Origin of the sequence: Mesorhizobium sp. M0496 (assembly GCF_040321205.1) — a bacterium.
Taxonomy (GTDB): Bacteria; Pseudomonadota; Alphaproteobacteria; order Rhizobiales; family Rhizobiaceae; genus Mesorhizobium.
The window spans coordinates 1-54,894 of the sequence record NZ_JAMYRC010000040.1 but is presented as its reverse complement, the minus strand read 5'-3'; the positions used below and the strand labels follow the sequence as shown (position 1 = coordinate 54,894).

At 63.5% G+C, this 54,894-nt stretch carries 51 protein-coding genes; 33 read left to right on the top strand and 18 right to left on the bottom strand.

Annotated elements, in window-relative coordinates; translation table 11 throughout:
• Positions 1-157 precede the first annotated feature (157 nt).
• A complete protein-coding gene (locus NKI73_RS26780) occupies positions 158-1,408 on the top strand; it encodes an aconitase X (RefSeq protein ID WP_352634101.1) in 1,251 nt (416 codons plus the stop codon).
• Complete coding sequence (locus NKI73_RS26775; protein WP_352634099.1) at positions 1,405-1,863, top strand: aconitase X swivel domain-containing protein; 459 nt, start codon at positions 1,405-1,407, stop codon at positions 1,861-1,863. Before NKI73_RS26780 ends, NKI73_RS26775 begins: the two co-directional genes overlap by 4 nt.
• Here NKI73_RS26775 and NKI73_RS26770 read toward each other — a convergent pair.
• Positions 1,824-2,909: an SIP domain-containing protein gene (locus NKI73_RS26770; RefSeq protein WP_352634097.1), complete on the bottom strand. Its 1,086-nt coding sequence runs from the start codon at positions 2,907-2,909 to the stop codon at positions 1,824-1,826. The genes NKI73_RS26775 and NKI73_RS26770 overlap by 40 nt on opposite strands.
• Before the next feature lie 2 nt (positions 2,910-2,911).
• Positions 2,912-5,038 (bottom strand): TonB-dependent hemoglobin/transferrin/lactoferrin family receptor, encoded by a 2,127-nt coding sequence (locus NKI73_RS26765; RefSeq protein WP_352634095.1) that lies wholly within the window; start codon positions 5,036-5,038, stop codon positions 2,912-2,914.
• Positions 5,039-5,216: 178 nt separating this feature from the next.
• Between NKI73_RS26765 and NKI73_RS26760 the strand changes: the two genes are divergently transcribed.
• From NKI73_RS26760 to NKI73_RS26730, 7 genes are all read left to right on the top strand, one after another.
• The gene (locus NKI73_RS26760) at positions 5,217-6,158 is read left to right on the top strand and encodes a heme/hemin ABC transporter substrate-binding protein (RefSeq protein ID WP_352634094.1); all 942 of its coding nucleotides are present in this window, start codon (positions 5,217-5,219) and stop codon (positions 6,156-6,158) included.
• A 285-nt stretch (positions 6,159-6,443) separates the two neighbouring features.
• Positions 6,444-7,040 (top strand): thioredoxin family protein, encoded by a 597-nt coding sequence (locus NKI73_RS26755; RefSeq protein ID WP_352634093.1) that lies wholly within the window; start codon positions 6,444-6,446, stop codon positions 7,038-7,040.
• A 38-nt stretch (positions 7,041-7,078) separates the two neighbouring features.
• The gene (locus NKI73_RS26750; RefSeq protein ID WP_352634092.1) at positions 7,079-8,704 is read left to right on the top strand and encodes an FAD-binding protein; all 1,626 of its coding nucleotides are present in this window, start codon (positions 7,079-7,081) and stop codon (positions 8,702-8,704) included.
• Positions 8,701-9,027 carry a 4Fe-4S dicluster domain-containing protein gene (locus tag NKI73_RS26745; RefSeq protein WP_352634090.1) on the top strand — a complete coding sequence of 109 codons (327 nt, stop codon included), beginning with the start codon at positions 8,701-8,703 and terminating at the stop codon, positions 9,025-9,027. Before NKI73_RS26750 ends, NKI73_RS26745 begins: the two co-directional genes overlap by 4 nt.
• Before the next feature lie 17 nt (positions 9,028-9,044).
• Positions 9,045-9,881 carry an ABC transporter ATP-binding protein gene (locus tag NKI73_RS26740; RefSeq protein ID WP_352634088.1) on the top strand — a complete coding sequence of 279 codons (837 nt, stop codon included), beginning with the start codon at positions 9,045-9,047 and terminating at the stop codon, positions 9,879-9,881.
• A gap of 12 nt (positions 9,882-9,893) precedes the next feature.
• Positions 9,894-10,793 (top strand): ABC transporter permease, encoded by a 900-nt coding sequence (locus tag NKI73_RS26735; protein ID WP_352634086.1) that lies wholly within the window; start codon positions 9,894-9,896, stop codon positions 10,791-10,793.
• A 35-nt stretch (positions 10,794-10,828) separates the two neighbouring features.
• Entirely contained in the window at positions 10,829-11,848 is a 1,020-nt protein-coding gene (locus NKI73_RS26730; protein ID WP_352634084.1) for an aliphatic sulfonate ABC transporter substrate-binding protein, read from the top strand.
• Between the two features lie 59 nt (positions 11,849-11,907).
• Here the strand turns inward: NKI73_RS26730 and NKI73_RS26725 are convergent, their stop codons facing one another.
• Positions 11,908-12,936, bottom strand: a complete 1,029-nt coding sequence (locus tag NKI73_RS26725; RefSeq protein WP_352634082.1) for a LacI family DNA-binding transcriptional regulator — start codon at positions 12,934-12,936, stop codon at positions 11,908-11,910.
• A 336-nt stretch (positions 12,937-13,272) separates the two neighbouring features.
• Between NKI73_RS26725 and NKI73_RS26720 the strand changes: the two genes are divergently transcribed.
• The 14 genes from NKI73_RS26720 to NKI73_RS26655 all read left to right on the top strand — a co-directional run bounded on the left by NKI73_RS26720 (position 13,273) and on the right by NKI73_RS26655 (position 27,370).
• Positions 13,273-14,886 carry an extracellular solute-binding protein gene (locus NKI73_RS26720; protein ID WP_352634081.1) on the top strand — a complete coding sequence of 538 codons (1,614 nt, stop codon included), beginning with the start codon at positions 13,273-13,275 and terminating at the stop codon, positions 14,884-14,886.
• Between the two features lie 81 nt (positions 14,887-14,967).
• On the top strand, positions 14,968-15,828 hold the full coding sequence (locus NKI73_RS26715; RefSeq protein WP_352634079.1) for a carbohydrate ABC transporter permease: 861 nt from the start codon (positions 14,968-14,970) through the stop codon (positions 15,826-15,828).
• Positions 15,825-16,784 carry a carbohydrate ABC transporter permease gene (locus NKI73_RS26710; RefSeq protein WP_352634078.1) on the top strand — a complete coding sequence of 320 codons (960 nt, stop codon included), beginning with the start codon at positions 15,825-15,827 and terminating at the stop codon, positions 16,782-16,784. The genes NKI73_RS26715 and NKI73_RS26710 overlap by 4 nt, the downstream gene beginning before the upstream one ends.
• Positions 16,781-17,872, top strand: coding sequence for an ABC transporter ATP-binding protein (locus tag NKI73_RS26705; protein ID WP_352634076.1), 1,092 nt, complete (start codon positions 16,781-16,783; stop codon positions 17,870-17,872). The genes NKI73_RS26710 and NKI73_RS26705 overlap by 4 nt, the downstream gene beginning before the upstream one ends.
• Before the next feature lies 1 nt (position 17,873).
• Positions 17,874-18,935, top strand: a complete 1,062-nt coding sequence (locus tag NKI73_RS26700) for an ABC transporter ATP-binding protein (protein ID WP_352634074.1) — start codon at positions 17,874-17,876, stop codon at positions 18,933-18,935.
• A gap of 35 nt (positions 18,936-18,970) precedes the next feature.
• Positions 18,971-20,056, top strand: a complete 1,086-nt coding sequence (locus tag NKI73_RS26695) for a Gfo/Idh/MocA family protein (protein WP_352634073.1) — start codon at positions 18,971-18,973, stop codon at positions 20,054-20,056.
• Between the two features lie 55 nt (positions 20,057-20,111).
• Positions 20,112-21,026, top strand: a complete 915-nt coding sequence (locus NKI73_RS26690) for a sugar phosphate isomerase/epimerase family protein (RefSeq protein ID WP_352634072.1) — start codon at positions 20,112-20,114, stop codon at positions 21,024-21,026.
• Between the two features lie 58 nt (positions 21,027-21,084).
• On the top strand, positions 21,085-22,029 hold the full coding sequence (locus NKI73_RS26685) for a sugar ABC transporter substrate-binding protein (RefSeq protein WP_352634070.1): 945 nt from the start codon (positions 21,085-21,087) through the stop codon (positions 22,027-22,029).
• A 59-nt stretch (positions 22,030-22,088) separates the two neighbouring features.
• Entirely contained in the window at positions 22,089-23,093 is a 1,005-nt protein-coding gene (locus NKI73_RS26680; protein ID WP_352634068.1) for an ABC transporter permease, read from the top strand.
• A gap of 2 nt (positions 23,094-23,095) precedes the next feature.
• Positions 23,096-23,872 carry an ATP-binding cassette domain-containing protein gene (locus NKI73_RS26675; protein ID WP_352634107.1) on the top strand — a complete coding sequence of 259 codons (777 nt, stop codon included), beginning with the start codon at positions 23,096-23,098 and terminating at the stop codon, positions 23,870-23,872.
• 16 nt (positions 23,873-23,888) lie between these two features.
• Positions 23,889-25,070: an aldose 1-epimerase family protein gene (locus NKI73_RS26670; protein ID WP_352634066.1), complete on the top strand. Its 1,182-nt coding sequence runs from the start codon at positions 23,889-23,891 to the stop codon at positions 25,068-25,070.
• Positions 25,071-25,119: 49 nt separating this feature from the next.
• Positions 25,120-26,202, top strand: coding sequence for a fatty acid desaturase family protein (locus NKI73_RS26665; RefSeq protein ID WP_352634065.1), 1,083 nt, complete (start codon positions 25,120-25,122; stop codon positions 26,200-26,202).
• A gap of 17 nt (positions 26,203-26,219) precedes the next feature.
• Complete coding sequence (locus tag NKI73_RS26660; RefSeq protein WP_352634063.1) at positions 26,220-26,534, top strand: MocE family 2Fe-2S type ferredoxin; 315 nt, start codon at positions 26,220-26,222, stop codon at positions 26,532-26,534.
• Positions 26,535-26,569: 35 nt separating this feature from the next.
• Positions 26,570-27,370 carry a 3-methyl-2-oxobutanoate hydroxymethyltransferase gene (locus NKI73_RS26655; protein WP_352634062.1) on the top strand — a complete coding sequence of 267 codons (801 nt, stop codon included), beginning with the start codon at positions 26,570-26,572 and terminating at the stop codon, positions 27,368-27,370.
• Here NKI73_RS26655 and NKI73_RS26650 read toward each other — a convergent pair.
• On the bottom strand, positions 27,335-28,852 hold the full coding sequence (locus NKI73_RS26650; protein WP_352634060.1) for an HAL/PAL/TAL family ammonia-lyase: 1,518 nt from the start codon (positions 28,850-28,852) through the stop codon (positions 27,335-27,337). The genes NKI73_RS26655 and NKI73_RS26650 overlap by 36 nt on opposite strands.
• On the bottom strand, positions 28,849-29,850 hold the full coding sequence (locus NKI73_RS26645) for an ornithine cyclodeaminase family protein (protein ID WP_352634058.1): 1,002 nt from the start codon (positions 29,848-29,850) through the stop codon (positions 28,849-28,851). Before NKI73_RS26645 ends, NKI73_RS26650 begins: the two co-directional genes overlap by 4 nt.
• A gap of 121 nt (positions 29,851-29,971) precedes the next feature.
• Between NKI73_RS26645 and NKI73_RS26640 the strand changes: the two genes are divergently transcribed.
• The 7 genes from NKI73_RS26640 to NKI73_RS26610 all read left to right on the top strand — a co-directional run bounded on the left by NKI73_RS26640 (position 29,972) and on the right by NKI73_RS26610 (position 39,269).
• Entirely contained in the window at positions 29,972-31,405 is a 1,434-nt protein-coding gene (locus NKI73_RS26640) for a DHA2 family efflux MFS transporter permease subunit (RefSeq protein ID WP_352634056.1), read from the top strand.
• Positions 31,406-31,675: 270 nt separating this feature from the next.
• Positions 31,676-32,662: an ABC transporter permease gene (locus NKI73_RS26635; RefSeq protein ID WP_352634055.1), complete on the top strand. Its 987-nt coding sequence runs from the start codon at positions 31,676-31,678 to the stop codon at positions 32,660-32,662.
• A gap of 62 nt (positions 32,663-32,724) precedes the next feature.
• A complete protein-coding gene (locus tag NKI73_RS26630) occupies positions 32,725-33,753 on the top strand; it encodes a sugar ABC transporter substrate-binding protein (RefSeq protein ID WP_352634053.1) in 1,029 nt (342 codons plus the stop codon).
• An 81-nt stretch (positions 33,754-33,834) separates the two neighbouring features.
• The gene (locus NKI73_RS26625; RefSeq protein ID WP_352634051.1) at positions 33,835-35,958 is read left to right on the top strand and encodes an ABC transporter permease; all 2,124 of its coding nucleotides are present in this window, start codon (positions 33,835-33,837) and stop codon (positions 35,956-35,958) included.
• Positions 35,955-37,010 carry an NHL repeat-containing protein gene (locus NKI73_RS26620; protein ID WP_352634050.1) on the top strand — a complete coding sequence of 352 codons (1,056 nt, stop codon included), beginning with the start codon at positions 35,955-35,957 and terminating at the stop codon, positions 37,008-37,010. The genes NKI73_RS26625 and NKI73_RS26620 overlap by 4 nt, the downstream gene beginning before the upstream one ends.
• Complete coding sequence (locus tag NKI73_RS26615; protein ID WP_352634048.1) at positions 37,010-38,506, top strand: sugar ABC transporter ATP-binding protein; 1,497 nt, start codon at positions 37,010-37,012, stop codon at positions 38,504-38,506. Before NKI73_RS26620 ends, NKI73_RS26615 begins: the two co-directional genes overlap by 1 nt.
• Positions 38,507-38,861: 355 nt before the next feature.
• Entirely contained in the window at positions 38,862-39,269 is a 408-nt protein-coding gene (locus NKI73_RS26610) for a carboxymuconolactone decarboxylase family protein (RefSeq protein WP_109661016.1), read from the top strand.
• A gap of 7 nt (positions 39,270-39,276) precedes the next feature.
• Here the strand turns inward: NKI73_RS26610 and NKI73_RS26605 are convergent, their stop codons facing one another.
• The 12 genes from NKI73_RS26605 to NKI73_RS26550 form a co-directional block, all read right to left on the bottom strand.
• Positions 39,277-40,164 (bottom strand): amidohydrolase family protein, encoded by an 888-nt coding sequence (locus NKI73_RS26605; RefSeq protein WP_352634105.1) that lies wholly within the window; start codon positions 40,162-40,164, stop codon positions 39,277-39,279.
• Positions 40,164-41,261: a vWA domain-containing protein gene (locus tag NKI73_RS26600; RefSeq protein WP_502909610.1), complete on the bottom strand. Its 1,098-nt coding sequence runs from the start codon at positions 41,259-41,261 to the stop codon at positions 40,164-40,166. Before NKI73_RS26600 ends, NKI73_RS26605 begins: the two co-directional genes overlap by 1 nt.
• A 167-nt stretch (positions 41,262-41,428) precedes the next feature.
• A complete protein-coding gene (locus NKI73_RS26595) occupies positions 41,429-42,310 on the bottom strand; it encodes an AAA family ATPase (protein ID WP_352634046.1) in 882 nt (293 codons plus the stop codon).
• An 8-nt stretch (positions 42,311-42,318) separates the two neighbouring features.
• Positions 42,319-43,323: a xanthine dehydrogenase family protein molybdopterin-binding subunit gene (locus NKI73_RS26590; RefSeq protein WP_352634044.1), complete on the bottom strand. Its 1,005-nt coding sequence runs from the start codon at positions 43,321-43,323 to the stop codon at positions 42,319-42,321.
• A 1-nt stretch (position 43,324) separates the two neighbouring features.
• Positions 43,325-44,692, bottom strand: a complete 1,368-nt coding sequence (locus NKI73_RS26585) for a xanthine dehydrogenase family protein molybdopterin-binding subunit (protein ID WP_352634043.1) — start codon at positions 44,690-44,692, stop codon at positions 43,325-43,327.
• A gap of 126 nt (positions 44,693-44,818) precedes the next feature.
• A complete protein-coding gene (locus tag NKI73_RS26580) occupies positions 44,819-45,301 on the bottom strand; it encodes a (2Fe-2S)-binding protein (protein WP_352634042.1) in 483 nt (160 codons plus the stop codon).
• A 61-nt stretch (positions 45,302-45,362) separates the two neighbouring features.
• On the bottom strand, positions 45,363-46,157 hold the full coding sequence (locus NKI73_RS26575; protein WP_352634040.1) for an FAD binding domain-containing protein: 795 nt from the start codon (positions 46,155-46,157) through the stop codon (positions 45,363-45,365).
• A 13-nt stretch (positions 46,158-46,170) separates the two neighbouring features.
• On the bottom strand, positions 46,171-46,614 hold the full coding sequence (locus NKI73_RS26570; RefSeq protein ID WP_352634039.1) for an SRPBCC family protein: 444 nt from the start codon (positions 46,612-46,614) through the stop codon (positions 46,171-46,173).
• A gap of 119 nt (positions 46,615-46,733) precedes the next feature.
• On the bottom strand, positions 46,734-47,561 hold the full coding sequence (locus NKI73_RS26565; protein WP_352634037.1) for an AraC family transcriptional regulator: 828 nt from the start codon (positions 47,559-47,561) through the stop codon (positions 46,734-46,736).
• A 184-nt stretch (positions 47,562-47,745) separates the two neighbouring features.
• Positions 47,746-48,513: an SDR family oxidoreductase gene (locus NKI73_RS26560; protein ID WP_352634035.1), complete on the bottom strand. Its 768-nt coding sequence runs from the start codon at positions 48,511-48,513 to the stop codon at positions 47,746-47,748.
• An 87-nt stretch (positions 48,514-48,600) separates the two neighbouring features.
• Positions 48,601-49,599, bottom strand: coding sequence for an ABC transporter permease (locus NKI73_RS26555; RefSeq protein ID WP_352634033.1), 999 nt, complete (start codon positions 49,597-49,599; stop codon positions 48,601-48,603).
• Between the two features lie 40 nt (positions 49,600-49,639).
• Entirely contained in the window at positions 49,640-50,380 is a 741-nt protein-coding gene (locus tag NKI73_RS26550) for an ATP-binding cassette domain-containing protein (RefSeq protein ID WP_352634031.1), read from the bottom strand.
• Between the two features lie 492 nt (positions 50,381-50,872).
• On the opposite strand from NKI73_RS26550, the gene NKI73_RS26545 reads away from it, so the two are divergent.
• Together NKI73_RS26545 and NKI73_RS26540 are read left to right on the top strand one after the other, a co-directional pair.
• Positions 50,873-51,862 (top strand): sugar-binding protein, encoded by a 990-nt coding sequence (locus NKI73_RS26545; RefSeq protein ID WP_352634030.1) that lies wholly within the window; start codon positions 50,873-50,875, stop codon positions 51,860-51,862.
• 221 nt (positions 51,863-52,083) lie between these two features.
• Positions 52,084-52,827, top strand: coding sequence for a FadR/GntR family transcriptional regulator (locus NKI73_RS26540; protein ID WP_352634028.1), 744 nt, complete (start codon positions 52,084-52,086; stop codon positions 52,825-52,827).
• Between the two features lie 24 nt (positions 52,828-52,851).
• Here NKI73_RS26540 and NKI73_RS26535 read toward each other — a convergent pair whose 3' ends face one another.
• Positions 52,852-53,790 (bottom strand): NAD(P)-dependent oxidoreductase, encoded by a 939-nt coding sequence (locus NKI73_RS26535; RefSeq protein WP_352634026.1) that lies wholly within the window; start codon positions 53,788-53,790, stop codon positions 52,852-52,854.
• Positions 53,791-53,908: 118 nt separating this feature from the next.
• On the opposite strand from NKI73_RS26535, the gene NKI73_RS26530 reads away from it, so the two are divergent.
• On the top strand, positions 53,909-54,805 hold the full coding sequence (locus NKI73_RS26530; RefSeq protein WP_352634025.1) for an NAD-dependent epimerase/dehydratase family protein: 897 nt from the start codon (positions 53,909-53,911) through the stop codon (positions 54,803-54,805).
• Positions 54,806-54,894 lie beyond the last annotated feature (89 nt).

The following is a 54,894-nucleotide window of genomic DNA, read 5'->3' as shown; positions in this document are numbered from 1 at the left end:
GATCATTCAGAGGTCCTCTCAGAATCGATTTCCGCACACCACACAAGAGTCCGTTTGTACTCATGTGCGATTCCCCTGCCCCTTGCGGGGGAGATGCCCGGCAGGGCAGAGGGGGGTGCTGTCCCGCTATGCGATCGAGTAAGCGGCTGGAGTACCGATGACACTTGAACTGAGTGCGCACGACCGATCCATGCTCGACGGCGAGCAAGGCCCGTCCGCAGCCGCTGCCATGAAAATCCTGGTCGCTTTTTCCAATGCGATCGGGGCAGGCAGTTTGCTCGACATTGCCGGCGCCCATATCGATGGCTGTCTCTACCACGGCAAGGCCGGTCTCGATTTCGTGGAACGGCTGGTTGAGGGCGGCGGCTGCGTCCAGGTGCCGACGACATTGAACGTCGGTTCGTTCGACCTCATCCATCCCGGCATGGTGAAGATGCCAGCGGCGGAAGAGGTGCCTGCGCGACGGTTGATGAAGGCGCATCTGGAGCTCGGTTGCCAGGCGACATTTACTTGCGCGCCCTATCAAACGCGGTTCCGGCCAGCCTTCGGCCAGCAGATCGCCTGGGGCGAATCCAACGCCATCGTCTTTGCCAATTCGGTGATCGGCGCGCGCACCAACCGCTATGGCGATTTCATCGATCTGTGCTGTGCCATGAGCGGGCGCGCGCCGGCCTGGGGGCTGCATTTGAGCGAGAACCGGCGCGGCCGAATCCTGTTCGAGCTGGCAATTGCTGACCTGGAGCCGAGCGACAGTCTGTTCGTCGGCATCGGGCTGGTGATCGGGCAAGCGAGTGGCGACCGCATTCCGGTGATTGCAGGCCTGCCGCAGCCGCGCGACGAGGATCAGCTGAAGGCGCTGGGTGCGGCGGCGGCAACGACCGGAGCGGTGGCGCTGTTCCATGCGGTCGGCGTCACGCCGGAAGCCAGCACGCTCGACGAGGCCTTCCACGGTCATGTGCCAGAGGAGACGATCCGCATCACCCGTACCGATATCGACCATGCGCTGGCCAAGTTGTCTGGAGTGCCCGATGGTGCGCCGCTGGCGGCAGTATCGCTCGGCACGCCGCATTTTTCGCATGAGGAATGGATGCGGCTGTTGCCGCTGCTGCGAGAGATCGCGCCAGGCAGGCGCATCCCGATCTATGTCAACTCCGGCCGCGCGACGCTGACGCGATTGCAGGAGGAGGGAGCGCTTGATGGCATGGAGGCGTTCGGCCTGATCCCGGTCGCCGATACCTGCACCTATGTCACTGCGATCCTCGAACGTCTCGACGGCGTGGTGATGACCAATTCCGGCAAATGGGCACATTATGCGCCCGGCAATATCGGCGTGTCCGTGGCCTTCGCCGAGATGAAGGATTGCATCCGCTCCGCAGCGGTTGGGCATGTCGTGCGGGGCGCCTCATGACGCGACCGGTGGAACGAACCGGTACCTTCCAATTGGCGGGCGCGGCCGAGGGTCAGGCGCTGGTGTTTTCGCAGCCGCTCAGCTTCTGGGGCGGCATCGATGCCGTAACCGGCGACATAATGGACCATTCGCATCCGGGCCTAGGCCAGAATGTCGCCGGCAAGATCCTGGTCATGCCGAGCGGGCGCGGGTCGTCGTCTTCGTCTTCGGTGCTAGCCGAAGCGATCCGTCTGGGAACGGCACCGGCCGGCATTCTCCTGGAACGCCCGGACCCGATCCTGGCGGTCGGCGCCATCGTCGCCGAATTCCTCTACAATATTCGCATGCCGCTGGTGGTGTGCGACATTGCCGGCATAACCTCAGGCGACAGGATTACCATCGCTATCGGGACGGATGGCCCGGCGATCGTCAGCGTTCACCCCGCCATCAATCCCGCGGCGCCACGCCGCCAGTAGGCAGCGGCCAGCGTCTCATCGCGGCCGAGTCCCAGTGTGCCGCGCCAGTGCTCGCGAACGATCTTGGCGGCGGTCGCTTCCGCCGCGAACCAGCCGAAGGCCGAGCCGCCCTGCGGCCACGCCGCGGAGCGCACGGCCTCGGTCAGCAGTCTGTCTTCACCCGCCGGCACGCCGTCCCGTGTCAGCCAATGCAACTCGATGCCCGTGGCGTTGGCGATCTCCTGCCTTTCGCCATCATTAGCGATTTCGACAAAGGCGACGCCCTTTGTTTCGGCTGGCAGCGTTTCCAGCAGTCGCGCCAGCGCCGGCAGCCCGGTTTCATCGGCACCCATCACATACCATTCTGCTTGCCGCACCGGACGGCCGACTGGCCCCATGATGCCGATTTTCATGCCTGATACCGCCTGCATGGCCCAGCTCGAGCCAACGCTCTCGCCGGGATGGATTAGGAAGTCGACATCGATCACGCCCTTGGCCACGTCGAGCGCGCGGATGGTGTAGACGCGCGCCACCGGCCGCCGGTCATCGGCGGGCCAGACCGGCAAGCCATTGCCGCCGAGCACCGGCCACAGCGGAGCGGGCACCTCCCTGGTCGGAAACAGCATACGGATATGCATGCCGCCGAATTTGGCGAAGCGGCCGAGATTCTCGCCGGCCAGACGGATGCGGCGCATATGTGGGGTCAGGTCGCGTACGTCCGTCACCACCACTTCGCGGAACTGGGCGAGGCTGGTCTCATTGGCGAGATCGCCGGTCCAGACGATCTCGGGATTTTCGTCCCTGGCATAGACCTGGATCGCGGTGGCCAGCAGGTCCTTGATGCGGGCCAACCCGTCGCGGTCGGCGGCATTGGCCCGCATCACCAGCCGTTCCACGTCGATAGAGGCGTCGCCGAAGGCGAAGCGGAAATCGATGCGCTGGCCGTGTTGTGAAGCATCGGCCTCGAAGCTCTGCAGCCTGTCGCTGATGCGGTCCATGTAGGCGGGCAGGTGCCGCAGGTCGAGGCGGGCCTCGCAGGTCAGTTCGCTTGCAGATGCTTCGCTCATTCTCAGCCTCCGATCCTGCCAGTGAGAGCTACCTTGAAGGTGCGGCCCTTGCCTTGTTCGGTTGCGGCCGTGGTCGACCATGCGCTTTGCGGGTCGGTATAGGCGGTGTTGAAGAGATTATCGACGCCGAAATCGAGCCGTGCGTTGTCGTTGACGCGCCAGTTGGCGAAGACGTTGACCAGATCGAAGCCGTCGTCGACGATCGGCACGGCGTTAGGATTGGTGCGGCTGGTGCGGGTGATCTTGCCGACGCTGAGATATTGCGCGCCGACGGTGAGCTGGTCCTCCAGCATGCGGAAGCCGATGGTGGCCGAGAAGCGGTCAAGCGGCGTGTTGTTCAGCGCCTGGCCGGAATAGACGCCGCTGACGACCTTGGCGTCGATCAGCGCACCGGCAAGGTTCACAAAGCCCCAGTTGTAGTCATAGACCATCTCGGCCTCGACGCCCTTGAGGCGGGCGTCGCCGATGTTGATCGCCGTGCGCGGCAGGACGGTGAGGTCAACGTCGATGTAGTCTTCGACGGCGGTGTGGAAGACGTTGAGCTTGGCGCGCAGCCGGTCGCCCGCCGCCAGCAAATCGTCATATTTCACGTTGATGCCGGCCTCCCAGTTCTTCGCCGTCTCGGGCTGCAGCAGAAGATTGGGCCGGTATGTATCACCGCCGCCATGGGCGCCGCCGCCGCGGAAGACATCCTGCAGACCCGGCGCCCGGTAACCTTCGGAATAGGTGCCGTAGAGCTGGAAACCGTCGAACGGAGTGACGCCGACGGTGAGACGCGGGGACCAGCGGTCGCCGGAGATCGAGGCTTCCTGCGGCGACGGGATGCGCGTTTCGCCATCGAGTTGGTAGCCGTCATAGCGCATGGCCGCGATCACCTGCAGCCAGTTCTGATAGTCGCCCTGCCATTGCAGGAAGCCGCCATAGCCCTGCTGCTCGCCAGCGCCGAAATGCGCCGCTTCCGACGATGCTTCGAGATAGTAATAATCGAGCCCGTAGGTCAGTGTGTGGGCAAGCCCCCAGGCGCCGAAGCGCGAGGAGTTCCTCACATTGAAGCCTGTCGTGGCGACGTCGTAGAAGCGGAAGTTGCCGATCGCCGAGGTGGGCCAGACCTGCGTCTGCTCGGCGCGGGTGCGGTTGTGGTAGGCATTGGCACTGAAGTCGATCAGGTTGTTGTCCTCAGGCTTCCAGGTGTAGGCAGCTGTGTAGGTCTGGTTGGTGGTGTTGGTGTCGTAGCGGCTCAGCGTCGGCGAGGTCGAGCCGCTCGATCCGGTGATCTGGTCGTTGTAGCGCTGCAGGATGGCGCCGAGCTTCAGCTCGTGGCCATCGGCCGGCCGCAGTGTCGTCTTCAGATAACCGCTGGTCACCCGCTCGCCGGTCCATGGCACGGCGTCGCCATTGCCGTCGGTGTAGCTGTCGCGGTCACGGTATATGAGATTGCCGATGATGTCGGCGTCGTCGCTGAAGCGGTAAGCGCCGGTGGTGCTGGTGGTGAAGCCGTCACCATTGTCCTCGTAGCCGAGCTTTTCGCTCAGCGCCCAGCGCTCGTCCTTCTTGAGGAAGTCGCCGGCGTCCTTGGTCTCGAAGGAGACGACGCCGCCGATGCCGCCCGAGCCATAGGCGTTGGAGACCGGGCCGCGAATGACCGTGGCTTCCTTGATCAGGTCCGGCTCGACATAGAACGAGCCCGAACCATGGCCGACTCGCCAGTAATCCTGGCGGGCGCCGTCGAGCGTGACGACGACGCGGCCATACTGTTCCAGGCCGCGAATGTTGATGGCAGTGGCCGGGTCGTCGCCGTTCATCGAGGCGGCGACCCCGGGCGTGGTGCGGAAGATATCGGCGGCGGTGTCGGGCTGGATGCGGTCGAGCTCGTCCTGATCGATGGCGCTGATGGCAGCCATCGATTCGATGACCGCCGTCTTGATCATCGTCGCCGAGATTGTGATCACGTCGAGCATCGTCGCTGGCTGGTTCTGCGCGACACTAGCCGGCGCAAGGCGGCCAGTCTTGGCGGCGACCTTCTTCTCCTGGTCCTGCTCCTGCGCGCTGGCAAGAGGCACGGCGCAGAGGCCGAGAACGAAGGCGAGCGTGGTACTCGCCATCAAGGTCGTATTTGTTGTCGTTGTCATGCAGCCCCCAAGCAAAAGCAAAACTGCTGGCGGTGGCTGAACGGCCTTGGCTGGCGTGATTGAAATCCCTCGACCAGGCAGTCAAGGCATGGGTCACATATTAAAACATGATGACATGAGTCAACTTTAAATTTATAGCCGACCATTATCGAGAAGCATCTGGCACGGGAGCAGCGGCATGATCGGCAGGGCGGGCGAGGGCAGGAGGATCGGGTGGTTGCAACCGGGCAGGCTCGCGGCGGTGCTGCTTCTGGCGCTGTCGGTGCCAGCGCCTTCCTGCGGCTTCAAGGCGCTGGCCGCCGAGACCGTTGTCGATGCGCTGGGGCGAACTGTCGTGCCGGGCGCGGGGACCCGGATCGTGACGCTCGGCTCCGATGTCACCGAGATTGTCCATGCGCTCGGCGCAGGCGAGCGGATCGTCGGTGTCGATCGTGGCAGCAAGTACCCGCCATCCGTGACCGGGAAGCCCAATGTCGGCTATCGCCGACAGCTTTCGGTCGAGGGGCTGGCGAGCTTGCGTCCCGATCTGATCCTGACGGCCGAGGACAGCGGGCCGCCGGAGGCGGTCGAGGTGTTGAAGTCGTTGGCGATCCCGGTCGTCTTTGTCCCGCAGGACAACACCCCGCAAGGCGTTGAGCGCAAGATCACGCTGGTTGCCGCCAGTCTTGGGCTTGAGGACAAGGGCAAGGTGGTTTCCGCCGAGGTGCTCACCGCCTTTCAGGCTGCCGCCGATCTGGCGGCGAAGATCCCGCCGGAGCGGCGCAAGAAGGTGGTGTTCTTCCATGGTCTCGTGAAGTTGAGTGCCGCCGGCGCCGGCACCTCGGCTGACGCCATCATCCGCTATGCCGGTGGCCTCAACCCGATGGACGTCGTGCAGGGCTACAAGCCGGCATCGGAGGAAAAGCTGATCGAGATGGCGCCGGATGTGAACCTGATGATGAGCGACGGCAAGGGCGGTCCCACGCCCGAGCAGGTGTTCGGCAACCGTGCGCTGGCGGCAACGCCGGCGGCGGCCAACAAGGCGCTGGTCGTGCTCGACGGCGCCTACATGATCGGGTTTGGCCCGCGCACATCAGATGCGATCCGCAACCTGGCGAAGGCACTCTATCCCAAGGGATAATGATGCCCCGATGGTCGCAGAAGGCTCGCCTGCGATGGCATCCTCTCGCGGGCGGCCCTGCAGCCTACGATAAAACCTTGTCCGTGCGGATTTCTTCAGATCGGCTCTTGCTCGAACAAACGTGCCGGCTCGGCCCGAAACATTGGCACGATATTCTAAGCCGCGCGGTTGACCGCGAATGCGCTCTCCAGCCTATAATTATACTAAATTCATAGACTAACTGCGAGCGCTCAAACGCTCGCGTGTTGGCTTTGTGAAACCGGCTGCATAAAAGGGAGCGTGTCGATGCCGAAGACAGAATCCAACCCGATCGAGCTTGGCACCAGGGCCGCCGATTTCCTATTGCCTGACGCGCAAGGCGTGCTGCACCGGCTCACCGATTTCGATGCCAAGCCGGCCTTGCTTGTCGCCTTCATCTCCAACCGCTGCCCGTTCGTCGTGCTGATCCGCGAGCAGCTTGCCGCCTTTGCCAGGGACTATGCGAACAAGGGGTTGCAGGTGGTGGCGATCAACGCCAACGACCATGAGGCGCATCCCGAGGAGACGCTTGCCCGCATCGGCGAGGAGGCTGAAAAATTCGGCTATTCCTTCCCCTACCTCAAGGACGCTTCCCAGCAGACGGCCAAGGCCTATGGCGCGGCTTGCACGCCCGACTTCTTCCTGTTCGATGCCGACCGGCGGCTCGCCTATCACGGCCAGTTCGACGATGCGCGGCCGGGCAATGGCAAACCGGTCACCGGTGCTGATCTGCGCGCGGCGGTGGATACGGTGCTGGAGGGCGGCAAGCCCGCGTCAAGCCAAGTGCCATCGATCGGCTGCAACATCAAATGGAGCGCTGGCAACGAGCCGGTGTGGTTCGCAAGCGCCGCTCGCGCCGCTTAGCAATATCGCCCTGTAGCGAACTCAGTCACCGAGCATCCATGCCCAAGCCGCAAAAATCCGCTTCCGACAGCTTGCTGCTCCAGGCCGACGTCCTGGTGTTGGGCGGCGGTCCGTCGGCTGCCTGGGCGGCTGTCGGCGCGGCCGAAAACGGCGCCAAGGTGGTGCTGGCCGACAAGGGCTATCTCGGCACCAGCGGCGCCACCGCGCCGTCCAACACCGGCACCTGGTGCGTGCCGCCGGGCGACAACAGGCATGCCGTCGTCGAGCGGCGCTGGCAGCGCACCGGCGAACTCGCCGACCCGCGCTGGATGTTGCGCTGCGTCGACACCGCCTACCGCAATCTGCTCAGGCTGTCCGAATGGGGCTATCCGTTTCCGAGCGAGGATGACGGACGCCTCTACATCGCCAATCTGCGCGGCCCGGACTACATGCGCTTCATGCGCCGCCGGGTGCTCCTGGCCGGCGTCACTGTGCTCGACCACCATCCCGCGCTCGAACTTCTGTCCGATGGCGATGCCATCGTCGGCGCCGCCGGTGTCTCCAGGCAGGCCGGTCACGACTGGCGCGTCGACGCCAACGCCGTGGTGCTGGCGACCGGCGGCTGCGCCTTCCGCGAGCGCATTCTCGGCGCGACCGGGCTGACCGGCGACGGCTATCTGATGGCGGCGGAAGCCGGCGCCAGCCTGTCGGGCATGGAGTTCACCGGCAAGTACACGCTGGCGCCCTATGGTTCCTCGCTGAACAAGGGGCTGCCGTTCCGCTGGGCTTCGTTCCATCGTGAGGATGGCTCGCCGATCCTCGGGCCAACCGGCGAGCCGTTGCGCAACGGCATCGGCGACCGCGAGGAGGAAGTGGCGCGCGCGCTGATCGACGGCCCTGTCTATGCGCGGATCGATCAGGCCGAACCGGCGTTGCAAGGCTGGTTGCGCCAGGGCCAGCCGAATTGCTTCGTGCCCTATGACCGCGCCGGCATCGATCCGTTCAGCGAGCTGTTCCGCATCACCTTGCGCGCCGAAGGCACGGTGCGCGGCACGGGCGGCATCGATATCGTCTCCGACGACTGCGCCACCGGCGTGCCCGGCCTCTACGTTGCCGGCGATGCCGCCAGCCGAGAGATCATGACCGGGGCTGTTTCGGGCGGCGGCGCCGTCAATTCGTCCTGGGCGCTGGCCAGCGGCTGGTGGGCCGGCAAGGGCGCCTCTACCCATGCCAAGCGTCGAAACGGTAAGGCGTTTCGCAGTGCTGCGCAGTCGCTCGGCCAGGCTGGGTTGCGCCCGGCGGCAACGGCGCACGCCGACATATCGTCCGGCGAAATCATCGAGGCGGTGCGTAGCGAAGTCACGCCGCTCGACAAGAATTTCTTCCGCTCTGGCGAGGGCCTGGAGAAAAGCAGCGAGAGGCTGGAGAGTGTCTGGCGCGACGTACGCGACCATCTGCAGGGCGAGGGGGTGGATCGAGTCCGCACCCGCGAGGCGGCATCGATTGCTGCAGCCGGGCGCTGGTCGGTGGCCGCCGCACTGCACCGCACCGAGAGCCGCGGCATGCATCGCCGTACCGACCTGCCCGGCAAGAGCCCGGCCTTCGCGCACCGGCTGGTGATCACGGGGGTCGATGAGTTCCGCATTGCAGGCGCGCCCGAGCGGCTGGCGGAGCTGGCGTCATGATCGAGATCGTCTCGGCCACGCGCTGCGTCGAATGCGACATCTGCGTCAAGGTCTGCCCGGCCAACGTCTTCGACGCGACCGAGAACGGCGTGCCGGTGATCGCGCGCCAGAACGACTGCCAGACCTGCTTCCTCTGCGAGATCTATTGCCCGACCGACGCGCTTTATGTCGCCGAATTCGCCGAAGGGCCGACCGGCATCACCGAGTCAGAGGCCGACGCACGCCAGCTGTTCGGCTCCTATGCCCGCGCGCTCGGCTGGAAGCGCGGCAAGGCCGGCGGCGCGGAATTCGACCCGACGCACCGCATCCGCGTGGCGCAGTGAACCGATCGGAGACAGATATGAATCGCATCATCGTCAGCGATATCAGCAAGACCTTCCAGCTCAAGCCGGGGCAGTTCGTCACCGTCGACGGCGAGGCGACGGACCGCGTCACCGTGCTCGATGGCGTCGATCTTTCCATCCGCAAGGGCGAGTTCATCACGCTGGTCGGACCCAGCGGGTCGGGCAAGTCCGTGCTGCTCGACATTATCGGCGGGCTGACGCAGGCGACCGGTGGCGACGTCCAGCTCGACGGCAGGCGGATCACAAGGCCCGATCCCAAGACCGGCTATGTCTTCCAGCAATATGCATTGTTTCCCTGGCGCACGGCGCTCGCCAACATCGAATATGCACTGGAAGTGCGCGGCGTCGCCAAGGCCGAGCGCACCGCCACCGCCCGCCATCTGTTGGCGCTGTTCGGCCTTGCCGGTTTCGAGGACCGTTTTCCTAACCAGCTTTCCGGCGGCATGCAGCAGCGCGTCGCGATCGCGCGTGCGCTGGCCAGCAATCCGGAAGTGCTGCTGATGGACGAGCCGTTCGCGGCGCTCGACCAGCAGACGCGCGAACTCCTGCAAGGAGAGCTGCTGCGGATCTGGGGCAAGATCAAGACGACGGTGATCTTCGTCACCCACTCGATCGACGAGGCGATCTTCCTTGCCGACCGCGTGGTGGTGATGACCGCGCGGCCGGGCACAGTGAAAGAGATCATCGACATCGACCTGCCCCGGCCGCGCGACGGCGACATCCGCGCCAGCGCTGAATTCAACACCTATCGCGCCCGCGTCTGGGACGTGCTGCGCGACGAGGTCAACAAGGCGCAGAAGGACTGGACCCTGTCGCCAGCCTTCAGTCACTGAGGAGCTGGACCCATGGCCTATCTGACCGAAAAGTTTGGCACTGCTGGAGCCCTTGATCTGTTTGCCGGAGCTGGCGAAACGGTGGCCGCCGCCAGAGTCCCCGCCATCAAGGCTCACAGCGCCAAAGTCCGGCGCAAGAAAGCGAGCCACGGCACCTTTGTCTACGGCCTGCCGCTGCTCGGCCTGTTCTTCCTGCTGTGGGAGATCGCGCCACGGCTTGGCTGGCTGAACCGTATCTTCTTTCCGCCGCTGAGTGAGGTGCTGGTCGCCTGGTGGGCCTTGCTCGCCTCGGGCGTGCTGGTAGAGCACATCGGCATCAGCCTGCAGCGCGCGGCGATCGGTTTCGCTCTCGGCGTGGTTGTCGCCATTCCGCTCGGCCTGTTGATGGGGCGCTATTCGCTGTTCGAGAAGGTCAGCGATCTCCTGGTGCAGACGCTGCGCAACACCTCGCAATTCGCGCTGCTGCCGGTGTTCATTCTTTTGCTCGGCATAGGCGAGGAATCGAAGGTGGCGATCACCTTTTACTCCTCGGTTTTCTTCCTCCTCGTCAACACGATCAGCGGCGTCAAGTCGGTCGATCCGCTACTGATCAAGGCGGCGCGCTCGATGGGTACATCCGATTTCGATCTGTTCCGGAAGGTCATCCTGCCGGCCAGCATTCCCTCGATCGTCGCCGGCGCTCGGCTGGCGGTGAAATCCTCGCTGTTCGCGGTGATCGGCGCCGAGATGCTGGCGGCCAAATCCGGCCTCGGTTTCCTCATCCAGAACTCGCAGCTGATGATGGAAACTGCCGACATGTACGCAGGCATCCTGACGCTCACCATCATCGGCCTGACCGTCAACTACCTGCTCGTCTGGTTCGAACGTTGGGCGACCGCCTGGAAGAGCCAGTCCGAGACTTCGCTCATTTAAGCCTCTCATTCATCCCAATCAGGAAGGATTTTTCCATGTCCAGCATCTCGTTCGATGGATTTCGCAGGCTGCTCCTGAAGGGCGCCATTGCCGTCGCCATCGGCCTTGGCGGCATGCCTGCCTTTGCGCAGGACAAGCCCGATGTCATCCGCATCGGCAGCACGGCTCCCGGGCACCTCAAATTCATTCTCGCCCAGAAGGACGGCTGGTGGGAGAAGGAATTCGCCAAGGACGGCATTAAGGTGGAACTGGTGACCTTCAATGGCGGCTCGGAGGCGACGACGGCGCTGGCCACCGGCGCGATCGAGTTCACCTACACCGGCAATAATCCGGCGCTGCGCGTCGCGGCGTCCGGTGCCGACGTCAAGCTGATCGGTGTGTCGAGCTACGTGAAGGCAGGCGGCTCTTACATCATCGTCAAAGCCGACTCGCCGCTGAAGACGCTGCAGGATCTCAAGGGCAAGAAGGTCGCCTATCTCACCGGCACGGTGCGGCATTCGAATTTCAGCAAGGCGCTGAACAGCGTCGGCCTGAGCATCAATGACGTCGAAGGGCTGAACCTGCCTTTCGAGGCGTCCGGTCCGGCGTTGCTGCGCGGCGATATCGACGCCATTGTCGAGACGGATTCGACGGCGGCCAAGCTGGTCGACACCGGCGAGGCGCGCGTACTGTTCGACACCGGCACGCATCCGGAATGGAGCGTGCCGAACGTCATCTCGGTCAACGGCGCCTTCGCGGCAAAGTACCCCGATCTGGTCAAGCGGCTGCTCAAGGTCGATATCGAGATTTCGCGCTGGGCCGACGCGCACCCCGACACGACGATCAAGACCTTTGTCGAGGCGACCAAGTCGTCGGAAAAATCCGTCCGCAAGACCTATGCCGACGGCGTGTTCCACCAGGACCCGAAGCTCACCGACGATGCGATCGCCGCCTTGCAGGGCGAGGAGAAGTTCATGGCGAGCGCCGGGCTCCTGAAGGGTTCGATCGACTACGGCAAATGGGTGGACAAGAGCTTTGTCGATGCCGCTGGCGCGGAAATCGCCGCCGTTCAGTAGACCGGAAACATCGAGCGGGGCGGCGCCCTGTAGCGCCGCGCCCTCCCTCGCTTTCTCCGTCAGATCTCCGGGATGTTCTCCTTGAAGATCACCTGCAGCCTCGGCTGGTGCAGTTCATAGGGCAATCCCCTGACCGCATGGGTCAGAGTGTTGAGCGCTTCGCGGGCTTCGACTCGCGGATTCTGGTCGATGACCGCGTCGAGCGTGCCGTCGAGCAGAAGGTCCTTGGTGCCGTCCGTCACCTCATGACCGAGGAAGACCATGGACTGAGCCCGGCCGCGCTCCTTGAGCGCGCGGGCGATGCCGGTGTTGCCGGCGCCGACATTGTAGATCGCGGCAAGGTCGGGGTGCCGCTCCAGCAGGGCGGACGCTTCCGAATAGGCCTTTTCGCGGTCGTCGAGCATTTCACGCATCTCGACGATCTGCAGATTGGGCGATTCCTCCGCCAGGATATGGCGGAACCCCATCTCGCGCTCTTCGTGGCCGCGATAGGAAAGCGAGCCGGCGAACAGCGCCACCTTGCCAGGACGCCCTGATCCCATGAAGCGGTTGAGCAGATAGCCGGCCAGCCGCCCGGCGGCACGATTGTCGATGCCGATATAGGCGACCCTCGGCACATGCAGAATGTCGGAGGCGATGGTGACCACCTTGATGTCGTTGGCCGACAGCGAGCGGATCGCTTCGCGCACCGTCGGATGGTCGAGCGCGATGACACCGACGCCTTGCGTCTGTCCTCGCAGTTCCTGCAGCAGGCGGGCGAGACCGTCCGGGTTGAAACCTTCGATGGTGGCGATATGCACATCGAGGTCGGGCCGTGACTGCGCCTGCGCCTCGATCTGGCGGTGCAGCATCTTGATGAAGGAATTGGTGCCGGCGGGCAGCGCGAAATCGAGCCGGATGACATCACCGGGCAATGGCCGCGGCGGCGCTCCGTTCGGGCTTTCGGCGATGTAGCCAAGCCGCTGCGCCATTTCCAGCACGATTTCACGCGTGCGCGCACGCACGCCGGGGCGATTGTTGAGCACTCGGTCGACCGTGGCGGCCGAGACCCCGGCTTCCCGGGCTATGTCAGTCAGGGTGGACCGCACCGTCTTTCATCTCCTGCCTGCGTCGGATCGGCGGGCGACGGCTTCCCTGCCATCCGCGATTCTGATGGGAAATGATGTATCCGCCCTTGGCCGATGTGCAAGCCGCTGGGCTAAATCAAATGATCCGGCCGGGCTATGCGGGGGCGGGAAGAGGCGTTTTCCCTCAAATCGAGGCATCAGGAGTGACGTATGGATCCCGGTTTCGCGCATTTCCTCGCCCTACTTGCAATGTTGTGAGGTCTTTTGATTATTTATGATGTTGACAGGCTTCCCGTGCTGCCGTCAATATCCCTCATAGGGTCGTGGAGGAAACGTGACCCTGAGGGAGGAGTTTCAATGTCTGACTTGATCCGCATCTCGCGGCGTCGCTTGCTGACGTCCGGAGGAAAGGCGGCCGTGATCATGGCCGCCACTGGCATTGCGCCGCAATTCATTCGTCCCGGCCGAGCCTATGCGGCCGACGCGCTGGCGCCAGGCATGATCGGCGGCCCGACGGGCTTCGATGGTGCCGAGCGCTATCAGTATGGCGCCGACACGCCGGAAGGCCGCGCCATCGAGGCGGCCAAGGCGCTGAAGGGCGCCGGCAAAGCGCCGGCCAAGATCGTGCTCGGCCTGTCGGATGGCTCGATCGGCCAGCTCACACAGCCGTTCCCGGCCGGCGCGCCGTCGATCAAGGACCTGTGGGAAAAGGAGACCGGCATCCCGATCGAAATCGTCGGTCTGCCGAACGGCCAGGAATTCACCAAGACGATGCAGGACATCTCCACCAAGGGTGGGGCCTACGACATCTACTCGACCGAGTGGAACCGTCTCGGCGATCTCGCCGAAACCGGCGGCATCGCCAAGCTCGACGACTTCGTCGCGCAGCACAAGCCCGAATGGGACGATCCGGTGACCGGCTATGTCAACGGCGCCAAGGGCGTGTCGCTGCTCAACAAATATCGCGGCTCGAACTATGGCGTGTCGCTGGACGGCGACTTCCAGACCTGGGTTTACCGCAGCGATCTGTTCGGCGACGAAGCCGAGAAGAAGGCCTTCAAGGACAAATACGGCTACGATCTGGCGCCGCCGAAGACCTGGAAACAGCACGGCGACATCGCTGCGTTCTTCCAACGCCCGGACAAGGGACTGTTCGGCTCGACCGACCTGCGCAACCAGGGCTGGGGCTACACCAACTGGTATCAGCGCTATGTCTCGATGGCCTCGCCCAACCAGTTCCTGTTTGGCGACGACGGCAAGCCGATGATCAATTCCGAGCAAGGCATTGCCGCCACCAACGAATATGTCGCGTCGCTCGCGCATCATTCGCCGGATGCGATCTCCTGGGGCTGGCCGGAGCAGTACGGCAATTTCGCCAAGGGCGGCGCGGCGATGACCTGCGCCTTCTCCAACCTGCCGAAATTCCTCGACAATGCCGGCAACAAGGACTCGGCTGTCACGGGCAAGATCGGCTCGATGCTGCCGCCCGGCCGCGAGATCGACGGCAAGCTGATCAGCCGTTCCGTGCTGTGGTTCTCGTTGACCGGCATGGTCTCGTCGCAGTCGAAAAACCAGGAGGTCGCCTATCTCCTGCTGCAATGGCTGGGTTCCGCCCGCATCTACGCCTGGATGAGCGCCAACCCCGGTGGTTATCTGGACCCGTTCCGGCTGTCGGATTTCTCCGATCCGCTGGTGCGCCAGACCTATCACGCCTACCACATGGACGTGGTGCGCGAGACGGTGGCACGCACCGTGCCGACCATCAACTATCCCGGCGCAACCGCCTTCCACAATGCGCTCGACGAGAACCTCATGGCGGCGCTGACCAAGGCAAAGACATCAGAGCAGGCGATGGCCGATACCGAGGCCGAGTGGAAGAAGATCGCCCGGCGCACCGGCGAGGACAAATTGCTCGAAGCCATCAAGACCAACAAGGAGGCCTGGCCGACAGTTCTCGATCCAATCGTCTGATCCTTCTCCCTGGATCACACCGAAGGAGGGGAGGAGCTTGCTTCTCCCCTCCGCCCACAACGCCACCAGCAAAGCCGCCAGATGAAGCGTTCGATTCCTTTCGAGATATTCCGCTACGCCGCGATCTTCGCAGCCATGGCGGTGACGCTGGTGCCAATCCTGTGGATGGTATCGATGGCGTTCAAGCCGATCGCGGAATGGTCAGCGACCGGTGCCGACCTGACATGGTGGCCGAAGAACCCGACGCTCAGCAATTTCCGTTTCGTCTTCGGCGAGTCGACCAACAATCTGATCGTCGCGCTCGACCGTACCGCACTGAAGCCGATCCTCTCATCGCTGCTGTCGGCGGTTTTCGGCACGGTGATCGCCATGTCGGCGGGTACTGCCGCGGCTTATGGACTGTCGCGTTTCGGCTCCGGCCAGAACCTGCCGCTGGCGTTGATCCAGCTCAGGCTGTTTCCGCCGATGGCGGTCATGATCCCGGTGATGATCATGTGGGCCTTTCTCAACTTCACCGACAGCTGGTGGGGGCTGGCGCTGATCTACGGCATCGTCACCTTGCCCTTCGCCTTCTGGCTGATGAAGACTTTCTTCGACGACATGCCGCGCGAGATCGAAGAGGCGGCGCTTGTCGAAGGCTGTTCGCGGCTGCGCGTCTTCACCCGCATCACGCTGCCGATGATGCGCGCGCCGCTGGCCAGTGCAGCGCTCTTCGTCTTCATCCTCAACTGGTCGGATTATCTGATCGCGCTGCTTCTGACGACGCGCGAATGGGTGACGATCCCGGTCTACATGGCTTCGCTGTCGTCCTCGATGACCGGGCAGCTCTATGGCGCCAAGGCAGCGCTCGGCCTGATCGCTGCCGTGCCGCCGGTCATCATGGGCATCGCCATCCAGCGCCATCTGGTGCGCGGGCTGACTTTCGGGGCACTCAAGCAATGAGCGCGGTGACTGCCATGATTTCAGGGGACAAGATGAATGCCGTCGGAGCAAGGCCGGTTTCGCGCGACGACGGCGCAAGGCTGGGTTTCCGGCTGACGCTGCCGGCGCAAATCCTGGTGCTGTTCATCTCGGCCTTCCCGCTGTTGATGCAACTGTACATCAGCGTGACTGATTGGTCGCCGCTCTCAGGCCTTGGCTGGTGGAACGCCTGGTCGCTGTGGAACAGCTTTGCCAACTACACCGACCTTGCCGCCGATGCGCGCTTCTGGAGCGCGCTGAAGCGCACGGCCATCGTCATGATCGTCTGCGTGCCGGCGGAGTTCCTGCTGGGGCTGGCGCTGGCGACGCTGTTTGCCGACGATTTTCCGGGCAAGCGCATATTCTACTCGGTCCTGCTGATGCCGATGATGGTGGTGCCGGCGGTGGCCGGCTACATGTTCTTCATGCTGTTCCAGTCGGGTGGTCCGGTGAACGACATATTGTCGGCGCTCACCGGCTCGACTGTCACCATCGCCTGGCTGTCGGATCCGACCTTGGCGCTGATCGCGGTCATGGTCGCCGACATCTGGCAGTGGACGCCGCTGATGTTCCTCATCCTGCTCGCCGGCCTGGTCGGCGTGCCGGAGGACCAGATCAAGGCGGCGACGCTGCTCGGCGCCAATCCGTGGCAACGCTTCGTCACCATCGTGCTGCCGAAGATGAAGACGATCATCATCATCGCGCTGGCGATCAGGGTGATCGAGAACTTCAAGATCTTCGATACGCTCTACATCATGACCGGCGGCGGTCCCGGCGTCGCCACCGAGACCATATCCGTCTACATCTACAAGCTCACCACGCAGGATCTGATCTGGGGTTATGTGGCGGCGATCGCGCTGGCCATATTGATCGTGCTCTCGATCGTCGCGGTGTTCGCCATGAAGCGCATGGCGCGGGCACGCGAGGTGACGGCATGAGCGCGATCCACCTGCAGAACCTGGTCAAGAAATTCGGCGACTTCACCGCGCTGAAGACGATGGACCTGGCAATATCAGACGGCGAGTTCATGGCGCTGCTCGGGCCGTCGGGCTGCGGCAAATCAACGACGATGAACATGATCGCTGGCATGGAGGAACCGACCGGCGGCAAGATCCTGTTTGGCGAGCGCGACATGGCCGGCGTGCCGATGGGGCGGCGGGGCGTCGGCTTCGTATTCCAGAACTATGCCATCTTCACCCATATGACGGTGCGCCAGAACCTCGCCTACGGGCCGAAGATGCACGGCACAGCGAAAGCCGAGATCGACCGCCGTGTTGGTGCGATCGCCGAAATGCTGCAGCTGGCACCGCTGCTCGACCGCAAGGCCGACCGGCTGTCGGTTAATATATTGCAGCGGGTGGCGATCGGCCGATCCGCAATCATGGAGCCGGCGATCTTCCTGCTCGACGAGCCGCTGTCCAATGTCGACGCCGCTTTCCGGGCTGTCATGCGCACCGAACTGAAGCAGCTGCAGCGTCAGTTCCGCCAGACCATGGTCTACGTCACCCACGATCAGCTCGAGGCGATGACCATGGCCGACCGCATCGCGGTCATGGATCATGGCGTGCTGCAGCAGGTCGGCACGCCGCTCGAGGTCTACAACGATCCGGCCAATGTCTTCGTCGCCCGCTTCATCGGCGCGCCGGGCATGAACCTGCTCAAGGGAAGACCCGCGGAAAGCGACCGCGGGCTGGTCATCGATCTCGGGCCGTTGGGCATCACCCCGCCGCTACCGAGTGATCTCGCGGTGGCTATGCGCGGCGCGCGCGGCGAAGTGCTTTACGGATTCCGGCCGGAACAGGCGACGCTGGTGGAGAATGGTCAGGGTCTCGCCATGCAGGTCACCTTCGTCGAACGGATCGGCGCGCGCACCATCGTTCACCTCGGGCAGAGCGAGGCTGCCGTAAAAACGGTGTTCGACAATGATGTCGGCCTGGCGATCGGCGACACCGCCATCGTCGCACCCACCGTGTCGTCGGTGCGCGTCTTCGACGCCGCTACCGGCCTTGCGATCAAGGCAGGTTGAGATGGCCGATATCGTCTTTCGCAATGTGACCAAGCGCTACGCCAATACGCTCGCCGTCGACGACGCTTCATTCACGGTCAACGACAATGAGTTCTTCTGCTTCTTCGGGCCGCCGCTGTCGGGCAAGTCGACCATCCTGCGTCTGGTGCTAGGGCTGGAGACGCCAGACTCGGGAGAAATCCTGATCGGCGGCAGACCGGTCAACACGGTGTCGCCGGCCGAGCGAAACGTGGCAATGGTTTTCCAGAACCTGGCGCTGTTCCCGCATATGAGTGCGCTCGACAATGTCCGCTTCCCCCTTGTCGAACGCCGGATCGCCGAGGTCGAGATCAAAAGGCGGGTCGCCGACGTCGCGGCGAAGCTGCATATCGGCCATATCCTGCACAAGCCGCCGGGACAGCTTTCTGGCGGCGAGCGTCAGCGCGTGGCGATCGCGCGTGCGCTGGTGCGCGATCCCAACGCCTATCTGATGGACGATCCGATCTCGGCGCTCGACGCCAGGCTACGCGAAGAGACGCGAGTCGAGCTGAAGCGCATCCAGCGCGAGCTCGGCAAGACGCTGATCTATGTCACGCACGACCAGGAAGAGGCCATGTCGGTCGCCGACCGCATCGCCATCCTTGAGGATGGCAGGATCATGCAGATCGGTGCGCCGGCCGAGATCTATGACCGTCCGGCCAGCACTTATGTGGCGCGGCTGCTCGGCTCGCCGATGATGAACATCCTGAAATCGGCGCGCGGCGAGGGCGGTGTCGAGGCGGCCGAAGGCACGATCCGCATTGCCGACAAGGCGGCTCCCGCCGATGCCGTCGAGATTGGGCTCAGGCCGGAAGATATCAAGGTTACACCGTGGGCGGATGGGGGCTCGGGCCGCCCGGCGCGGGTGTTCGAGGTCGAGCCGCTTGGCGGCTATACCGTGGTGACGCTCGCTGCCGGGCAGGCGCGGCTAAAGGCAGTGCTGCGCGGCCAGCCCGACATCCGGCCCGACGCCATGGTGGCGATATCCTGCGAGCCGGCCCGCGTGCATTATTTCGGACAGAGCGGGGGAGCGCTGGCACGATGACGGCGGCCGCAAGAAACGAGCTTCGGGAGGATCAGATGGTACACAAGGGCTTCGAGCCGGACGTGAAGGTCCGCACGAAGGAATATAGGATCGGCTGCGTCGGTGCTGGCATGATCATGGCCGAGTGCCATCTCGCTGCCTACAAGGAAGCTGGATTCCCGGTGGTGGCAATCGCCTCGCGCACCAAAGCCAGTGCCGAAAAAGTGGCGGCACGCTGGGCCATCCCGACCGTGCACGATACACCGGAACAGCTGATCGAGGACGAAAATGTCGAGATCATCGATCTTGCCTTTCCGCCCGACCTCCAGCCGGCGCTGATCCGTCACGCGCTGAAGCAGAAGCACATCAAGGCGATCCTGGCGCAGAAGCCATTGGCGCTGTCGGTCGAGGAGGCGGTCAAGCTGCGCGACGACGCGGCGAAAGTCGGCAAGATCCTCTCGGTCAACCAGAACATGCGCTACGACCAGTCGATGCGCGTGCTGAAGCAGATCATCGACAGTGGCGCGCTGGGCGACATCGTCTTCGCGCAGATCGACATGCATGCCATCCCGCACTGGCAGAGCTTCCTCGAGGATTACGATCGGCTCACGCTTGCCAATATGAGCGTGCACCATCTCGACGTGCTGCGCTTCCTGTTCGGCGACCCGGATGAAATCACCACGCTGACGCGCAAGGATCCGCGCACGAAATTCGACCATTCGGACGGCATTACCGTGTCGACGCTGCGCTTCCCTTCCGGCGTTCTCGCCGTGTCGCTGGAGGATGTCTGGTCCGGTCCGCGCCAGGACGGCTACAAGGACGACCAGCATATCAACTGGCGCGTCGACGGCACCAAGGGGGTCGCCAAGGGCACCATCGGCTGGCCGACGGGAGCGGCCTCGACGCTGACCTACGCCTCGACCGAGACCACAGGCGGCGAGTGGGTCAGCCCAAGCTGGGGCACGATGTGGTTCCCACATGCCTTTATCGGCGTGATGGAACAGCTCCAGCACGCGGTGAAGACCGGCACGCCGCCGGCGCTGTCGGTGGCCGACAATGTCAAGACCATGGCGCTGGTCGAGGCGGGCTACCGCTCGATCGACGAAGGCCGCACGGTCAAGCTTTCAGAAATCGCTACCTGATCACCGCAACTGAAACACCAGACAACTGAATCGCTTACAGGGAGGAATTCACATCATGATGCAGGCAGGTATTTTCACGGGTTATTTCCCGTACGGCCTCGAAGAGACGGCGAAGAAGATCCGCGGGCTCGGTTTCAACACGGTGCAGCTCGACCTCCACTTCAAGGATATCGACCTGTCGGCCGGTCAGATCACCAGGGACAAGGCGAAGACGGTGCGCGACGTCTTCCGCGACCACAATCTGCCGGTCTGCTGCGTGTCGGGCTATACCAACATCATCCACCCGGACAAGGCGGAGCGCGACAAGCGCGTTGGCTATCTCAAGGAGATCATCCGCAACGCTCGCCATTTCGGCTCGCCTTACGTGATCTCGGAAACCGGCACCTACAACACCGAGTCCGACTGGGTGCATCACCCCAAGAACAAGACCGAGGAAGGCTTCGAGGAATGCCGCAAGGTGATCGCTGATCTTGCCCAGACGGCCTATGACCATGGCGCGGTCTTCCTGCTCGAAACCTATGTCAACAACGTTGTCGGTTCGGTCGAGGAGACGGTCAAGATGTTCGCGCAGGTCGATCATCCCGGCCTCGGCCTCTTGATGGACCCGACCAATTATTTCGAGACGCACAACATCGACAGGATGGACCAGATCCTGAACCAGGTGTTCGACACGCTGACCGACAAGATCAAGATTGCCCACGCCAAGGACGTCAAGCGTTCGGGCGGCGACAAGTCCGAGAAGCACGCCGATATTGGCGACGAGGATGCGCTTGAAAGCCACACGTTCCGTGGCGTCGGTGAGATCGAACTGCCGGCCCCTGGCCTCGGTTCGCTGAACTACGACCTCTATCTCCAGCGGCTGGCGGAAAAGCATCCGAACATTCCTGTCATCATCGAGCATCTCTCGGAAGACGACGTGCCGCGCGCCAAGAAATTCCTCGACGGGAAGTTTCGCGCCAACGGTCTGTGACGGTCACCGCGCGCCGTCGGTTTGCGGCGGCGCGGCTGCAAGCAAGGGAGGAAGAAAAATGTTGAAATTCGCATTGAAGCTGACGGCTGCCGCAGCGCTGCTCGCCGGTATCGCGCTGAGCTCGCCGGCGATGGCGCAGGATGGCCAGAAGACCTTCTATCTTCTGTCGCATGGCGGTCCGTCGGATGCGTTCTGGCTTGACTGGAATGCCGGCGCCACCAAGGCCTGCGACCAGCTCAAGGTGACCTGCAAGATCTCTTTCAGCGGCGGCGACATGGCGGCGCAGAAGGAAGCCTTCAACTCCGCCCTTGCAGCCAAACCAGACGGCATCGCCACCACCTCGGCGCAGCCGGGTCTGTGGACGGAAGAGGTGAAGGCGGCCAAGGCGGCCGGCATCCCGATCGTGTTCTTCAACACCGACGATCCGGCGACCGGACGGCAGGCCTATGTCGGCGCCGATCTCAAGGAGGCCGGCGTCATTTGGGCCAAGTATCTCGTCGACCACAAGATGGTGAAGCAGGGCGACAAGGTGTTCCTGCCGGTGGAGGTGCCTGGCGCCAGCTACCAGCAGCTGGAGACCGAGGGCATCGCCAATGTCTTCGATCCGCTCGGCATCAAATATGATGTGGTCGATTGCGGCACCGACCCGGCCGGAATCATCGCCAAGATGACCGACTACATGGTCGCCAACAATCCGCCGGCGATCATCGCGCTCGGCGATTCCGTGGCGGCCAGCGTCAAGCGGGTGTTCGACGGCGCCGGTGTTCCTGCCGGCAAGATCCCGGTCGTCGGCTGGGGCAATTCCAAGGAGACCGCGGAAGCCGTCAAGTCCGGCTTCGTCAATGCGGCCGCCTGGCAGTTCCCTTCGGCGCAAGGCTTCATGCCCGTGGCACTGCTCGGGCTCGCCGCGTCGGGCGAGCCGATCGGCTACGACATCCACACGTTCAGCCTCTACGACGCCTCGAGCGTCGAACCGATCCTGAAACTCTACAACACGAAGTGAAAAACCGGTGTCCGCGGCGCAAGCCGCGGGCGTCTCTTCAAAGCATGGTTCAAGCAGTCATGACGATCGCAGCAGAAGACGAAATGCCTGTCGGGAAACGCAGATCGAGCCTCTTGCGCTCGCCGCAATTCTCCTCGCTCGTCATCCTCATTGTCCTCCTTGCGGTGTTCGCCATCGCCGACGCCAATTTCCTGTCGCCGCTCAACATCTCCAACATGATGGCGTTCCTGCCCGAACTCGGCATCATCGCGCTCGGCATGACGCTGCTGTTGACGGCGGGCGAGTTCGACCTGTCGGTCGGCGCGGTGTTCGGGCTGGCACCCGTGGTAGTGATGCTTCTGGTGCAGAACGGCGGCGTGGATATCGGTGTCGCTCTTCTGGCCGGGCTTCTGCTGTGCATCGCGATCGGCGCCATCAACGGGCTGATCGTCACCAAGATCGGCATTTCGTCCTTCCTGGTCACGCTGTCGATGCTGCTCGTCGTGCGCGGGGCGGCGCTGTATATCACGCAGGGCTTTCCGCTGAAATCCTGGGATCAGCCGGGCTTCTTCGTCACGCTGCTGGCCGGCAGCTTCAATGTCGGTTCTTTCCGGTTTTACACTTCGCTGTGGTGGTTCATCGGCCTGTCGCTGTTGGCGATCTATATCCTGCGCTATGCCAAGCTCGGCAACTGGATCAGCGCCATCGGCAGCAATCGCAATGCGGCAGTAGCGCGCGGCGTGCCGGCCGACGCCGTCAAGGTCTGGCTGTTCATCCTGACCTCGGTTCTGGCGGGACTGGCCGGCATGATCAGCGCCTTCCGCATCTCGGCCGCCTCGCCGGTGGCCGGCACCGGCTACGAGCTCGAAGTGATCGCCATGGTCGTGGTCGGCGGCACGGCGCTGACCGGCGGGCGCGGCACCATCCTAGGCACCATCGTCGGTGCGCTGATGCTGCGCGCCATCCGCAACGGCATCGTGCTGATCGGTGTGCCTGGCCTGGCCTACAACATCTTCGTCGGCGTCATCATCCTGGCGATGCTCATCCTGCACGCTTTGCTGCAGAAGAACGCCGCAAGGAGCTAATGATGGAAGTGCTTCGGCTGCAGAACCTGCAAAAATCCTTCGGTAGCGTGCGCGCGCTGAAGAACGCGTCCTTTGCCCTCAACGAGGGCGAGGTGGTGGCCTTGCTCGGCGACAATGGCGCCGGCAAATCGACCCTTATCAAGACGATCTCCGGCGTGTTTCCCGTCGACCGTGGCGATATCTTTGTGCGTGGCGAGAAGGTCTCGATCCGCTCGACGCGCGATGCAATGGATCTCGGCATCGAGACCATCCATCAGGACACGTCGCTGGCGCCGGACCTCAGCATCGCCCGCAATCTGTTTCTCGGCCGTGAGCCGGTCAAGCTGAAATGGCTGGGCGTGTTCGCGCCGCTCGATCTCGCCAAATTACGCGATGCCGCCTCGGCACTGCTGAAGCGCGTCGGCATCTCGAAAAAGCTCGATGCCGATGCGCTGGTCTCAACGCTGTCGGGCGGCGAGCGCCAGTCGATCGCGATTTCGCGCGCCATGCAGTTCGCCGCCAAGGTCATCATCCTCGACGAACCGACCAACAATCTCGGTGTCGAGGAAACCCATGGCGTGCTGCGCTTCGTCAAGGAGGTGCGTGACGCCGGCCATTCCGTGCTTTTGATCACCCACAACATCCATCACGTGTTCCAGGTCGCCGACCGCATCATCGTCATGCGCAGGGGCGAGATCGTCGCCGAGCAGACGGTTGCCGATACTGATCTTCTGACCGTGGAAAGCATCATCACCGGTGCCGACATGTCGGCCCTGCTGAAAGAGACGAGAGCGAAGTGAAGAAGTTGGCCGTCACATGGTAGAACTTTACGGCAAGACGCTTTCGCGCCGGCAGGTGTCGGAACGTTCGGGCATGCTGTCGCAATTTGCCGGCGTGCGGCTGATGACGCTTGGTGACGGGGTGGAACGCGGCATCCGCATGCTGGAGTTCCGCACCGGCTCGGGCCTGCGCTTCACGGCGCTGGTCGACCGGGCGCTCGATATCGCCGACTGCGACTATAGGGGACAGGCGATCGGCTGGCATTCGCCGAGCGGCTTTCGAAACCCCGGCCTGCACGATTACGAGGGGGAAGGCGGGCTGGCCTGGGCGCGCTCGTTTTCCGGGCTGCTGGTCACCTGCGGCCTCGATCACATATTGGGCCGGGAGGAAGTGCCGGTCGATAGCTACAATTATCCGGGCAGGAAGACCGTGGTGCATTCGCTGCACGGCCGCGTCGGCACCATTCCGGCGCGGCTGACCGGTTATGGCGAGGCCTGGGACGGCGACCGCTGCGTGCTGTGGGCCGAAGGCATCGTCCAGCAATCGGCGGTGTTCGGCGAGGACCTGCATTTGTTGCGGCGCATCGAGGCCGATGTCGGCGGCAACGAGATCCGGCTGTCGGACCGCGTCGTCAATCACGGCTTCAACCGTACGCCGCACATGTATTTCTACCATGTCAATGTCAGCCACCCCTTGCTCGATGAGGGCGCACGCTATCTGGCGCCGATCCGCGACGTCGTCTGGGCCGGCCATGATGGCGAGCGCTACGAGGCGCAGAAGGTCGGCTACCGCACAGTGCCCGCGCCGCGACTGGGTTTCAGCGAACAGGTTTGGCAGCACGACATGGCGGCGGACGGCAATGGCGAGGTGCCAGTGGCTGTTGTCAACGACCGTCTCGGACTTGGCTTCGAGGTCGTGACCCGCAAAGAGCAGCTGCCTTGCGCCTATCAATGGCAGAATTTCCAGGCCGGGCAATATGCGCTGGGCATCGAACCCTCGACGCATCATGTGCTCGGCAATCTCGCGGCGCGCGAGCGCGGCGAGATGATCTGGCTGGAGCATGGCGAAGGCCGCTCTTATGATGCGGTATTCCGGGTGATCGACGGAGCCAGCGCGATCGCTGCTGCCGAACGGAGGATCGTCTCGATCGCCAGGCAACCGCAACAGGATTATCCTGCGCCGTCGCGCAACTTTCCGAGACTGGCAGGCAGGGCATGATGCGAAACGAATGCTCCGGCTGGCGGGTCGGATATCGGAGGTCGATGTGATGGGAAAAAAGCGCGACTACAGCCTGGTCGGCGAAAGCACACGCATCGCTATCGAGACCGGATTGGCCTCGGCGGAGTGGTACCACACCGACGTTCCTCGCAAGGCGATGAAGGAGCTGATGCAGCGCTCGGACGGGCCGGCGATCCGCGACACGATCATCTGGATATCAACCATACTGGGCTCCGCCGCCGGTATGATCTGGTTCTGGGGCACGTGGTGGGTGGTGCCGTTCCTGGTCGTCTACGGCGTGCTCTACGGGTCCTCCAGCGACTCGCGCTGGCACGAGTGCGGTCACGGTACCGCCTTCCGCACCCGCTGGATGAGCGATGTCGTCTACCAGATCGCCAGTTTCATGCTGATGCGCAATCCGGTGACCTGGCGCTGGAGCCATGCCCGCCACCACACCGACACGATCATCGTCGGCCGCGATGCCGAGATCGCTGTGATGCGTCCGCCGGACCTCTTGCGCGCCGCGCTTGCCTTCACCGGCATTCTCGATTTCCGCTATTCGCTGCCCACACTGGTGCGCAATGCGTTCGGCAGCATCTCGCCCGACGAGAAGAGTTTTATCCCCGAGATGGAGCTGCGCAAGGTGGTCACCGCCGCGCGCTGGCATATCGCCATCTATGTCGCGGCGATCGCGCTGGCGCTCTATTTGTGGTCGTTCCTGCCGCTGGTGCTGATCGGCTTGCCGCGCCTCTACGGCAGCTGGCACATGGTACTGACCGGCCTGCTGCAGCATATCGGGCTGGCCGACAACGTCACCGACCACCGGCTGAACACGCGCACCGTCTACATGAACCCGATCAGCCGCTTCATCTATTGGAACATGAACTACCATGTCGAACATCACATGTTCCCGATGGTGCCCTATCACGCGCTGCCGAAGCTGCACGAACTGATCAAGCATGACCTGCCGGAGCCCAATCCATCGATGTGGCATGCCTATCGCGAGGTCTGGCCGGTGCTGATCAAGCAGCTCCAGTACGAGGACTACTTCCTCAAGCGCGAATTGCCGCCGACGGCGCGGCCGTACCGCGAGGAGTTCCACGCGCTGACCGTTCCGGCGGCGGCGGAATAGAGCTGCAGGAGACAGAGATGGGCGACTGGGTTGAAGCGTGCGCCGTCGACGATATCGAGGAAGAGGACGTCATCCGTTTCGACCACGGCGGACGCACTTTCGCCATCTATCGCAGCCCGGATGACGAGTACTTTGCCACCGACGGCTATTGCACGCATGAGAAGGCGCATCTGGCCGACGGGCTGGTGATGGACGACATCATCGAATGCCCCAAGCACAATGGCCGCTTCAACTACAAGACAGGTGTCGCCAAAGGCGCGCCGGTGTGCGTCAATCTCAAGATCTATCCAGTGCGCATCGAAGCTGGCAAGGTCATGATCGAGATCGGCTGACCTGCCGCACCAAGTAACAGAGGGAACCCCTTTCGATGAGCCGAAAAAGACCGACCGTCGCCGACCTGCGCGCCATGAAGGGCAAGCGCCAGTTGACCATGCTACGCGTGCTGACGATGGACGAGGCCGAGGCCGCCGAGCGGGCAGGTGTGGACATCGTCTCGGTGCCGCCCGAACTGGTGCTAAACCCGCAATACCGCGATGCAGCACCCAGCCTGTTCACCATGCCGGGAGACAATTTCTACGAGATCGGCACATCGGATGATTTCCTACGCTGGGCCTTCCGGCTCTACAGGGCTGGTGCCGACGCGGTCTATTGCAGCGCCGGCTATGCCACGATCAAGCGGATGGCGGATGATGCCATTCCGGTTATCGGCCATGTCGGCCTGATCCCGTCGCGGGCCACCTGGACCGGTGGCTTCAAGGCGGTCGGCAAGACAGCCGACACCGCCATCCAGATATTCGAAGCGGTAAAGCAGCTGGAGGCCGCCGGCGCCATCGGCGCCGAAATCGAGGTGGTGCCGGTCGAGGTGGCGAAAGCGATCTCGGAGCGGACATCACTGATCATGCTGTCGATGGGGGCGGGCACCGGCTGCGACGCGCAGTATCTGTTCGCCGACGACATTCTCGGTCAGAACAGGGGCCACATGCCCCGCCACTCCAAGGTCTATCGCAACTTCGCCGCCGAATATGACCGGCTGCAGGCCGAGCGCATCGCCGCGTTCTCGGAATATGTCGCCGACGTCAACAGCTTGGCCTATCCCGAGGACAGGCATGTCGTGCATATGGATCCGGGCGAACTACGCCTGTTCCTGGACAAGGTCGGCCGGGCTTGAGGCCGTCTGCCAATTTCCACCCGCGAGCACCGCGTAGAGCGCTTCGGCGTCGATGCCGAGCGGCCGATCCTCCTTCAGGGTCGGGATCAGCTTACGTATCGCCGCGTGAATAGCGGCGGTGCGTGGCGCCAGGGCGAGCCCTTCACGCAGGTCAACCGCCTGTGCCGCTGCCATCAATTCGAAGGCGATCAGCCGCCGCCACAGCACGATCATCCCGGCGCATTTCGCAACCGCCAACGGCGTCTGCGTGGCGTGATCCTCTACGCCTTCCGACACTGGCAGGAAATCGAGCATGACCGGATTGGCCTTGTGGCGGATGGCGGCCAGAATCGATGTCGCCGTCTTCTGCAGCGGCACGAAGCCGGCCGAAGCGCCGCCGATCGGCGACAGATATTTCGGCAGGCCGTTGCGGCCCGAGCCAGTGAGCTGAATGAAGCGGGCGGCACTGGCGGCGGCACATTGCGCGATTGCCAGGCCGAGTGTCTCGAAGGCGAGCGAGAGTGCGGCGGTGTGGAAATTGCCGGTCGACAGCACCAGCTCGTCGTCGCCAAGCACCAGCGGGTTGTCGGCGGCGGCGTTGAGTTCGATTTCGACGGCATGTCTCGCCTGACCGATTGCCTCGATCAGGGCGCCGTGGATCGACGGCATGCAGCGGATCGACAGCGGGTCCTGCAAGGTGGTCGGCGCTGGCGCCTCGTCGCGGGCGAGCAGATCGTGAAGCGCCTTGGCGGCTTCAGCTTGTCCGGCTGCCGGGCGAGCTACCTGCAGGCGCGGATCGAGGATGGTGCGGTTGGCACCAAAACCTTCCATGGTCAGGGCGCCGGCCTGCTGCTGCTGGGCAAGGGCCGACAGCGCGTCCGTCATCGCAAGCGCGCCGCTGCCGGCGGATACAGCCGAAGCGTTGATCAGCGACAGCCCGTCCTTGGGCGCCAGGCTGACGGGGGCGAGGCGGGCCATCATCAACGCCTTGGCCGCCGGCATGCGACGGCCCTGATAGTCTGCCTCGCCTTCGCCGGTGAGCATGCGGGCGAGTGCCGTCATCAGCACCAGATCGCCGGCGCCGATCGAGCCGAGCGACGGCATGACAGGATGGACGCCGGCATTGAGCGCGTCGACCAGAGCGATGAAGACGGAAGGCGAAAGGCCGGAGCCTCCGGCTGAAAGCATCGCTGCGCGAGCGACCATGGTTGCCCGCACGGCTTCGACCGGCAGTGCTTCGCCGACGGCGCCGCTGCGCCCTTCCAACAGCTGGCGCTGGAAGGCGCCGGCGTCGCCCTCGACCGCCGTGCCGAGATTGGCGCCGAGCCCGGTGTTGAGGCCGTAGATCTGCTGACCGGACGCGGCAGCCTGGTCGAGGGCGTTTCGTGCTTTTTCAAGCCTGCCGATGACATCAGGTCCGATTTCCACCTTGCGCGCTTCGCGGGCGACCGCAGCGACATCGCCGACGCTGACACCGGCTCCGGTGAGGACGAGCGTACTCATGCGAAGCGCAGCCTCTGGCCGACGCCATGCGCTTGCGCCTTGGCCAGCATCGCCTTGCCCAGTGCGATGTCGGACAGCGACAGGCCGCGGTGCCAGAACAGGATCGTTTCGTCGTCGCTTTCGCGACCGGCCTTGAGGCCGGCGGCGATCTGGCCGAGTTCGGCGTGCAGCGTCTTTTCGCTCAGCCGTCTGGTCTCGACATGAGCGCGCAGCGAGCCGAACTTGCCGCCCTTGCACTGGCCCCAATCGTCAACGACCATCTTCTGCATGATATCGGTCAGCGACAGCTCGACGGCACTCATCGTGCCATAAGGCACAACCAGCGCGCCGGGCTTGATCCATTCGGTTTTCAACAACGGTTGCGGCTCCGGCAGCCGCGATGCCTCGACGACGATGTCGGCGCCCTCGATGCAGCTCTTCCAGTCGGCCGCCGACGTAACCTTCTTGCCGAGATCGGCGGAGAGTTTGGCGGCAAAACCGTCGCGGCTTTCCGGCCGGCGCGAATGGACGCGGATCTCGTCGAAGTCGAAGAGATGGTCGAGCAGGCGCACATTCCAGTAGGCGGTGCCGCGCGCGCCGATATGGGCCAGCACCCTGGAATTCTTGCGCGCCAGATGCTTGGCGCCGATTGCGGTGACGGCGCCGGTGCGCATGTCGGTGATGACGGTGGCGTCGAGGATGGCGCGCGGCGTGCCGGTACGCGGATCGAACAGATTGAGGATACCGAATTCGGAAGGGAGCCCGTGCAGGTAATTGTCGACGTAGTCGCCGACGATTTTCACGCCCGCCGTGTCGAGCGGCGCGACGTAGCCGCGCAAGACGTTGAAATGACCGTGGAAGGCCGGGTCCGGCTCGAGATGGACGCGCGGCTCGATCACCGTCTGGCCCTTGCCTTGCGCCACCAGGCCAGCCTCGACGGCGGCAATGATTTCACCATCGGTCATGGCAAGGGCGTCGATGTCGAGGGCATTGAGGTAGTCGATGTAGATGGGCTTCATTTGACGCGCACACTTTCCTCGGCCACCCCGCTCATCCCATAGCAGGCCGCCGCGCGACACGAAAGTTTGTTGCCCTGTCTCTGGACGCGGCCGGCCAAATGCTGTTCAAACCGGTTCCGTCATGACTGCCATTCCCGAGACTGAAGCCTTACCCGAAACGGCCACCAATGCGCGGCGCGTGGCGCTGATCGTCGCCATCGCGTTCTTCATGCAGTTGCTGGATTCGACGATCATCTCGACCTCGCTGCCACAGATGGGCGAGTCGTTCGGCGTGTCGGCGGTGGCGATGAGCATCGGCATCACCGCCTATATGCTGACCATGGCGGTGTTCGTGCCGCTGTCGGGCTGGCTCGCCGACCGGTTCGGCGCCCGCAACATCTTCCTGCTGGCGATCGTCCTGTTCACGCTGGCATCGCTTGCCTGCGGCTTCTCTGAAAATCTGACCCAGTTCGTTGCCGCACGTGTCGTGCAGGGGCTGGGCAGCGCGCTGATGACGCCGGTCGGACGCATTCTCGTCTTGCGCAACGCGTCGAAGTCCGAGCTGCTCAACGCCACGGCGCTGATCACCTGGCCGGCGCTGTTTGCGCCGGTGGTCGGGCCGGTGCTCGGCGGCTTCATCACCACCACTCTGTCCTGGCACTGGAATTTCTTCATCAACATCCCGCTCGGTGTGGTCGGGCTGGCGCTGGTCGCCCGCTTCATTCCCGGCGACCGTGAGGCCGACCCCAAACCGCTGGACTGGCCGGGCTTCGCGCTGACATCGGCCGGGCTCGCCTTGCTGCTCTACGGCCTCGAGCGCATCGCGCATCCGGAAGATGGTGTTCTGCCGACCGTAACGCTGATCGCCGCCGGGATCGTCATCGGCTGGCTGGCGGTGCGGCATCTCAGGCGCGCGCCGCATCCGCTGCTCGATCTCTCGTCGTTCAAGGTGCTGACCTTCGCCATATCGACGCTTGCCGCCGGCACCATCTTCCGGGTGGCGGTCAACGCCACGCCATTCCTGCTGCCGCTGCTGTTCCAGGTCGGCTTCGGCCTCAGCCCTGTCGATGCCGGCATGATGATCCTTGCCTACTTCCTCGGCAATCTCGGCATGAAGACTGTGACGACGCCGACGTTGCGCCGCTTCGGCTTCCGCTCGGTGCTGGTCGTCAACGGCCTGATCGCCTCGGCGGCGATCATGCTCTGCGCTGCAATCTCACCGCAGACGCCGCAAGCGCTGGTGGTGGCGCTGATGCTGATCGCCGGCCTGTCGCGTTCGATGCAGTTCACCGCGCTCAACACACTGGCCTTCGCCGATATCGATGCGGCGCAGCGCAGTTCGGCGGCGACGTTGTCCTCGATGCTGCAGCAAGTGGCGATGCTGTTCGGCGTCGCGGTGGCGGCGGCGATCCTCAATCTGTCGCAGATCGTCAGGGACCGGCCCGCTCTCGACCTCGTGGATTTTCGAATCGCCTTCCTGGCAATCGGTGCCATCGGGCTGGTGGCGGCGTTGCGTTTTCTCGCGCTGCCGCCGGGTGCGGGCGCCGAGGTTTCCGGCCACGCATCGGGGAATTGAGATCGATTTTTTGCGCCTGATGCGGAGATAAATTCCGCCTTGTGCTTTCGTCTTGAAGCGGACCTTTCACCGGCAGCCGCAATGGCGGAACCGATTGCCAAAAATGCAGAGTTTTCCATGCATTGCGCCAGCTTCGGCAATCGATGCGTCCACTCGGTGAATATCGCTGCCAGCCCGGGTTCTGAACGCGGATTCATTTGACGAACCGCCGCTGAGCCGATTAGCTTTCTTCCCAGGGATGGCCGCGCTGCCATCGGGGCAAACGCAGACATGAACACGATCGGCTGGCCGAACTTCAGGAGCCTTAATCAGGAAGGCATTGTCTTTGCCATCGCCGTGGTGCTATTCGTTGCCGCTGCCATCGGCCTGCCGGGCTTCATCGATCCCAACAACCTCGTCGCCATCATCCGCTCCGTGTCGGTGCTTGGCATATTGGCGCTTGGCATGGCCGTCGTCATCATCGGCCGCGGCATCGACCTCTCCGCTGTGGCAATCATGGCGATGTCGGTCGCCTGGTATCTGCAACTGCTGAATTCGGGCACGCCGGACGGGCTGGCCTTCGCCTATGTGCTGGCCGGTGTGCTGGCCATCGGCCTGCTCAACGGCTTTCTCGTTGCCTATGCCGATGTGCCGGCGATTTTCGTGACGCTGGCCACCGGCTCCTTCGTCTTCGGCTATGTGCGCTCGCAGCTGATCACGCAGGACGCCGTGCCGGTGCCGCAGGGCCACTGGGTCGAGCTGCTGGGCGGCCTGCGCTTCCTCGATATTCCCATTGAGGTGTTCGTGTTCGCCGGCCTGGCGTTCCTGTTTTTCCTGTTCCTGCGCTACACCAAATGGGGCCGCTACATCTATTTCGCCGGCGACAATCCGGTGGCGGCGCGCAACATCGGCATTCCGGTGCGGCCGATGCTGGTGCTGCGCTATGTGCTTTCGGCCTTCGTGGCCCTGATCGCCGGCTTGCTGACGGCAGCCAGCCTGCATTCGATCAACACCCGCGTCGTCAATTCGACGCTACTCTATGACATCGTGCTGGTGGCGGTGATCGGCGGCATCGGCCTGTCCGGTGGGAGGGGCGGCGTGCGCAACGTGCTGGTCGGTGCGGCGCTGATCGGCATCCTGCTCAACGCCATGACCATCATCGACATTCCGTTGCTCTACCAGAATTTGATCAAGGCGGCGATCCTGCTGGGGGCGATCATCGTCGACGGCATCATCAATCCACGTGACGAGCAGACCGCACAGCAAGGCGACATTTAGGGGTACCCGGTCCGATCCATCCCGACTGGCCGGCAATGAAAATCGAAACGAGAGGATCTGACATGAAATTCATCAGGACATTGATGGCCGCCGCCACGGCGCTTGCCGTTACCGCCTTCGTGGCGCCCACCTTTGCCGCCGACGATCCCGGCCCGGCCGCCTACGCACAGGCACTCAAGGGCAAGCGTGTCATGCTGGTGCCGCTGGCGATGGGCTTCGACCTGGCGCAGGGTTGGGCGCACTATCTGAAGACCGAAGTCGAGGCCTGGGGCGGCGTGTTCGAAACGCGCGACCCGAACTGGGTCGTCGATGCCGGCGCGCAGGCGATCACCGACGCCATCTCGTCGGACACCAGGCCGGATGTGCTGATCATTCACGCGCCTGACCTCAATTCCTATTCCAAGCTGATGAAGAAGGCGCAGGCCGCCGGCACTTATGTCATCCTGGTCGACAATCCCGCCAACTTCCCGGCCGACGCCTTTATCGGCAGCGACTGGGATCGGCTTGGCCAGCTCGAGGCCGAAGCGGCGATCAAAGGCTGCGGCGAAAACTCGTCGAAGAAGATCGGCTTGGTGCAGGGCGATCAGGCCAATTCGTCGAGCCTCTATCAATATGCCGGCATCATGAAGGTGCTGGACAAGCATCCCGACTTCAAGGTGGTGGCCAAGCCGGATTCAAACTGGGACGCGACGACGTCGCGCAACGTGACGACGACGATGCTGCAGCAGAACCCGGACATCTGCTCGATCATCGACTTCTGGGATGGGGACGCCACCGGCGCATCCGCCGCGATCCGCGATGCCAAGCTCGACGGCAAGGTGTTCCTGGTCACCACCGGCGGCGGCGAGAAGGCGGCCGACTGCGACAAGCTGCAGGACGGCACCTACGGCGCCGTGGTGATGACCGATCTTGCCCGCCAGTCGGGCGACATGAACGCCATCATCAAGTTCCTGCTGCAGAGCGGCCAGCCGGCCGGCACCTCGCACACCTACATCTACACGCTGGAGAAGGCGACGACCAAGGCCGACCTCAAGCCCGACAGCTGCTGGGACCTGAAGGCGCTGCAGGCGCAAGCGGCGGCTGCAAAGTAAGCCGAACTTTTTGACTGAAGTATCAACGAGGTGGCCGGAACGACCCGGTCACCTCGTTCCCTCATGGAATAGCAGCAGCCGATGTCCTTTCGCGAACGCCTCCAGTCCTGGCGCTACAATCTCGTGCCCGACCATGTCGTCGGCGAGATCCTGACCAAACGCTGGACCGACAACGCCATTCCGTTCCTGGCGCTGGTGGCGACGCTGGCAACTTTCGGCTCGATCATTCCCGGCTTCTTCAAGCTGACGGCGCTGCAGGAATCGACCCGGCAGCTCGGCGAATTCTCGATGGTGGTTACCGGCATGACAGTGGTGATGCTGGGCGGCGGCATCGACCTGTCGGTCGGCTCGATCTTCGCGCTGTCCTGCTTCTCCGCCGTCTATGTCTTCTTCATCCTCGAACAGTCGATCTGGCTGGCGATGGCTGCTTCGCTCGCCACCGGCCTCGTCTTCGGCGCCATCAACGGCTATCTCGTTGGCTATCTCAGGCTGCGCGCCTTTCTGACCACGCTGGTCACATTCATCTTCGGGCGGGCGCTGTTCGACATCCTGATCACCACCTACGCCGCCGATGTGCAGCTCTCGACCGCCACATCGGACGTGCTCGACTTCATCGGAGACAGCACCTTCTGGGGGCTCTCCGTTTCGGTGTGGCTGGCGATCATCCTCGCCATCGTCACCCATATCGCGTTGACGCGTTCGCGGCCGGGCTGGCACGTGCTGGCTGTCGGCGGTTCCAGGCGCTCGGCGCACAATGCCGGCATCCGCGTGCGCCGCACCGTGTTCATGACCTATGTCTTCTCCGGCTTCTGTGCCTCGATCGGCGGTTTCCTCATCGCCTGCCGGCTGAGTGGGGCAGGGCCGGGCACCGGCCTCAACCTCGAGATCATGGCGCTGACGGCGGCGGTGGTCGGCGGCGTCAGCCTTGGTGGCGGCCGCGGCTCGGTGATCAAGGGGCTGATGGGCGCCATCATCGTCTTGACCATGACCAACGGGCTGATCCGGCTGGGCTACGGCACCGGCACCAACCAGATGGTGCTCGGCATCATGCTGGCGGTGGCGGTGACCATCGACATCCGCTGGCTGAAGAACCGCCACAAGGTGCTGAACGAGGTCTATGTCGCGCCGGTCTATCTGAAGATGGGCGAAACGCAGTCGGCCGCGCCCGGCTCCGGCACATCATACGAACTCGACAACAGGCTGTCGGCCGCCGACCATATCGGGCTTGGCGAGCTGGAGGGGCCGGAAGACGTCATCCTCGACCGCGACGACAATCTCTATTGCGGGACGCGCCATGGCGAAATCGTCCGCTTCTTCGCGCCAGACTATGTCAAATCGGAAGTATTCGCCCACATCGGTGGCTTCCCGCTGGGCCTCGCCTTCGACAAATTGGGCAATCTGATCAGTTGCGTCGGCGCGATGGGGCTCTATTCCGTCTCGCCTGACCGGGAGGTCAAGCGCCTGTCGGCCGAAACGTCGCGCTCGTGGACCTCGATCGTCGACGATGCGCGGCTGCGCGATCCCAATGACTGCGACATCGCACCCGATGGCCGCATCTATTTCACCGACTCGACCAAGCGTTACGACGCCCATGACTGGGCGCTGGATTCGATCGAAAACCGCGCCACCGGCAGGCTGCTGGTCTACGATCCCAGGGATGGTTCGACGAAGACTTTGCTCGACGGCTACCGCTATACCAATGGTGTGTGCATGGCGCATGATGGCAAGTCGCTGTTCTTCGCCGAAAGCTGGGCCTGCCGGGTGCATCGCTACTGGCTGGAAGGGCCGAAGGCTGGTACCGCCGAGTGCGTCATCCGCGACATGCCGGGCTACCCCGACAACATCAACCGCGCCTCGGACGGCAATTACTGGATGGCGTGGCTGGGCATGCGCACGCCGAGCTTCGACCTGTCGCTGCGCCATCCCGATATGCGCAAGCGCATGACGCGCCGGTTGCCGCAGGACGAATGGCTGTTCCCCAACATCAACACTGGCGGCGTGGTGAAATTCAACGAGAAGGGCGGCATCGTCGAGGCGATGGGCGACCTCACCGGCGGCGCGCACCCTATGGTCACCTCGATGCGCGAGCACAAGGGTTTTCTGTTCGTTGGCGGTATCCTCAACAACCGCATCGGCCGCTACAAGATTGCCGGCGCCGACCCGAACTGGACCAGCCCCGCTTCTTATTGGGGGGCAAGGCCATGATCCTTGATCCCGTGCTCGACCTGTTTCGCGGCAAGGCGGTGACCATCCCGCCGCTCGACGGCGCTTTTCGGCCCAATACGCGGCTGGACGATGCGCCGGCTTTTGCCGAACTGACGGAGCCGGACAATCTGCTGGTTTCTGGTGGTGGGCTGCTGGCCTCCAGCGGCAACGCAATCTATTCGCTTGCTGCCGGAACCGAGCCCAAGGTTGTCGAAACCTTTCCGTCTCCCGTCACGGCGCTGGCGCTGTCGCCATCCGGCGAACCGACCGTGGGGCTTGAAAGCGGCAAGCTGCTGATATCAGGCAAGGAGGTTTCATTACCGGCTGATCTCAGCTGCATCACCGCACTTGCCTATGCGGATGATGGCACGCTGTGGCTGGCCAATGGCTCGGCCGAGCACGCGCCCTCGCAATGGGCCGCCGACCTGATGAGGAAGGGAGCGTCCGGTTCGCTTTGGAAGCGGGATGCGGCAGGTGGCGGCTTCCGCAAAGTGGCCGGCGACATCGCCTTCCCCTATGGGCTCTATCCCGTCGGCAGGGATGTCCTGGTCAGCGAAAGCTGGCGCCACCAACTTGTCCGCTTCGATAGCGCGGCGGGCAAGCGCTCGACGGTGCTGACGCATCTGCCAGGCTATCCCGCGCGCCTGTCGCCCTCCGCCGATGGCGGCGCCTGGCTGACCCTGTTTGCGCCGCGCAACCGGCTGATCGAATTCGTGCTGCAGGAGACGCACTACCGCCAGGACATGCTGAGCCAAGTGCCGCCGGCCTACTGGATCGCGCCCGCGCTGGCCTCCAGCCGCAGCTTTCTCGAACCGCTGCAATGTGGCGGCATCCGCACCATGGGAATCCACAAGCCATGGTCGCCGAGCCGCTCCTACGGGTTGGTGGTAAAGCTCGACCAAGACATGCAGCCGCAATTCAGCCTACACAGCCGCGCCAACGGCACGCGCCATGGCATCTGCAGCGTGGCGGAAAAGGACGGCATCCTGTTCATCGCCTCCAGGGGCGGCGATTGCGTGCTGGCTGTCGACCTCGCGTCGGGAGGTTTTTGATGGAACCGATCGTTCGGCTGGAGAATGTCACCAAGAATTATCGCGGCGTGCCGGCGGTGAAGAACGTCAGCTTTGAGCTGCGCAAGGGAGAGATCCACGCGCTGCTCGGCGAGAACGGCGCGGGAAAATCGACGCTGACCAAGATCATTGCCGGTGTCGTCGACGCCACATCAGGCAAGATGTTCCACAAGGGCCAGGAGATCGCCTACGCATCGCCGCATGCGGCCCTGGAGGCCGGCATCGCGATGGTGTTCCAGGAGACCAGCCTGGTGCCGTCGATGACGGTGGCGCAGAACCTTTATCTCGGCACCGAAAAGTTCCTCAACCGGTTGCGCGGCACCTATATTTCGGCCCAACAATTCCTGCAGTCGCTGAACTTTCCGGTCGACCCGAACGCCATGGTGGCGACGCTGGGTGCCGCCAAGCGGCAGATGGTCGAGATCGCGCGCGCCGTCCACCACAATGCCGAGATCATCATCTTCGACGAGCCGACGGCGACGCTGACGCCGGAGGAGAAACGCCATTTCTTCGCGCTGATCCGCCGGCTGAAAGCGAACGGCGTCTCCATCGTCTTCATTAGCCACGCTCTGGAAGAGGCGCTGCTGATTGCCGACCGCATCACCATCCTGCGCGATGGCGAACTGGTGATCACAGATGACACATCGGCCTTCGACCGCGACCGGATCGTTGCCGCAATGGTCGGGCGTACCCTGTCGGGGCAGATCTACCGCCAGCGCGACGAAGCCAAGCTGCGCAAGGCAGGCAAGAAAGTGCTGTCGGTGCAGGACATCTCGATGAGCAATGTCGTGCGCAACACGTCGTTTTCTATCTTCGAGGGGCAGATCACCGGCGTGTTCGGGCTGATCGGCTCCGGCCGCACCGAGACCTTCAAGATCGTTTCCGGCATCTACAAGCGCGATTTCCTGCGCGGCGGCGCCATCGAGCTGGACGACAGGCCGGTGCGCTATCTCGTGCCGAGCGAAGCGGTGGCCGACGGCATCGTCTATGTCACCGAGGACCGCAAGAGCGAAGGCATCTTCGAGACGATGGGCATTGCCGAGAACCTGTTCGGCGGGCTGCTGGCGGCGGGCCGCGAAAAAGCGTGGGTGATCAACGCGCAAGAGATGCGCGTGCTCTCGGCGGAATGGACGAAGACGCTGAACATCAAGGCGATCAACGACAATGCCCGCGTGGTCGAGCTGTCCGGCGGCAACCAGCAGAAGGTGGTGATCGGCAAGGGCCTGGTGCAGAAGCCGCGCATCGTCATCTTCGACGAGCCGACGCGCGGCGTCGATGTCGGCGCGATCGCCGAGATCCACCAGATTATCAACCGTCTGGCCGACGAGGGCCTCGCCGTCGTCGTCATCTCGTCCTACCTGCCGGAGATCATGAACCTGTCCGACCGTATTCTTGTCTGCAGGCAAGGGCGTATTGTGGAGGAGTTTTCGCCGGCCGAGGCCACGGAGGAGAAGATCATGTACGCGGCCGTGCATTAGGTTTCTGGCTGGTGCGTACGTCGATAATTGGCCAAAACGTCCATCCCTTCGTCATCCACGGGCGAAGCAAGGAGCGTAGCGACGCGGCGCAGACCCGAGGATCCATGCCGGGACTCCGTAGCGCTGCTGCGGTGCAGAATTCTGCTCCGCTGCACTCTTCGGCAGAGGTCACGGAATGGATCCCAGGGTCTTCGCGACGGCGCTTCGCGCCTGCTTCGCCCTAGGATGACGAAGTTTAGGTGCCTCGGCTAATCTTCAACGCTATTGCGCGCCAGAAACTGAGTCAAAGAAGCGGTTAGCCGCCTTTGCTCGAAACTTGATTTAACGTTCATCGATCGAAACGAAAGGATCACGCATGGCCACCACAAGACTTCTCAGCGATGCCGAGGTGGAGAAAATCCCGGCGGTGAAGGCCGTGTTCGACGACATCCGCGCGACGCGCAAATCCGATTTCGTCAACAATTTCTGGCGTGGGCTGGCCAATGATCCGCCGGCGTTGAAGCGGATCTGGGAACAGCTGAAGGTGGTGATGGTCGCCGACAGCGCCATCGATCCGCTGACCAAGGAAATGATCTACATCGCGGTGTCGACCGCCAATGGCTGCTCGTACTGCGTTCACTCGCACACCGCCGCTGCTCGTGCGAAAGGCATGACCGATGCGCAGCATGGCGAGCTGGTGTCGATCATCGGACTCGCCGGCCAGACCAACCATCTGGTGACCGCGATGCAGATTCCGGTCGATCCGCAGTTCGAGGTGAAGTGAAGGGTGCCTATACCGGCTGGTAAACCTTCTCCGCCGTGTTCCAGAAGATATCCGCCTCCGCCGCCGCACCATGTTTCGCCACCGCATTGCGGTGCGCCTTGATCAGTTCGGCGTGGCTGGTCCACAGCTTTTCAATCGGGAAGTTCGAGCCGAACATCAGATGGTCGGCGCCCAGTTTCTCGATCGCATTGTCGACGATATAGGCAATCAGAGCTGGGTCGTTGCCGTGGACGAAGGTGCCGAGGCCGGAGAGCTTGGCGTAGAGATTGGGCGCCGCCGAGAGCGTGCGCAGGCCTTCCTTCCAGGCTTCGGTGGTTTCCGGCTCCATGCCGGTCAGCATTCCGGCATGGGTGAGGATGAAGTTCGTCTCCGGGTTCTCGCCGACCAGCGTCAGGCCGTCCTTTATCTGAGCAGGGAAAAGCTGCAGATCGAAGGACAGGTCATAGTCCTTCAGGCGCGCTACATTCGCTCGCACCTTGCGGTCTATGACCTGATCGGCCGAGGCGGCGAAACGGAAGGCCGGCGTCTCGTGCCAGTGTAGTTGCATGCGCACGCCGCGCAGCAGCGGATATTTTTTTAAGCGATCGATCTGGGGCCTGATGTCGTCGACGGTCATGTCGGTATAGCCGACGATGGCATGCGGCCAGCCGGTCTCGTCAGCGGTCTTCTGCAGGAAGGCGACTTCCTTCTCGAAATCCTCCTTGGCCCAGTTGGTCTGGACATAGACGGCCTTTTCGACGCCGGATCCCTTCTGATCGGCCAGAAACTCCTCGATCGGATAGTCGCGGCGGATCGGCTCGTAAGGGCCGAAGATGCGCGGCACCATCGGGCCGACCAGCCACGGCTGATCCTTTTGGCGCCAGATGTGGAAATGCGCGTCGATTGCTTTCTGCATCACGAAACCCTCTTCCAGATTGCAGCCGCCGCCGGGGCAGGGCGGGCGAGCGACAGGATGAAATCGGTGAGGCCGGCAAGCGACGAACCGTCGACCAGATCGTCGAGGTCAGGCAGGATGGCACGCAATGCCGCCGTCGCCGGCCGGAAGCGCGGATCGCCGGCCAAAGGTGTGGCCAGCGACAGCCGGAAGGCGCGGGCCCTTAGCCGCCGCATCGCCATCTCCAGCTCGCCATGATCGCCGCGCTCCAGCGCGTCGGACAGGATGACGACCGCTGCACCGCGCGCGAAGGCGGAAAAGCGCGGCACCGACAGGAAAGCGAGCAGCGTCGGTCCCATGCGGGTGCCGCCGTCCCAGTCGTCGACCTGGGCGGCGGCGCGGGCCAATGCCTGGTCGCGGTCGCGAATGCGCAGCGCCGACGTGATGCGGGTCAGCCGCGTGCCGAAGGTGAAGATCTCGGCCCGGTCCGCGCCTTGCACGGCGGCATGCGCGAGCTTCAGATAGTCCGCGGTGTGCAGCTTCATCGAGCCGGACACGTCGATCAGGATCAGCAGCTTGCGCGGCACGGTCTGGCGGCGGCGCAGCAGCGGTGAGGGGACATCGCCATCGGCGCTGACGATTTCGCGCAGCGATCGGCGCAGATCGAGCTTGCCGCGCGAATGGGTGCGCACGGTGCGGAACGAGCGGCGGGCGGGCAGGGCCGAAGCGAGCTTGTGGCGGAAAGCGGCAAGGCCGTCATCGTCGCGCTGGAAGTCGCGGCTGCTCAGTTGCTCCAGGGCAGAGGACAGCTCGCCGCCCTCTTGCTGCCGGTCGGCTTCGATCTGCTGTTCGTCGGCGCCGCCATCGTCCTTGATGCGGGTTTCCTCGTCCGCGTCGCCTTCGACCACCGCGGATATATTGCCGTAGAAATGGCTCTGGAAATGCGCCTCGAATTCGTCGCGACGGTCGGGCGGCGGCGCTAGCGTCGCGAGCGCTGCCTCGCGGATGTCGGCCATCGAGCGCGGCCCGAGCAGCGTCACCGCCTGCATGAAGCCGGAGACTTGTTCGGGCGCTACAGCAAAGCCGTAGCGGCGCAGAAGGCGGCCGAAGCCGAGCAAGGGGGTGGCCGCGCGGGGTAAGCTCTCCTCTCCCCGTTCACGGGGAGAGGATGCCGGCAGGCAGGTGAGGGGCGGCGCCAACGTTCGAGGTTCGCGCTGCCCCTCATCCGCCCCTTCGGGGCACCTTCTCCCCGTGAACGGGGTGAAGGGGTCGTTGAGGTCCCGGCTCACGCCAGCGCCTCCTCGACAATCCGGCCAAGTTCCGGCGCTATGTAGGACAGATCCTCCTCGTCCTTGATGAGCACGCCGATGGCGCGGCGGAAGGCTTCCGGCCACGGGCTGCCGCCTTTTTCGAGGATGGTGGCGGCATTGGCCCATTCGACCGCTTCGGCGATCCCTGGCGGCTTTGCCAGCGGGCGAGCCCGGATGGTCTGTACGGCTGCCGTCACCGCGCGTGCGGTGGCTTGCGCCACATTGCCGGCGCGCAGCATGATGATGGCGGCCTCGCGCTCGGCGTCGGGATAGCCGATCCAGTGATAGACGCAGCGGCGGCGCAGCGCCTCGGCGAGTTCCCGAGTGCGGTTCGAGGTCAGGATGACGATCGGCTGTGCTGCGGCGCGGATGGTGCCACGCTCGGGAATGCTGATCTGGAAATCGGAAAGGAATTCCAGAAGCAGCGCTTCGAATTCATGGTCCGAGCGGTCGATCTCATCGACCAGAAGCACGCGCTGCTCGGGCGCCTTCAGCACCTGCAGCAGCGGCCGGGCGATCAGGAAACGGTCGTCGTAGATGTCGATCTCATGCTCGCCGGCATGGCGGATGGCGAGCAGCTGGCGCTGGTAATTCCATTCGTAGAGCGCATGCGCGGCGTCAATGCCTTCGTAGCATTGCAGCCGCACCAGATCGCGGCCGAGCAGCGCGGCGATCGCCTTGGCCGCTTCCGTCTTGCCGACACCCGGCGCGCCTTCGAGCAGCAGCGGCTTGCCCAGCCGGATCGCCAGAAAGATGGCGGTCGAAAGGCTTTCATCGGCCAGATAGCGCGAGGCGGCCAGATGCCGCGCCACCACCTCCGGCGAGGTCGCGACAGTCTCGGCGCTTGTCCCGGTCATTTCGGCCCTCAGCTTACCGCTTGCGCCTTCAGCGCGCGCAGGATGCGCTCCGGCGTGATCGGCAGCGTGTCGATGCGCACGCCGACGGCGTCGAAGACCGCATTGGCGACGGCGGGGATTTGCGGGTTGGCGCACATTTCGCCCGGTCCCTTGGCGCCATAGGGTCCGTCCGCCGAGGGACGCTCAAGAACGATGATCTCGGTTTGCGCAAGATCGCCGGGGCCGGGCATCAGATATTGGTTGAAGTCGGTGCCGCCATGGTCGCGGTTGGGGTAGTAGGGTTCGGTGGTCTCGTAGAGCGCGTGGCTGATGCCCATCCAGGAGCCGCCAACCAGCTGCTGCTCCACCATCTTCGGGTTCAACGCGCGGCCGATCTCGAAGATGTTCTTGACCGTCAGCACGGTCACCTCGCCGGTCTCGTCATCGACCTCGACCTCGGCCACGGTGCAGGCATGCGCGTAGCAGGTCGACGGCTTCATCGCGCCGGTTTCCTTCTCTGGATAGGAGCGCGGGATCAGGAACATGCCGCGGCCGGAGATCGAGCGGCCGCGCTTGAAATGCGCCGACAGCGCGACATCGAAGATCGAGATCGACTTCTGCGGCGCGCCCTTGACCAGGATGTTGCCTTGGCCGTCGGTCTCGAGGTCGGAGGCATTGACCTCCAGTTCCTCGGCCGCCACCTCCAGCATCACCTGGCGGGCTTCCCTGGCGGCCTGGATGACGGCATTGCCGGCGCGGTGCGTGCCTCGCGAGGCGAAGGTTCCCATGCAATGCGGGCCGGTGTCGGTGTCGGCGGTGTCGACGACGACGCGGTCGGTCGGCACGCCGATCGTCTCGGCGCAGATCTGCGCCATGATCTGCTTCATGCCCTGGCCGAGATCGACGCTGGACAGCGTCACCATGAAATTGCCGGTCGGCGTCGAATGCACCAGCGCCTGGGTCGGGTCGCCGCCGAGGTTCATGCCTGTGGGATAATTGATCGCGGCGACGCCGCGTCCGCGCCTGATCGCCATCTCAAACTCCCTTCACGTAGGAGGACATCGCCATGAATTTCTCCGCCACCGGCCAGTTGGCGGCGCGCGAGGCTTCCTGCATGCACTCGATCAGCGCTGCGCCCTCGGTCGGCTGGCGGTGCGCCTTCATGTCGCCGTCGCGATAGGCGTTGATGAAGCGGAATTCGAGCGGGTCCATGCCGATCAGCCGCGCCAGCTTGTCCATCTGCACCTCCAGCGCGAAGTCGCCAATGGTGACGCCGAAGCCGCGCATGGCGGAGGAGGGCGTGCGGTTGGTGTAGACGCAGTAGGTATCGATCCAGACATTGGGGATCGTGTACGGGCCGGGATAGTGCCCGGCGCCTTTCTGCGCGCCGTAAGGCGAATGGCGGGAATAGGCGCCGGCATCGGTGTAGCCGGTGACCTTGCGCGCGACGATACGGCCGTCCTTCATGACGCCGTCCTTGATGACGACCTTTTCGGCCGCGCGAGGTGACGATATCTGCATCTCCTCCTCGCGGCTGTAGATAAAACAGACCGGTCGCCCGGTTAATTTTGCGCCGAGGATGGCGATCGGCTCGACGATGACGTCGACCTTGCCGCCAAAGCCGCCGCCGACGGTGCCGCCGACGAAATGCAATTTGCTGCCGGGCATCTGCAGGATGATCGAGGTGTTGTCGAGGGTGAAGAACATCGCCTGCGTGTTGGTGTAGCAGGTGAAGCGGTCATTGCCTTGGGGCGCGACGACGCAGCCCGTCGTCTCGGTGGGCGCATGCTCGATCGGCGAGGACTGGTAGCTCTGCTCCAGGATGTGGTCGGCGCCGGCGAAACCCGCCTCGACATCGCCGAAGCGCACCTTGCGGCACTCGCCGCTGTCATAGAGGTAGTAGTTCTGGCCGTGGTACTCATTGACCAGAGGCGCGCCGGGCTTCAGCGCCTCTTCCATGTCGAAGACGGCTGGCAGCACCTCGTAGTCGACCTTGACCTTGGCGGCAGCCTCTTGCGCGGCGCGCTCGGTCTCGGCCAGCACCGCCACCACGGCCTCGCCCTTCCAGCGCACCTTGCCGTCGGCCAGCACGGTTTCGTCCTCCGGCCCGATCTGGATCAGGATGAGGATGGTGTAGACATTGTGCGGCACGTCCTTGGCGGTCAGAATTTTCACCACGCCCGGATGCTTTTCCGCCTCCGAGGTGTCGATCGAGCGGATGCGGGCATGGTGATGCGGGCTGCGCACCATCTTCAGGTGCAGCATGCCGGGGAAGTTGCGGTCAGCGAAAAAGGCGGTCTTGCCGGTGACATGGCCGGGCGAATCCGAGCGTGGCCTCGGCTGGCCGATCTCGTGCAGATCGTCCTTGCGGACATCGGCGAAGTAGCTCTTGCGCAGTTCCATTCTTTTGTTCCCTCAGAGCATGATGCCGAAAAGTGTGAAGCGGTTTTCGGACGACATCATGCTCTATCTCTTTGATTTAGAGGCGGATTCAGATTTCAGGTCGAATCGACCTGAAATCATCCGGCTCTAGGCCGCGTTCTGAGAGTTGGAACGCGCGGCGGTCAGCACCGCCTGGATGATCGGCTCGTAGCCGGTGCAGCGGCAGATGTTGCCCGACAGCGCCTCGACCACCTCATCGCGGCTGGGGTCGGGCGTGTGGCCGAGCAGCACCTTGGCGGCCATGATCATGCCCGGCGTGCAGAAGCCGCATTGCGTGGCGAAGGCGTCGAGGAAGGCACGCTGCAGCGGGTGCAGCACGCCGGCTTCCGAAAGCCCCGACGTCGTGGTGATGGCGGCACCGTTACAGGTCTCGGCCAGCGTCAGGCAGGAGAGCCTGAGTTCGCCGTCGATGATGACCGAGCAGGCACCACAAGTGCCCTGATGGCAGCCGCCCTTCGGCGAGGTGTCGCCAATCTTGTCGCGCAAGGCGTGCAGCAGCGTCGTGCCGCTGTCGACGAATTCGGCCGTTTCCGCGCCGTTGAGCGTGAACTGAACCGGAACCTTTGCCATATTTTCCCTCCCAGCGCGCCTGCCCGAACCATCGGACAGACGCGGGCCCCCGAACGAAATATTATGCGATCAACAGCCGGCCGAGATGGACCGGCAGCACTTCGTTGCGATACCAGGCGCTGGCAATCGGATCGGTGATCGGCGAGGTGCCCTCGACCGCGACGGCCAATGCCGGCGCGATGCCGTCCCTGGTCAGGCTACGGCCGATCAGCGCTTTTTCCGCCGCTTTGGCACGCATTGGCCGGTCCGCCATGCAGCCCAGTGCAATCCGCGCCGAAGACACGGTGCCACCCGGCGCCAGTTCCAGAACGCTGGCGATACTGAGCACCGAGACGCCCTTGGGCTTGATCCGCGACACTTTCAGGAAGCGGAAACTGTCGGCCTTCGGAAGCGTGAAGCTCACGGAAGTGATGATGGCGCTGCTGCCTTCCCGATTGGCCAGGAAGGTCTCGATCGGCGTTTCGCCGTCATCGGCGCCGACAATGGCGTCGAGCGCCAGCAGGACAACAGCGAAATCGCCATAGGGAGCCGGCGCGAACAGATTGCCGCCGACGGTCGCCATGTTGCGGACTGCCGGGCCACCAACGGCGCGGGCGGCCTTGGCAAGGTCGCCGAGGTCCGGATGGCGGGCGATCGCCGCCATGGTCACCGAAGCGCCGATGCGGACCTTGCCGCCAGCGACAGCGATGGTGGACAGCGACGGCTCGGTCGACCTGACAAGGCCGGAGACCGAAACATCGCCTTCATTGGCGGCGCGGACCACGAGTGTACCGCCACCGAGATAGCGAGTGCCAGCGGCTTTCAGCGCCGCGTTGGCGTCCTTAACCGTTGCAAAAGTCTGCAGTGCTAGCGCCATGGCTTGGCTCCTGTCAGCTCTGGCCGGCAAAATGGCTTTTCAGGGCGTTGAAGCCGCCCTGAAAAACATTGGCGCCCATGCCCTCGGCCAGCTTGTCGGCTTCCTCGGGTGCTGCGTCGAAGCTGGCGGTCCATTCGGCATAGGTGCGGTCGCCATCGGTGACGCGACGCAACTGCAGCGTCGCCTTGTGGTTGGTCAGCGGTTGCGGAGTTTCCAGGATTGAATAGCTGACGAGGAAATTCTGATCGGAGAAGTCGAGCAGCTTTTCGCGGATACGTGCTCCGCTGGCGAGCTGGAAGTTGCGCACGCAGCCTATCGTCGAAGCGTCCTTGCCGTCCTCGATATGGCTTTCCACCATGCGCGGATGCCAGCCAGGCAGACCGTTGAAATCGCGTACGCGCGCCCAGACCTTTTCGACCGGCGCGTCGATAACGCTGGAGATGGTGACTTTCGCCATATGGATATTCCCTTGCAAATGCGACAGCTGGGCAAGGGTAGGGCGGCCATTTCAGGGACGCTTATCAATGCGTCTTGAACGCCTATCAAGGAGTCTGAAAAAGGGTGGCGGCGGTCGGTTCAGGCGATCGCCCGCGCGGCCTCGCGGTAGAGCGTCGGCGGCACGCCGACATGGTCGCGGAAGAAGCGCGAGAAATTGCCCTGTGTGGTGAAGCCGAGATTGCAGGCGACCGAGATCAGCGGCTCCTGCGACCACTGCAACTGCCGCACTGCTTCCTCCATGCGCAACGTGTTCCAGTACACATTGGGGGTCAGATTGGTCTGCTCCTTGAACAGTGCGAAGAAATGCGGCCGCGACAGGCCGACACTGCGCGCCACGTCGTCGAAGCAGATGCGCTCGCAGACATTGGCCTTCATCAACTGGATCGCCTTGCGGACACGGAAATCCTGCATCGTGTTGATGCGAACACGGGCCTCCTGCGGCGCCGAGGCGTCGTCGGCGTCGAGCACTGAGTCGATGAAACGCTCGATCTCGTAATTGGCAATATCGTCGACGCTCTCATTGTCGCTGAGATGGTCGAGCAGATTGGCGGCGGCCTGATGCAGCCAGGGCTCCAGCGTGATCGCGGCTTGCGCAAACAGCGGCGCGGACGCAGGCAGGTCGCGGCGGCGCCGCGCCCAGTCCGGATCGATGTAGAAGGCGAGAAACAGACCGGGCGTCCCGTTTTGCGACAGAACATGGCTGTGCGGCTGGAAGGAGTTGATGCCGGCGGCTGTGTCGGGTCCGAGCCGCACGGTCTCGCGGCCGATGGTCATCTCCCCGGCCGTGCCTTCCAACCAGATGATCAGATGCGCCTCGACATGGGCATGGGTGACGAAGTCGCTTGCGACATTGAGGACAGAAACATGTCCGAACCGGCCCCAGTAGAGCCTGATCGCTTCCGTCATGGGTATTCCTCCCGCAGACGACTGGCCTCCCTTCGCCTGCAACGGGGATAGTGCGGCTGAGTTTGGGCCTGCGTCAAGACGGGCGTTCGTGCCGAGCGTGGAGGACGGCTGATGCGGGCGGATTTTCAGACTGAGCGATAGGTTTCCCCTTCTCCCACAAGAAGGGGAAGGGAAGAGCGCCCCCTCAAACAGAAGCCGTCATGCCGCCATCGACGTAAAGCGTATGGCCGTTGACGAAGGAGGATGCGTCGGAGGCGAGGAACACGGCGGCGCCGATCAGTTCGTCGACATTGCCCCAGCGCCCGGCGGGCGTGCGCTTTTCCAGCCAGGAGGAAAATTCCGGATTGTCGACCAGCGCCTGGTTCATCTCCGTGCGGAAATAACCGGGCGCGATCGCGTTGATCTGCAGGCCGTGTTTGGCCCAGTCGGCGCACATGCCCCGGGTCAGGTTCCTGATCGCGCCCTTGGTGGCGGTGTAAGGTGCGATGTTGGGCCGGGCCAGCTCGCTCTGCACGGAACCGATGTTGATGATCTTGCCCTTGCCGCGCGGGATCATGTGGCGGGCGACCGCCTTGCCGGCATGGAAGGCGCCCGACACATTGGTCTTGAACAGCCGCTCCCATTGCTCCTCGGGAAAATCCTCGAGCGGGGCGCGGAACTGCACGCCGGCATTGTTGATGAGGATATCGATGGCGCCGATCTCGGACTCGATTCGGGCAATGTCCGTGTCGACCGTCTGAAAATCGGTAACGTCGAAGGTCGAGGCGTGCGCCTTGAAGCCGGCGGCACGCAGCTTTTCGACGGCGCCGTCGATCCTGGCGGCATCGCGGCCGTTCAGCACCACGCTCGCCCCGTGTTCAGCGAGACCGCGAGCCAAGGCAAAACCTATGCCTTGGCCAGAACCGGTAATCAGCGCAAGCCGCCCATCGAGGCTGAAAAGGGAGCTTGTCACGGACTGTTTTGTCGTTTGACCATGATCTCTGGGCAAACGGTTCCGTTTGTCCGAGAAAACCGGTTTCCACTTTTCGGGATCATGGTCTTAATCGCTGCGGCGGAAATTGCGGATGCGGTCGAACAGCACCGCCAGCAGGATGGCGCCGCCGATGAATACGCCTTGCCAGAAGGCATTGATGCCGAGAAGGCCAAGACTGTTGCGGATCACTTCGATCAGGGCGGCGCCGACGATGGCGCCGAAGGCAGTGCCGACGCCCCCGGCCAGATTGGCGCCGCCGATGACGGTGGCGGCGATCACCTGCAACTCCATGCCGGTGCCGAGATTGGTGGTGACGGCGCCCAGCCAGCCGGTCTGGATGATGCCGGCAATGCCTGCCGACAGCGCCGAGATCATGTAGACGGCAACCTTGATCTTGCGCACCGGGACGCCGGTCAGCGTCGCCGCATGTTCGTTGCCGCCAATGGCGAAGATATGCCGGCCGAATTTGGTCCAGCGCAGGATGAAGCCGGTGATCAGCGCCAGAACGATCATGTAAAGAACCGGATTGGCGATCCCGAACACCCAGGCGCCGCCGCCCAATGCCAGCAGTTTGGCGTGGTCTGGCCCGAACTGGAAGACGACGGTGTTGTTGGAGGCGACCATCGCCAGGCTGCGGGCGATCGACAGCACACCGAGCGTCACCACGAACGGTGGAAAGCCAAGGTAGGCGATCAGGACGCCGTTGAAGGCGCCGATGGCGAGCGCGGTTGCGATAGAGGCCAGAATGCCGACCTCGATCGAGTAGCCGGCATGCATGGTGACGGCCAGCACCATCGATGACAGGCACAGCACCGAGCCGACCGACAGGTCGATGCCGCCGGTGATGATGACGAAGGTCATGCCGAGCGCGATGATAGCGACGAAGGTGATGTTGCGGGTAATGTTGTAGAGGTTTTTCGACGTGGCGAAGGCGTCGGTGGCAAACGATAGGAACAGGCAGGCGAGGATGACGGAGATCACCACCCAGAAAGTCTGGCTGGCAAACAGCCTTGCCAGCAAGGATTGCTGCTTGTGCTCGATCGGCTGGTCAATTGTCAGTGCCATCGTTGACCTTCATCTGCTGTCATAGTGAAAACGCTTGAAATCAAACCTGTTCGATGGCGCCGGTAATCAGCCCGGTGACTTCCTCGGGCGAACTCGACGCAATCGTCTTGTCGGCGACCTTGCGGCCGCGCCGCATGACGATGACGCGGTCGGCGACGGTGAAGACATCCGGCATGCGGTGGCTGATCAGCACCACGGCGATGCCCTGGTCGCGCAAATGGCGGATCAGGTTCAGCACCTCGGCGACCTGGCGCACCGAAATTGCGGCCGTCGGTTCGTCCATCAGCACGATCTTGGCCTGCGACAGCATGGTGCGGGCAATCGCCACGGCCTGGCGCTGGCCACCCGACATCTGCTTGACGAGGTCGCGCGGACGGGTCTCGGACTTCAATTCGGCGAAGAGCTGGCCGGCGCGCTTGTACATCGTCGCATAATCGAGGATGCGGAGCGGCCCTAGGCCGCGGCGCAATTCGCGGCCGAGATAGACATTCGCCGCCGCGGTCAGATTGTTGCAGAGCGCCAGATCCTGATGGACGATCTCGATGCCGTGCTGGCGGGCTTCCGCCGGCTTGTGCAGGATCAATTCCTTGCCATCCATGTGCATGGTGCCATGGCTCGGGCGGAAATTGCCGGCGATCATCTTGACCAGCGTCGACTTGCCGGCGCCGTTGTCGCCCATCAGGCCGACCACCTGTCCAGGCTCGATCGACAGCGAAACGTCATTGACCGCCTGGATGGCGCCGAAATGCCTTGAGATGTTGGTGAGTTCGAGAACCGCCACCAGCCTTTACCTCCCGTGCCTTGCCTGCTTTTCCGGTGGACCGGGCGCAGCTTTCGCCACGCTTTTCCAGCTCCTCCCGGAAACAGCGCTGACCTGCATCTACGCGAATGCCTGCGCAGGCGTCAATTGTCAGACGAATAAGAATTGGCGATAGTCACGGAAATGCGGCCGGGGGCTGTTGCGAGACGGGGTTGAATCTTTCGAAAAATCAGTTTTGTAGGACAAATGGCATTGACGTTGGCCGCGAGCCGAGATTAGCTGAGCTTCGGAGGATTAAATCAATATACCGATCCCATGCCGGCCTGCCGCGCGGGATTATCAGAGGATTGTCGGTCGTTGCCAGTCAGTTTTCGATCTGGCTGACCGAAATGAAAATACTTATCGGCCTGGCGTATGACATGAGCGCTCGCACAACGACCCTCTGTCATCACGCATCCGGTCGATCTGTGTGGCGGGCACGCCGTGTCCGTCTGTTTCCAAGGGAGGACTGACATGAGGAAAACACTTTTGCTCGCCGCCGTCGCCGCCATGGCGCTTGGCGCCGGGCCGGCTTTGGCCAAGAAACAGCTCGTCATTGTCGTGAAAGGTCTCGACAATCCGTTCTTCGAAGCCATTCACCAGGGTTGCGAGAAATGGAACAAGGAAAACGCCAGCTCGGAATATGAGTGCTTCTACACCGGCCCGGCGTCGACTTCCGATGAAGCCGGCGAGGCGCAGATCGTCCAGGACATGCTGAGCAAGGCCGACACCGTGGCGATGGCGATTTCGCCGTCCAACGCCCCACTGATCGCGCAGACGATCAAGACCGCCAATCCGACGATCCCGATCATGACGCTCGATGCGGATCTCAGCAAGGAAGATGCAGCCCTTCGCAAGACCTATCTCGGCACCGACAACTATCTGATGGGTCACAAGATCGGCGAGTACATCAAGAAGGGCAAGCCGAACGGCGGCACGATCTGCACGATCGAGGGCAACCCGGCCGCCGACAACATCCTGCGCCGCGCCCAGGGCATGCGTGACGCACTGTCGGGCAAGGAGGGCCTTGCCGCACTTGCCGGTGAAGGTGGCTGGACCGAAGTTGCCGGCTGCCCGGTATTCACCAATGACGACGGCGCCAAGGGCGTGCAGGCGATGACCGACATCCTCGCCGCCAACCCCAAGCTCGACGCCTTCGGCATCATGGGCGGCTGGCCGCTGTTCGGCGCGCCGCAGCCCTATCGCGATCTGTTCGGACCGCTCAAGGACCGGATAGCCAGCAACGACTTCGTCGTCGGTGCCGCCGACACGATCGGCGACGAGGTGGCGATCGCCCGTGACGGCCTCGTGACCGCGCTTGTCGGTCAGCGGCCGTTCGAAATGGGCTACAAGGCACCGTCGGTGATGATCGACCTGGTCGAAGGCAAGGCCGTCGCCGATCCGGTGTTCACCGGCCTCGACGAATGCACCAAGGACACGGTCGACACCTGCATCCAGAAGTAGGTTCTCGATTTCGGGGCGCCCGGCAACGGGCGTCCCGTCACTCCTGAACGGGACGCAATGGTTGGGGCAACAGGCTCCGGCTTTCGCGCGTCCATGGTTTGGATTTTTCGGCAACGAGATCGGCGCGCCGCGTAAAGTTCGGACCTGTCCGGATGATAGGCGGCCGACGCATTGGAATGTGGATGCCGGACGAGAAGTCAAACAAACGCGCCGACCGGCCCATGGCACACGCCAGCCGCCATCCGGGCGTCATGCGGGTTACTGGTGCCGCGCACTTTCCGGGAGCGAGCGTTCATGTCTCGCTGGCCGGTGAAATTGGGCTGCGGATCGTGCGTGGCGACTATCCGCCCGGCACCATCCTGCCCAACGAAGCCAAATGGGCCGAGATCTTCAATGTCAGCCGTTCTGCGGTGCGCGAAGCCATCAAGATGCTGATGGCGAAAAGCCTGTTGGCATCGCGGCCCAAGATCGGCAGCTGGGTCGAGCCTAAGGAGCGCTGGAACCTGCTCGACCGCGACGTGCTTGCCTGGTACGCGACGGCGCCCGACCGCGAGGCTTTCCTGCGCACCGTGCAGGAGTTTCGTCACATCATCGAGCCGGAGGCGTCGGCCTTTGCCGCCACGCGGCGCAACGACGAACAGATGGCGGAGATCAGCCAGGCCTGCCGCGAAATGGGCGAGGCCTTGAGCCTGCAGGAGCGTATCCGTGCCGACACGCGTTTTCATCTGGCCATCCTTCGCGCCTCCGGCAACGACCTTCTGGTGCCGCTCGGCGTGTTGATCGAGTCGGCGCTCGATCATCTCTTCGCGTTCACGACGCAGCAGGTCAGCGACCAGCGGCAGGCGCAGAAGCTGCATGAAGCGATCGAGAAGAACATCCGCCTGCGGCGTCCAGCCGCGGCGCGCAACGCTGTGCACAAGCTGCTTGAAAACACCGACGATGGGATAGGACGGTGGAGGCGGTGATCGGCACCTGCGCCTGGCAAGCACTCAGATCGTTTGCTTCTTGCCATCCTTCATTGGCATCAGGTCGACGCCGTTGACCTTGCCGATATGGGTTGCCAGCATCGGCACGAATTGCTCGGCCGGGCCGGTGGCATGGGCGCCGGCGAAGGAGTTCTTGGTCGCGTTGCCGAGCGGGTTGGCGATGCCGGCCGCACCCGCCATCGATTCCAGATAGGTCAGGTCCTTGAAGGCATTGGCGATCGAGAATTTGTGGGCGTCGCGCTCGCCCTCCAGCGTCCAGCGCATGAAGGTCTGGTAGAAGCCGCAATCCATGCGGCCGTTGCGGATGACGCTGTCGAAGCGCGGCGGCGAGATGCCGACTTTCTGCGCAAGCGCCAATGCCTCGGCATAGATCGCGGCGTAGCCGAGCGAGATGAAATTGTTGAGCAGCTTCATGCGGTGGCCGTCGCCGGTGTCGCCGATATGGACGATGCGGCCGGCCCAGGTTTCGATCACCGGTTTCACCCTGGCAAAGAGAGCGTCCGGCGCGCCGACCATGGCGTCGAGCGTGCCTTCCCAGGCTTCCTTCGGCGTGCGGCTCAGCGGCGCGTCGACGAAATCGACGCCGAGCGCCTTCAGTTCCGCTGCCAGTGCCACCGTCGAGACTGGATCGGCGGTCGAGCAATCGACGACGACCGAGCCCTTCTTCAAACCCTCCTTGAGGCCGCCTGGGCCACGAATGATCGCTTCGACCTCGCGTGAGCCGGTGACGCAGATGAAGACGATTGTCGATGCCGCCGCCACATCGCGCGAGGTCGATGCTTCAGTGGCGCCGCGGCCAATAAGGTCTTCCGCCGGCTTGCGGTTCTTGCGGCCGAGAAAGGTCAGGCTGTAGCCCTTGTCGACGATGTTCTTGGCGATCCCGTGCCCCATCAGACCAAGGCCGATGAAGCCGATCTTTTCGCTCGCGGCAGTCGTATTCATGTCTTCAAGTCCTGTTGCAATGATTGATGTCAGGCGCTGCCGTTTTGCAGGCGAGGTGGTTGCGGATGGCGATATTGTCTGACAATACACATAAATCCCAGATGATGTGGAGAGCAAAATGACGAAGCGGATCATGTTCACCGGCGGCAGCGGCAAGGCCGGACGCCATGTCGTGCAATATCTGGTGGAGCAGGGCTGCCAGGTGCTCAACATCGACACCAAGCTGCTCGACAATCCCAAGGTGCGTACGCTGATCACCGACATCACCGACAGCGGGCAGGTGTTCAACGCGCTGTCGAGCTATATGGGCCTGCATGAATTCGACCCGTCGCTGCGCCCGCAGCCGGTCGATGCGGTGGTCCACTTTGCCGCCATCCCGCGCATCATGATCACCACCGACAACGAAGTGTTCCGCATCAATGCGCTCGGCACCTACAATGTCATCGAGGCGGCGGTGAAGCTCGGCATCCGCAAGGTTATCATCGCCTCGAGCGAGACGACCTATGGCCTCGTCTTCGCCAATGAGCCGCGTGATCCCAAATATTTCCCGCTCGACGAGGAGTACGATGTCGATCCGATGGACAGCTACGCACTGTCCAAGGTCGTCAACGAGAAGACGGCTCGCGCCTTTGCGCAGCGCGATGGCACCGACATCTATGCCTTGCGCATCGGCAACGTCATCGAGCCGCACGAATATTCGCTGTTTCCAAAATGGTTCGCCGATCCGGGGTTCCGCAAGCGCATCGCCTGGAGCTATGTCGACGCGCGCGATCTCGGCCAGATCACGCTGCGCGCCATCGAGAAGGACGGCCTCGGCTATCAGGTGTTCAACGCCGCCAACGACGATACCTCGTCCGATTTGCCGACCGCCGAACTCTTGAAGCGGTTCTATCCCGGCGTACCGGTCAAGGCCGAACTCAGCGAATACGAGACGCTGCTCTCCAACCGCAAGGCGCGCGAGGTGCTCGGTTTCCGCCCGGAGCACAGCTGGCGCAGATACGTCAAGCAGGCCTAGGCATGTCGATATTCAGGTGATGCCGGCCTGCGAATGACGGCTTTCTGCGCTTCCGGTGCTCATATGTGGACGGCCCCCTGCTTGCAAGT

Bases quoted from the DNA above. Each gene is read 5' to 3' on its own strand.
- NKI73_RS26735 (WP_352634086.1), top strand. From the start codon at position 9,894: ATGGCCTATCTGACCGAAAAGTTTGGCACTGCTGGAGCCCTTGATCTG.
- NKI73_RS26775 (WP_352634099.1), top strand. From the start codon at position 1,405: ATGACGCGACCGGTGGAACGAACCGGTACCTTCCAATTGGCGGGCGCG.
- NKI73_RS26565 (WP_352634037.1), bottom strand. From the start codon at position 47,561: ATGACGGAAGCGATCAGGCTCTACTGGGGCCGGTTCGGACATGTTTCT.
- NKI73_RS26685 (WP_352634070.1), top strand. From the start codon at position 21,085: ATGTTGAAATTCGCATTGAAGCTGACGGCTGCCGCAGCGCTGCTCGCC.
- NKI73_RS26535 (WP_352634026.1), bottom strand. From the start codon at position 53,790: ATGAATACGACTGCCGCGAGCGAAAAGATCGGCTTCATCGGCCTTGGT.
- NKI73_RS26700 (WP_352634074.1), top strand. From the start codon at position 17,874: ATGGCCGATATCGTCTTTCGCAATGTGACCAAGCGCTACGCCAATACG.
- NKI73_RS26585 (WP_352634043.1), bottom strand. From the start codon at position 44,692: ATGGAACTGCGCAAGAGCTACTTCGCCGATGTCCGCAAGGACGATCTG.
- NKI73_RS26620 (WP_352634050.1), top strand. From the start codon at position 35,955: ATGATCCTTGATCCCGTGCTCGACCTGTTTCGCGGCAAGGCGGTGACC.
- NKI73_RS26580 (WP_352634042.1), bottom strand. From the start codon at position 45,301: ATGGCAAAGGTTCCGGTTCAGTTCACGCTCAACGGCGCGGAAACGGCC.
- NKI73_RS26670 (WP_352634066.1), top strand. From the start codon at position 23,889: ATGGTAGAACTTTACGGCAAGACGCTTTCGCGCCGGCAGGTGTCGGAA.
- NKI73_RS26655 (WP_352634062.1), top strand. From the start codon at position 26,570: ATGAGCCGAAAAAGACCGACCGTCGCCGACCTGCGCGCCATGAAGGGC.
- NKI73_RS26570 (WP_352634039.1), bottom strand. From the start codon at position 46,614: ATGGCGAAAGTCACCATCTCCAGCGTTATCGACGCGCCGGTCGAAAAG.
- NKI73_RS26660 (WP_352634063.1), top strand. From the start codon at position 26,220: ATGGGCGACTGGGTTGAAGCGTGCGCCGTCGACGATATCGAGGAAGAG.
- NKI73_RS26665 (WP_352634065.1), top strand. From the start codon at position 25,120: ATGGGAAAAAAGCGCGACTACAGCCTGGTCGGCGAAAGCACACGCATC.
- NKI73_RS26625 (WP_352634051.1), top strand. From the start codon at position 33,835: ATGTCCTTTCGCGAACGCCTCCAGTCCTGGCGCTACAATCTCGTGCCC.
- NKI73_RS26730 (WP_352634084.1), top strand. From the start codon at position 10,829: ATGTCCAGCATCTCGTTCGATGGATTTCGCAGGCTGCTCCTGAAGGGC.
- NKI73_RS26745 (WP_352634090.1), top strand. From the start codon at position 8,701: ATGATCGAGATCGTCTCGGCCACGCGCTGCGTCGAATGCGACATCTGC.
- NKI73_RS26755 (WP_352634093.1), top strand. From the start codon at position 6,444: ATGCCGAAGACAGAATCCAACCCGATCGAGCTTGGCACCAGGGCCGCC.
- NKI73_RS26575 (WP_352634040.1), bottom strand. From the start codon at position 46,157: ATGGCGCTAGCACTGCAGACTTTTGCAACGGTTAAGGACGCCAACGCG.
- NKI73_RS26650 (WP_352634060.1), bottom strand. From the start codon at position 28,852: ATGAGTACGCTCGTCCTCACCGGAGCCGGTGTCAGCGTCGGCGATGTC.
- NKI73_RS26705 (WP_352634076.1), top strand. From the start codon at position 16,781: ATGAGCGCGATCCACCTGCAGAACCTGGTCAAGAAATTCGGCGACTTC.
- NKI73_RS26675 (WP_352634107.1), top strand. From the start codon at position 23,096: ATGGAAGTGCTTCGGCTGCAGAACCTGCAAAAATCCTTCGGTAGCGTG.
- NKI73_RS26780 (WP_352634101.1), top strand. From the start codon at position 158: ATGACACTTGAACTGAGTGCGCACGACCGATCCATGCTCGACGGCGAG.
- NKI73_RS26605 (WP_352634105.1), bottom strand. From the start codon at position 40,164: ATGCAGAAAGCAATCGACGCGCATTTCCACATCTGGCGCCAAAAGGAT.
- NKI73_RS26615 (WP_352634048.1), top strand. From the start codon at position 37,010: ATGGAACCGATCGTTCGGCTGGAGAATGTCACCAAGAATTATCGCGGC.
- NKI73_RS26590 (WP_352634044.1), bottom strand. From the start codon at position 43,323: ATGGCGATCAGGCGCGGACGCGGCGTCGCCGCGATCAATTATCCCACA.
- NKI73_RS26545 (WP_352634030.1), top strand. From the start codon at position 50,873: ATGAGGAAAACACTTTTGCTCGCCGCCGTCGCCGCCATGGCGCTTGGC.
- NKI73_RS26740 (WP_352634088.1), top strand. From the start codon at position 9,045: ATGAATCGCATCATCGTCAGCGATATCAGCAAGACCTTCCAGCTCAAG.
- NKI73_RS26770 (WP_352634097.1), bottom strand. From the start codon at position 2,909: ATGAGCGAAGCATCTGCAAGCGAACTGACCTGCGAGGCCCGCCTCGAC.
- NKI73_RS26715 (WP_352634079.1), top strand. From the start codon at position 14,968: ATGAAGCGTTCGATTCCTTTCGAGATATTCCGCTACGCCGCGATCTTC.
- NKI73_RS26640 (WP_352634056.1), top strand. From the start codon at position 29,972: ATGACTGCCATTCCCGAGACTGAAGCCTTACCCGAAACGGCCACCAAT.
- NKI73_RS26645 (WP_352634058.1), bottom strand. From the start codon at position 29,850: ATGAAGCCCATCTACATCGACTACCTCAATGCCCTCGACATCGACGCC.
- NKI73_RS26610 (WP_109661016.1), top strand. From the start codon at position 38,862: ATGGCCACCACAAGACTTCTCAGCGATGCCGAGGTGGAGAAAATCCCG.
- NKI73_RS26540 (WP_352634028.1), top strand. From the start codon at position 52,084: ATGGCACACGCCAGCCGCCATCCGGGCGTCATGCGGGTTACTGGTGCC.
- NKI73_RS26635 (WP_352634055.1), top strand. From the start codon at position 31,676: ATGAACACGATCGGCTGGCCGAACTTCAGGAGCCTTAATCAGGAAGGC.
- NKI73_RS26680 (WP_352634068.1), top strand. From the start codon at position 22,089: ATGACGATCGCAGCAGAAGACGAAATGCCTGTCGGGAAACGCAGATCG.
- NKI73_RS26530 (WP_352634025.1), top strand. From the start codon at position 53,909: ATGACGAAGCGGATCATGTTCACCGGCGGCAGCGGCAAGGCCGGACGC.
- NKI73_RS26690 (WP_352634072.1), top strand. From the start codon at position 20,112: ATGATGCAGGCAGGTATTTTCACGGGTTATTTCCCGTACGGCCTCGAA.
- NKI73_RS26555 (WP_352634033.1), bottom strand. From the start codon at position 49,599: ATGGCACTGACAATTGACCAGCCGATCGAGCACAAGCAGCAATCCTTG.
- NKI73_RS26710 (WP_352634078.1), top strand. From the start codon at position 15,825: ATGAGCGCGGTGACTGCCATGATTTCAGGGGACAAGATGAATGCCGTC.
- NKI73_RS26750 (WP_352634092.1), top strand. From the start codon at position 7,079: ATGCCCAAGCCGCAAAAATCCGCTTCCGACAGCTTGCTGCTCCAGGCC.
- NKI73_RS26595 (WP_352634046.1), bottom strand. From the start codon at position 42,310: ATGACCGGGACAAGCGCCGAGACTGTCGCGACCTCGCCGGAGGTGGTG.
- NKI73_RS26695 (WP_352634073.1), top strand. From the start codon at position 18,971: ATGGTACACAAGGGCTTCGAGCCGGACGTGAAGGTCCGCACGAAGGAA.
- NKI73_RS26760 (WP_352634094.1), top strand. From the start codon at position 5,217: ATGATCGGCAGGGCGGGCGAGGGCAGGAGGATCGGGTGGTTGCAACCG.
- NKI73_RS26720 (WP_352634081.1), top strand. From the start codon at position 13,273: ATGTCTGACTTGATCCGCATCTCGCGGCGTCGCTTGCTGACGTCCGGA.
- NKI73_RS26765 (WP_352634095.1), bottom strand. From the start codon at position 5,038: ATGACAACGACAACAAATACGACCTTGATGGCGAGTACCACGCTCGCC.
- NKI73_RS26630 (WP_352634053.1), top strand. From the start codon at position 32,725: ATGAAATTCATCAGGACATTGATGGCCGCCGCCACGGCGCTTGCCGTT.